Source organism: Comamonas sp. JUb58 (assembly GCF_004364775.1).
Taxonomy (GTDB): domain Bacteria; phylum Pseudomonadota; class Gammaproteobacteria; order Burkholderiales; family Burkholderiaceae_C; genus Comamonas.
Genome location: NZ_SOAL01000021.1, coordinates 56,230 through 109,100 on the forward strand (window position 1 = coordinate 56,230; position 52,871 = coordinate 109,100).

64 protein-coding genes (1 of these 64 running past the window's edge) are annotated in these 52,871 nt (G+C 57.3%); 16 read left to right on the top strand and 48 right to left on the bottom strand.

Annotation, left to right across the window (positions count from 1 at the left end):
* Window positions 1-877, top strand: partial view of an AMP-binding protein gene (locus EDF71_RS20305; protein WP_133858362.1) — the end only. The gene continues 938 nt to the left of window position 1, outside the view; the window shows 877 of its 1,815 coding nt (coding positions 939-1,815); its start codon lies beyond the left edge, outside the window; it ends in the stop codon at window positions 875-877.
* A gap of 110 nt (window positions 878-987) precedes the next feature.
* Window positions 988-2,199: an ABC transporter substrate-binding protein gene (locus EDF71_RS20310; protein ID WP_133858363.1), complete on the top strand. Its 1,212-nt coding sequence runs from the start codon at window positions 988-990 to the stop codon at window positions 2,197-2,199.
* 671 nt (window positions 2,200-2,870) lie between these two features.
* On the opposite strand, the gene EDF71_RS25115 is transcribed toward EDF71_RS20310, so the two are convergent.
* The gene (locus tag EDF71_RS25115; RefSeq protein ID WP_166656598.1) at window positions 2,871-3,062 is read right to left on the bottom strand and encodes a hypothetical protein; all 192 of its coding nucleotides are present in this window, start codon (window positions 3,060-3,062) and stop codon (window positions 2,871-2,873) included.
* On the opposite strand from EDF71_RS25115, the gene EDF71_RS20315 reads away from it, so the two are divergent.
* Together EDF71_RS20315 and EDF71_RS20320 are read left to right on the top strand one after the other, a co-directional pair.
* Window positions 3,061-4,584: an IPTL-CTERM sorting domain-containing protein gene (locus tag EDF71_RS20315; protein ID WP_166656599.1), complete on the top strand. Its 1,524-nt coding sequence runs from the start codon at window positions 3,061-3,063 to the stop codon at window positions 4,582-4,584. The two genes, EDF71_RS25115 and EDF71_RS20315, sit on opposite strands and share 2 nt — an antisense overlap.
* A 327-nt stretch (window positions 4,585-4,911) precedes the next feature.
* Window positions 4,912-5,493 (top strand): hypothetical protein, encoded by a 582-nt coding sequence (locus EDF71_RS20320; RefSeq protein ID WP_133858365.1) that lies wholly within the window; start codon window positions 4,912-4,914, stop codon window positions 5,491-5,493.
* Window positions 5,494-5,890: 397 nt separating this feature from the next.
* Here EDF71_RS20320 and EDF71_RS20325 read toward each other — a convergent pair whose 3' ends face one another.
* Genes EDF71_RS20325 through EDF71_RS20335 form a run of 3 tightly spaced genes read right to left on the bottom strand, consistent with a single transcriptional unit; the run spans window position 5,891 to window position 10,454 of the window.
* Window positions 5,891-6,991, bottom strand: a complete 1,101-nt coding sequence (locus tag EDF71_RS20325; RefSeq protein ID WP_133858366.1) for a siderophore-interacting protein — start codon at window positions 6,989-6,991, stop codon at window positions 5,891-5,893.
* Window positions 6,988-8,274: an MFS transporter gene (locus tag EDF71_RS20330; RefSeq protein WP_133858367.1), complete on the bottom strand. Its 1,287-nt coding sequence runs from the start codon at window positions 8,272-8,274 to the stop codon at window positions 6,988-6,990. Before EDF71_RS20330 ends, EDF71_RS20325 begins: the two co-directional genes overlap by 4 nt.
* Window positions 8,274-10,454, bottom strand: a complete 2,181-nt coding sequence (locus EDF71_RS20335) for a TonB-dependent receptor (RefSeq protein WP_166656600.1) — start codon at window positions 10,452-10,454, stop codon at window positions 8,274-8,276. Before EDF71_RS20335 ends, EDF71_RS20330 begins: the two co-directional genes overlap by 1 nt.
* Window positions 10,455-10,633: 179 nt before the next feature.
* Here EDF71_RS20335 and EDF71_RS20340 point away from each other — a divergent pair, with 179 nt between their 5' ends.
* Window positions 10,634-11,341 (top strand): Crp/Fnr family transcriptional regulator, encoded by a 708-nt coding sequence (locus EDF71_RS20340; protein WP_133858369.1) that lies wholly within the window; start codon window positions 10,634-10,636, stop codon window positions 11,339-11,341.
* 485 nt (window positions 11,342-11,826) lie between these two features.
* Here the strand turns inward: EDF71_RS20340 and EDF71_RS20345 are convergent, their stop codons facing one another.
* From EDF71_RS20345 to EDF71_RS20475, 27 genes are all read right to left on the bottom strand, one after another.
* Window positions 11,827-12,321, bottom strand: a complete 495-nt coding sequence (locus tag EDF71_RS20345) for a hypothetical protein (protein ID WP_133858370.1) — start codon at window positions 12,319-12,321, stop codon at window positions 11,827-11,829.
* A 243-nt stretch (window positions 12,322-12,564) separates the two neighbouring features.
* Window positions 12,565-13,221, bottom strand: coding sequence for an SOS response-associated peptidase family protein (locus EDF71_RS20350; RefSeq protein WP_133858371.1), 657 nt, complete (start codon window positions 13,219-13,221; stop codon window positions 12,565-12,567).
* 197 nt (window positions 13,222-13,418) lie between these two features.
* Window positions 13,419-13,973: a hypothetical protein gene (locus EDF71_RS20355; RefSeq protein ID WP_133858372.1), complete on the bottom strand. Its 555-nt coding sequence runs from the start codon at window positions 13,971-13,973 to the stop codon at window positions 13,419-13,421.
* Entirely contained in the window at window positions 13,970-14,602 is a 633-nt protein-coding gene (locus tag EDF71_RS20360) for a glycoside hydrolase family protein (RefSeq protein ID WP_133858373.1), read from the bottom strand. The genes EDF71_RS20355 and EDF71_RS20360 overlap by 4 nt, the downstream gene beginning before the upstream one ends.
* Window positions 14,599-14,940 carry a hypothetical protein gene (locus tag EDF71_RS20365; RefSeq protein WP_133857783.1) on the bottom strand — a complete coding sequence of 114 codons (342 nt, stop codon included), beginning with the start codon at window positions 14,938-14,940 and terminating at the stop codon, window positions 14,599-14,601. Before EDF71_RS20365 ends, EDF71_RS20360 begins: the two co-directional genes overlap by 4 nt.
* A 56-nt stretch (window positions 14,941-14,996) precedes the next feature.
* A complete protein-coding gene (locus EDF71_RS20370; RefSeq protein ID WP_133858374.1) occupies window positions 14,997-15,440 on the bottom strand; it encodes a hypothetical protein in 444 nt (147 codons plus the stop codon).
* Entirely contained in the window at window positions 15,437-16,072 is a 636-nt protein-coding gene (locus EDF71_RS20375; RefSeq protein WP_133858375.1) for a hypothetical protein, read from the bottom strand. Before EDF71_RS20375 ends, EDF71_RS20370 begins: the two co-directional genes overlap by 4 nt.
* Window positions 16,073-16,750, bottom strand: coding sequence for a hypothetical protein (locus EDF71_RS20380; protein ID WP_133858376.1), 678 nt, complete (start codon window positions 16,748-16,750; stop codon window positions 16,073-16,075). It lies immediately after the preceding gene.
* Entirely contained in the window at window positions 16,747-17,688 is a 942-nt protein-coding gene (locus EDF71_RS20385; RefSeq protein ID WP_133858377.1) for a hypothetical protein, read from the bottom strand. The genes EDF71_RS20380 and EDF71_RS20385 overlap by 4 nt, the downstream gene beginning before the upstream one ends.
* A 12-nt stretch (window positions 17,689-17,700) precedes the next feature.
* On the bottom strand, window positions 17,701-23,517 hold the full coding sequence (locus EDF71_RS25600) for a tape measure protein (RefSeq protein ID WP_166656601.1): 5,817 nt from the start codon (window positions 23,515-23,517) through the stop codon (window positions 17,701-17,703).
* A 123-nt stretch (window positions 23,518-23,640) separates the two neighbouring features.
* A complete protein-coding gene (locus tag EDF71_RS20395; RefSeq protein WP_133858379.1) occupies window positions 23,641-25,305 on the bottom strand; it encodes a S8 family serine peptidase in 1,665 nt (554 codons plus the stop codon).
* A gap of 369 nt (window positions 25,306-25,674) precedes the next feature.
* On the bottom strand, window positions 25,675-26,010 hold the full coding sequence (locus tag EDF71_RS20400) for a DUF1799 domain-containing protein (protein ID WP_347876683.1): 336 nt from the start codon (window positions 26,008-26,010) through the stop codon (window positions 25,675-25,677).
* Window positions 26,011-26,015: 5 nt separating this feature from the next.
* Complete coding sequence (locus tag EDF71_RS20405) at window positions 26,016-26,429, bottom strand: phage tail assembly chaperone (RefSeq protein WP_133858381.1); 414 nt, start codon at window positions 26,427-26,429, stop codon at window positions 26,016-26,018.
* A 106-nt stretch (window positions 26,430-26,535) separates the two neighbouring features.
* Entirely contained in the window at window positions 26,536-27,183 is a 648-nt protein-coding gene (locus EDF71_RS20410; protein WP_133858382.1) for a phage tail tube protein, read from the bottom strand.
* A gap of 114 nt (window positions 27,184-27,297) precedes the next feature.
* Window positions 27,298-27,699: a phage tail terminator-like protein gene (locus tag EDF71_RS20415; protein WP_133858383.1), complete on the bottom strand. Its 402-nt coding sequence runs from the start codon at window positions 27,697-27,699 to the stop codon at window positions 27,298-27,300.
* Window positions 27,696-28,253 carry a hypothetical protein gene (locus tag EDF71_RS20420; protein ID WP_133858384.1) on the bottom strand — a complete coding sequence of 186 codons (558 nt, stop codon included), beginning with the start codon at window positions 28,251-28,253 and terminating at the stop codon, window positions 27,696-27,698. The genes EDF71_RS20415 and EDF71_RS20420 overlap by 4 nt, the downstream gene beginning before the upstream one ends.
* Complete coding sequence (locus tag EDF71_RS20425) at window positions 28,250-28,615, bottom strand: hypothetical protein (protein WP_133858385.1); 366 nt, start codon at window positions 28,613-28,615, stop codon at window positions 28,250-28,252. Before EDF71_RS20425 ends, EDF71_RS20420 begins: the two co-directional genes overlap by 4 nt.
* A 1-nt stretch (window position 28,616) precedes the next feature.
* Window positions 28,617-29,030, bottom strand: a complete 414-nt coding sequence (locus EDF71_RS20430) for a DnaT-like ssDNA-binding protein (protein WP_133858386.1) — start codon at window positions 29,028-29,030, stop codon at window positions 28,617-28,619.
* Between the two features lie 3 nt (window positions 29,031-29,033).
* Window positions 29,034-29,231, bottom strand: a complete 198-nt coding sequence (locus EDF71_RS20435) for a hypothetical protein (RefSeq protein WP_133858387.1) — start codon at window positions 29,229-29,231, stop codon at window positions 29,034-29,036.
* A 37-nt stretch (window positions 29,232-29,268) separates the two neighbouring features.
* Window positions 29,269-30,237, bottom strand: coding sequence for a major capsid protein (locus EDF71_RS20440; RefSeq protein WP_133858388.1), 969 nt, complete (start codon window positions 30,235-30,237; stop codon window positions 29,269-29,271).
* Window positions 30,238-30,258: 21 nt separating this feature from the next.
* On the bottom strand, window positions 30,259-30,999 hold the full coding sequence (locus EDF71_RS20445; protein WP_133858389.1) for a hypothetical protein: 741 nt from the start codon (window positions 30,997-30,999) through the stop codon (window positions 30,259-30,261).
* A gap of 130 nt (window positions 31,000-31,129) precedes the next feature.
* Window positions 31,130-31,399 (bottom strand): hypothetical protein, encoded by a 270-nt coding sequence (locus tag EDF71_RS20450; RefSeq protein ID WP_133858390.1) that lies wholly within the window; start codon window positions 31,397-31,399, stop codon window positions 31,130-31,132.
* Window positions 31,396-31,704 carry a hypothetical protein gene (locus EDF71_RS20455; protein WP_133858391.1) on the bottom strand — a complete coding sequence of 103 codons (309 nt, stop codon included), beginning with the start codon at window positions 31,702-31,704 and terminating at the stop codon, window positions 31,396-31,398. Before EDF71_RS20455 ends, EDF71_RS20450 begins: the two co-directional genes overlap by 4 nt.
* Before the next feature lie 13 nt (window positions 31,705-31,717).
* A complete protein-coding gene (locus tag EDF71_RS20460) occupies window positions 31,718-32,827 on the bottom strand; it encodes a minor capsid protein (protein ID WP_133858392.1) in 1,110 nt (369 codons plus the stop codon).
* On the bottom strand, window positions 32,811-34,154 hold the full coding sequence (locus tag EDF71_RS20465; RefSeq protein ID WP_243854375.1) for a DUF4055 domain-containing protein: 1,344 nt from the start codon (window positions 34,152-34,154) through the stop codon (window positions 32,811-32,813). The genes EDF71_RS20460 and EDF71_RS20465 overlap by 17 nt, the downstream gene beginning before the upstream one ends.
* Window positions 34,155-34,161: 7 nt before the next feature.
* A complete protein-coding gene (locus EDF71_RS20470) occupies window positions 34,162-35,436 on the bottom strand; it encodes a terminase family protein (RefSeq protein ID WP_133858393.1) in 1,275 nt (424 codons plus the stop codon).
* On the bottom strand, window positions 35,387-35,920 hold the full coding sequence (locus EDF71_RS20475) for a hypothetical protein (RefSeq protein ID WP_133858394.1): 534 nt from the start codon (window positions 35,918-35,920) through the stop codon (window positions 35,387-35,389). Before EDF71_RS20475 ends, EDF71_RS20470 begins: the two co-directional genes overlap by 50 nt.
* A gap of 58 nt (window positions 35,921-35,978) precedes the next feature.
* On the opposite strand from EDF71_RS20475, the gene EDF71_RS20480 reads away from it, so the two are divergent.
* A complete protein-coding gene (locus tag EDF71_RS20480) occupies window positions 35,979-36,188 on the top strand; it encodes a hypothetical protein (protein ID WP_243854376.1) in 210 nt (69 codons plus the stop codon).
* A 422-nt stretch (window positions 36,189-36,610) separates the two neighbouring features.
* Here the strand turns inward: EDF71_RS20480 and EDF71_RS20490 are convergent, their stop codons facing one another.
* From EDF71_RS20490 to EDF71_RS20560, 17 genes are all read right to left on the bottom strand, one after another.
* Window positions 36,611-36,826 (bottom strand): hypothetical protein, encoded by a 216-nt coding sequence (locus EDF71_RS20490; RefSeq protein WP_133858396.1) that lies wholly within the window; start codon window positions 36,824-36,826, stop codon window positions 36,611-36,613.
* Between the two features lie 275 nt (window positions 36,827-37,101).
* Window positions 37,102-37,275, bottom strand: a complete 174-nt coding sequence (locus EDF71_RS25120; RefSeq protein WP_166656602.1) for a hypothetical protein — start codon at window positions 37,273-37,275, stop codon at window positions 37,102-37,104.
* Between the two features lie 18 nt (window positions 37,276-37,293).
* The gene (locus EDF71_RS20495; protein WP_133858397.1) at window positions 37,294-37,500 is read right to left on the bottom strand and encodes a hypothetical protein; all 207 of its coding nucleotides are present in this window, start codon (window positions 37,498-37,500) and stop codon (window positions 37,294-37,296) included.
* 543 nt (window positions 37,501-38,043) lie between these two features.
* A complete protein-coding gene (locus EDF71_RS20500) occupies window positions 38,044-38,499 on the bottom strand; it encodes a zinc finger-like domain-containing protein (protein WP_133858398.1) in 456 nt (151 codons plus the stop codon).
* Window positions 38,496-39,038: a recombination protein NinG gene (locus EDF71_RS20505; protein ID WP_133858399.1), complete on the bottom strand. Its 543-nt coding sequence runs from the start codon at window positions 39,036-39,038 to the stop codon at window positions 38,496-38,498. The genes EDF71_RS20500 and EDF71_RS20505 overlap by 4 nt, the downstream gene beginning before the upstream one ends.
* Window positions 39,035-39,445 carry a recombination protein NinB gene (locus tag EDF71_RS20510; RefSeq protein WP_166656603.1) on the bottom strand — a complete coding sequence of 137 codons (411 nt, stop codon included), beginning with the start codon at window positions 39,443-39,445 and terminating at the stop codon, window positions 39,035-39,037. The genes EDF71_RS20505 and EDF71_RS20510 overlap by 4 nt, the downstream gene beginning before the upstream one ends.
* Window positions 39,438-39,716: a DUF3310 domain-containing protein gene (locus EDF71_RS20515; protein WP_133858401.1), complete on the bottom strand. Its 279-nt coding sequence runs from the start codon at window positions 39,714-39,716 to the stop codon at window positions 39,438-39,440. Before EDF71_RS20515 ends, EDF71_RS20510 begins: the two co-directional genes overlap by 8 nt.
* Before the next feature lie 9 nt (window positions 39,717-39,725).
* Window positions 39,726-40,694: a DnaB-like helicase C-terminal domain-containing protein gene (locus EDF71_RS20520; protein ID WP_133858402.1), complete on the bottom strand. Its 969-nt coding sequence runs from the start codon at window positions 40,692-40,694 to the stop codon at window positions 39,726-39,728.
* A complete protein-coding gene (locus EDF71_RS20525) occupies window positions 40,672-41,034 on the bottom strand; it encodes a hypothetical protein (protein WP_133858403.1) in 363 nt (120 codons plus the stop codon). Before EDF71_RS20525 ends, EDF71_RS20520 begins: the two co-directional genes overlap by 23 nt.
* A gap of 5 nt (window positions 41,035-41,039) precedes the next feature.
* Entirely contained in the window at window positions 41,040-41,789 is a 750-nt protein-coding gene (locus EDF71_RS20530) for a hypothetical protein (RefSeq protein WP_133858404.1), read from the bottom strand.
* Window positions 41,782-42,060 carry an HNH endonuclease gene (locus EDF71_RS20535; RefSeq protein WP_208301101.1) on the bottom strand — a complete coding sequence of 93 codons (279 nt, stop codon included), beginning with the start codon at window positions 42,058-42,060 and terminating at the stop codon, window positions 41,782-41,784. The genes EDF71_RS20530 and EDF71_RS20535 overlap by 8 nt, the downstream gene beginning before the upstream one ends.
* Complete coding sequence (locus EDF71_RS25125; protein WP_166656604.1) at window positions 42,053-42,226, bottom strand: hypothetical protein; 174 nt, start codon at window positions 42,224-42,226, stop codon at window positions 42,053-42,055. Before EDF71_RS25125 ends, EDF71_RS20535 begins: the two co-directional genes overlap by 8 nt.
* The gene (locus EDF71_RS20540) at window positions 42,223-42,495 is read right to left on the bottom strand and encodes a hypothetical protein (RefSeq protein WP_116924388.1); all 273 of its coding nucleotides are present in this window, start codon (window positions 42,493-42,495) and stop codon (window positions 42,223-42,225) included. Before EDF71_RS20540 ends, EDF71_RS25125 begins: the two co-directional genes overlap by 4 nt.
* Window positions 42,492-42,665, bottom strand: coding sequence for a hypothetical protein (locus EDF71_RS25130; protein WP_166656605.1), 174 nt, complete (start codon window positions 42,663-42,665; stop codon window positions 42,492-42,494). Before EDF71_RS25130 ends, EDF71_RS20540 begins: the two co-directional genes overlap by 4 nt.
* Before the next feature lie 235 nt (window positions 42,666-42,900).
* Window positions 42,901-43,107, bottom strand: coding sequence for a hypothetical protein (locus EDF71_RS20550; protein ID WP_116924389.1), 207 nt, complete (start codon window positions 43,105-43,107; stop codon window positions 42,901-42,903).
* A 45-nt stretch (window positions 43,108-43,152) separates the two neighbouring features.
* Entirely contained in the window at window positions 43,153-43,407 is a 255-nt protein-coding gene (locus EDF71_RS20555) for a hypothetical protein (RefSeq protein ID WP_133858406.1), read from the bottom strand.
* Entirely contained in the window at window positions 43,404-43,643 is a 240-nt protein-coding gene (locus EDF71_RS20560) for a YdaS family helix-turn-helix protein (RefSeq protein ID WP_133858407.1), read from the bottom strand. Before EDF71_RS20560 ends, EDF71_RS20555 begins: the two co-directional genes overlap by 4 nt.
* Window positions 43,644-43,728: 85 nt before the next feature.
* Between EDF71_RS20560 and EDF71_RS20565 the strand changes: the two genes are divergently transcribed.
* The 10 genes from EDF71_RS20565 (at window position 43,729) to EDF71_RS20605 (ending at window position 52,249) form a co-directional block, all read left to right on the top strand.
* Complete coding sequence (locus EDF71_RS20565) at window positions 43,729-44,469, top strand: S24 family peptidase (protein ID WP_133858408.1); 741 nt, start codon at window positions 43,729-43,731, stop codon at window positions 44,467-44,469.
* Window positions 44,470-44,713: 244 nt separating this feature from the next.
* Window positions 44,714-45,226 carry a hypothetical protein gene (locus EDF71_RS20570; protein WP_133858409.1) on the top strand — a complete coding sequence of 171 codons (513 nt, stop codon included), beginning with the start codon at window positions 44,714-44,716 and terminating at the stop codon, window positions 45,224-45,226.
* 233 nt (window positions 45,227-45,459) lie between these two features.
* Window positions 45,460-46,593, top strand: a complete 1,134-nt coding sequence (locus EDF71_RS20575) for a fibronectin type III domain-containing protein (RefSeq protein WP_133858410.1) — start codon at window positions 45,460-45,462, stop codon at window positions 46,591-46,593.
* Window positions 46,594-46,898: 305 nt separating this feature from the next.
* Window positions 46,899-47,063: a hypothetical protein gene (locus tag EDF71_RS25135; RefSeq protein ID WP_166656606.1), complete on the top strand. Its 165-nt coding sequence runs from the start codon at window positions 46,899-46,901 to the stop codon at window positions 47,061-47,063.
* A gap of 29 nt (window positions 47,064-47,092) precedes the next feature.
* Entirely contained in the window at window positions 47,093-47,545 is a 453-nt protein-coding gene (locus EDF71_RS20580; protein ID WP_166656607.1) for a helix-hairpin-helix domain-containing protein, read from the top strand.
* A gap of 309 nt (window positions 47,546-47,854) precedes the next feature.
* Window positions 47,855-48,913, top strand: a complete 1,059-nt coding sequence (locus EDF71_RS20585; RefSeq protein ID WP_133858412.1) for a nucleoid-associated protein — start codon at window positions 47,855-47,857, stop codon at window positions 48,911-48,913.
* Window positions 48,885-50,078: a hypothetical protein gene (locus tag EDF71_RS20590; protein ID WP_133858413.1), complete on the top strand. Its 1,194-nt coding sequence runs from the start codon at window positions 48,885-48,887 to the stop codon at window positions 50,076-50,078. Before EDF71_RS20585 ends, EDF71_RS20590 begins: the two co-directional genes overlap by 29 nt.
* A 200-nt stretch (window positions 50,079-50,278) precedes the next feature.
* Window positions 50,279-50,506: a hypothetical protein gene (locus EDF71_RS20595; protein WP_133858414.1), complete on the top strand. Its 228-nt coding sequence runs from the start codon at window positions 50,279-50,281 to the stop codon at window positions 50,504-50,506.
* A 1,082-nt stretch (window positions 50,507-51,588) separates the two neighbouring features.
* Window positions 51,589-51,843, top strand: coding sequence for a hypothetical protein (locus tag EDF71_RS20600; RefSeq protein WP_133858415.1), 255 nt, complete (start codon window positions 51,589-51,591; stop codon window positions 51,841-51,843).
* Between the two features lie 67 nt (window positions 51,844-51,910).
* Window positions 51,911-52,249, top strand: a complete 339-nt coding sequence (locus EDF71_RS20605; protein WP_133858416.1) for a hypothetical protein — start codon at window positions 51,911-51,913, stop codon at window positions 52,247-52,249.
* The last annotated feature ends 622 nt before the right edge of the window (window positions 52,250-52,871 follow it).

The window sequence follows — 52,871 nt, forward strand, 5'->3', positions numbered from 1 at the left end:
CCTCAACAAGGTCTACATGCAGCCGCTGCCCCAGCGCCATGTGGAGATTGCACGCCGCTTTGGCTTTGACTTTGTGACGGCCGGCTTTGGCCAGACGGAGTCGGGCATGTCTTGCTTCACGGTCATCGAAGAGACGGACGCCAGCTGCGAATCCCCGCCCGCCTACCGGCGTGGGCAGACGCGCGAGGCGATCCGTGCGCAGATTGCGGCCCTGGGCCTGGAGCTGCTGGGCCCGGCGCAGGCCGGCCAGGTGGGCAAGGGCTACCTGGGCCATCCCTGCCTGTTTGTGGAGGCCGCCGTGCTGGACGAGCGCGATGGCGAGTGCCCCGTGGGCGTGGCCGGGCAGCTGGCTTTTCGGTCGAAGCTGCCTTACTACCTGTTGGTGGAATACCTGGGCAAGCCCCAGGCCACCGCCAAGGCCTTCCGCAATCTCTGGTTCCACACCGGCGACTCGGCGCTGCGCCATGCCGATGGCAGCCTGAGCTTTGTGGACCGCATGGGTGACCGCATCCGGGTGCGCGGCGAGAACATCTCGTCCTTCCATATCGAGGACATGGTCAACCAGTACCCGGCCGTCGAGATGACAGCGGCCTTTGCCATCCCGGCGCACGAGGGCGATGAGGACGATGTCGTGGTCTATGTGGTGGCGCGCGAGCAGCAGCTGATCGACCGCCAGGCGCTGCATGACTGGTGCGACAGCAAGATGCCCAAGTTCATGCGGCCGCGCCATATCCGCGTGGTCGAGCAGTTCCCGCGCACGCTGACGCAGAAGATCGAGAAGTTCAAGCTCAAGGCCATGATCCTGGCCGAGCTGCAGGGCCAGCCTGCCAACCAGGCCTCTACCACGCCACCCCCGAAGGAGCGCCGCATGACCTGACACCTCCGCCCTGCCCCAGTTTGTGCCAACCCCTTTGTGCGATCCGTAACACCGTGCCCACCAGGCTACCTGGCCGAGGCCAACGATAAAAATACCAGGAGACCATTTCCATGAAGTTCAGAACCAATTGTTTGACGACCCTGTTTGCATCTGCTGGCCTGGCCTCTGGCGCATGGGCGCAGGGCCTATCCGACAACGCCGTGCGCATAGGGGTGATCAGCGACACCTCCAGCGCCTACGCCGATATTGGTGGAAAGGGCACGGTCGCGGCGGCCACGATGGCCATCAAGGATTTTGGCGGCACGGTGCTGGGCAAGCCGATCGAGCTGCTGTCGGTGGACCACCAGAACAAGGCCGACATTGGCGCCACCCGCGCCCGCGAATGGTTTGACCGCGAGAACGTGGACATGGTCATCGGCCTGGGCAATACCGCCGTGCACAACGCGGTGGCCACCGTGGCCAAGGAAAAGAACAAGGTGCTGATCAACACCGAGGCGGGTTCGAGCTCGATCACCGGCGAGAACTGCGCGGCCAACATCGTGCACTACACCTACGACACCTATGCCACCGCCAACAGCACCGTGAAGGCGGTGACCGAGGGCGGCGCCAAGAGCTGGTACATCGTGGCGGTGGACTATGCCTTTGGCCAGGCGCTGTCCAACGACATCACGGCGGCCGTCGACAAGAACGGCGGCAAAGTGATCGGCACGGTCAAGCACCCGCTCAATGCGCCTGATTTCTCGTCCTACATGTTGACGGCGCAGGCCTCCAAGTCCGATGTGATTGCGCTGGCCAATGGCGTGAACGACACCATCAACTCCATCAAGAGCGCACGCCAGTTCGGCATCACCGACAAGCAAAAAGTGGCCGCCGCGCTGATGTTCATCTCGGACGTGCATGCGCTGGGCCTGAAGACCGCCCAGGGCATGTATGCGACGACTGCCTTCTACTGGGACCGCACGCCCGAGAGCCGCGCCTGGTCGCAAAAGTACTTCAAGGTCATGAACAAGATGCCGACCATGGCCCAGGCCGGCACCTACTCGGCGGTGATGCACTACCTCAGGGCGGTTGAAGCCGCCGGCACCGACGAGACCGGCGCAGTGATGACCGCGATGAAGAAGATGCCCATCAAGGACTTCTTCAGCGACGACGGCAAGATCCGCGAGGACGGCCGCATGGTGCATGACATGTACCTGGTGCAGGTCAAAAAGCCCGAAGAGTCCAAGGTTCCTTGGGACTACTACAAGATCATCGCCACGATTCCGGGCGAGCAGGCCTTCCGGCCACTGGCTGAGGGAAAGTGCCCCTTGGTCAAGTCCTGAACCCCAGCCAGCAATGCTGCGCCGCATCTGAGGGCGCAGCAGGAATGGCTGGCCTGACGCGCCGGCTTTGGCGTCTCTCAGGGAAGCTCCGCCACCTCCCTGCCGCGGTCTATGCGCGGACTCTGGCCATGCGCGCTCCTCGTATGGGACAAGACTTGTGCAGGCGGCTGCCAAGTATTGGGTTACTTGACGCAAGTTTTCTTTTGTGTGAATCGTAATAAGAAAACGTAGAATTTATCAAAGATAAAACAATTGTCAGCAAACATGATAGTTTTTATTGAATTACTATTAATAATTAATAGCAAATAACATGTTTGACATATAAAATCATAGCAACAAACGCAGCACCCATGAATCAATATTTAAATCTAGATGTTTATACATTACTTATATAATCACGCAATCAAGGCGTAATGATATTTACAGAATCATAAATCAAAGGTATTAAACATTCATTGACAATCCCTGCGAGGGCATGAAGGACGATGCTGACTACGATGTAATTCTTTGACGCCAAGGAGAACATCCATGTCATTATTTAAAAATATAAAATTATTTAAAATCGTACTTTTCATAATCGCGACCGCACCATTGGCACCCGCTGCAATGGCTGCATCCGGCGCAGCGCTTCCACGCTGTTCTGCCAGCGAGCAATCCTTTTATCTGACCCGTTACACATCGCCCAGCTCCACCGGCGTACCACCCACTGCCGTGCTGGATTTGGCCACCGCACCCGCCAGCGGCGCGGTGACCGTTTCACAAATATGGAGCGGCGCTGCCGCGCCCACCGTCTCTCCCCGCGAAATATCGGCCACGCCGCCCAGCCCGCCATTGCCAGCGGGTGCCTCTGTCGCGGGTGGCATGGGCAAGGATGGCTATATCTACAGCATGCGCGCGGTGGAAGGGGACAACAGCTGGGACAACAGCCCCGCTGCCAGTTGGACCAGCGGCGGCTGGCGCAGCCACACCCGCTACTACGAAATGCTGCGCTACGGCCGTGGTGGCGTGGACAACCTGGGCATCGTCTCCGGACTCGGCACCTACCAGACTGACCCCAGCGATTCGAGCACCGTCGTCAGCGGTGCGATTGACCTGCGCCTGGGGCCCAACTTCAATGCCGCCGATATCGATCCCGTCAGCGGCATCATGTACCTGGCGAACTTCCAGACCGGCGGCGCACTCAACCGAGTCTTCAAGATCGATGTGACGCAGACCCCGCCGCTGTATGTGGGCAGCTTGAATCTGTCGGGCAATATTCCCGGCGCGCAGTCAGGCGACTTTGCGATTGATGCCAGCGGACAATGGGCCTATGGCATTGCGACCACCGGCAACGCTTTTACCGGCAGCTCGGTTAGCTACCGTTTCAACCTCAGCTCTGGCGCGGTTGAGACACTGGCCGCGGTGGCACCCTCGCCCTTCAACACGCCGTTTGGCGCAGCAGCCCGGCTGCCTAATGCGTCGGACAAGCTGGCCTTCTATGGCCTGGGCACGCGGATCATGACCATTCCCGCCGGCACCGTGGCCCCCAGCCAAAGCACGCCAGGGGCTACCAGCGGCGATGCCGCCGCCTGCCTGCCCAAGCTGACCGCCACCCTGGTCTGCACACCCGATGCGCTGGTGGATGCAGCAGGCAATGTCTCCAACTGCACGGTCACCCTGGACCAGGCAGCGCCCGCTGGCGGCATGGCCATTGCTCTCAACCCACCGGCTGCCAACCCGCGCTACACCAGCAGTTGCGGCAGCTCTATCTTGGTAGTAGCCGGGCAGACGACGGCCAGTTGCAGCATCACCGCCACGCCCAACACCACGCCCGGTGATGGCGATGTGTCGGCCGCCATCGCGCTGGCCACGCCTGCCGCAACGGATGACTATGTGCTGGGCTCCCCGTCTGCTGCCGAGGTCACCATTCGCAACGACGATGTGGCGGTGACGCCGGTGGTCAACCTCAGTTGCACACCCAGCAGCCTGGTGGATTCTGCCGGTCAGGTCGCCACCTGCACCATCAGCCTGAGTGCAGCCGCGCCCGCTGGTGGCAGCAGCATCAGCCTCAGCCCTCCTACCGGCAGCACCCGCTACACCAGCAGTTGCAGCTCGCCAGTGCTCATCGCCGCAGGGGCGACGGAGAGCAGTTGCACGATCACCGCGACGCCCAATACCGTTGTAGGCGATGGCAGTGTCACCGCGCTGGTACAGCTGCTGGCCAGCCCCGGTTATGCGCTGGGGCCCAACAGCCAGGCCGGCGTGCAGGTCAATGATGATGACTCGCCTATCGTCAACCCCGGCGATGCCAAACGTGTGCCGACTTTGGGCCCCTGGGCGCTGGGTTGGATGGCACTGTTGATGGCGGTGGCGGGCGCGCTGTGGCTGCGCAGGCGCCAGGACTGAAGCTTGGTCTTTCAAAAAAGGGAGCGTTGGCTCCCTTTTTGTTATTTAGAAGATATCCAGCACCCTGCCTATTTATCCAATCAACAAATTTCTATAACAACTAAATCTATTTCAAGAAGCCTCCAAGCTTGCCCCTAGGTCCCGTATACGCAATGGCTTAGCGTTCTGAAACTACTGATTTCCACTTGATTCACCTCAATTCACATCAGAAAGATGCATTTTCAATAGGAATTTGAAGCGAGAGACCTAAAAATCTAAGAATATATCGATTGCCATTCAGGTTACATTTTGTTAATTTCCATCCCTTCAAACCAACGAGGGGATCTTATGAAGAAGTTATTGGCTTATCTCAGCATAGCCTGCAGTGTCTTGGCCTTCAGCGCCACTGCCAATGCTGTGCCTATGCAATGGACGGTCTCGGAGACTACCTTTGATGACGGAGGCACGGTGACTGGCTCTTTCGTGTACGACGCCGACACGAATATCTACAGCAATATCCGTCTGAAAACCACGACGGGAACCGTGGGCACTGCAGCCGATTTCCGCACGCAATGCACGACAGCGCACTGCCTGGCATCCTTGCCGCAATTACTGTTCATTGCCTCGTCCAACCAGGCCAATCTCAGCAATGTCCCGTTGTTGGATATCGAACCCTCTGCCCCGCTTACCAATACCCCTGGCACCGTAGATCTGGAATTTGGTATGTCCTTTCTGTGCAGCAATGCAGCATGCAGTGGAATCGGGGCTGGCTTGCGCGTTGCCTTCAGCGGGAAACTGACGGGCATCCTGTATGTAGCTCCCGCCGCACCCACCAGTGTTCCGACAAGCAGCCCCTTGGGACTGGGCCTCATGGGCATGCTGTTGACTGCGGCTGCTTGCATTTATCGCCGTCGTCGTTCTGGATACTGATGGCGCTTTTGCCAGCAGGTCGCGTCGTGACTCAGCTAGTTAGGAATCGGCACGCAGACACAAGCCCAGACTAGATTCGCATAGTGCGGCTCCCGCTCTGGACCAAGGATAGAAAAGAGCAGTGGCCGCCTTGTTCTCCGCCGTTTTGCGACCAGCCAGCGTGCCTTGACGGCAAACTGGCCATGGCAATAACTCCGCCGCAGTCACTTCAGCTAGCGAAAACGAGGTATCTGGCAGTGCTGCGGGCACGATGTTTTGTGCAAAGCGGGTGTTGCAGACAGATTGCTCATTAGGCCCCGACCAAGCATCCTGCGGTAAACAACACAGATGTAAGACTAGGCTTGAGATTGACGGCGTCGCAATCATCTCTCAAGCCTTATGTCGTGGGTTCTGGACATCAGCGCCAATAGGTATGCACCAGCGACTTGATCTGCACCGAGGACGGCAGCCGCCCCAGACTTCGGCGCACGGCCTGCGTCAACGGCAGCCCCCCTGCCACCCACAACACCGTATCGCCCTGCTCCCAATCCTGCAGCGCCAGCCACTGCAGCACTTGCGCAATCTCCAGCTGCGACGCACCGGGCACGCCGCCGCGCAACCAGGTGACCTGCATGCCGGCAAACGCCGGCGCCAACGCGGCTTGCTCCTGGGCATCCGACAACCAGAGCAGCAGAGCGGTGGATGGGCCCGCCAGCCGCGCCTGCGCAATGCGCGCCGCTGCGGGCAAGGCACAGGCGTCTGCCACCAACACGCAGTGCTTGGCTTGCGGCACCATGCCGCCGGCGGGGCTCAGTACCCCCACCTCGCTGCCCGGCTGCGCACTGGCGGCCCAGACGGCGCCGGGCCCTGCCATCTGTGGATCCCCATGGCCCATGCCATGGTGGAGCAAGGCATCGACCTCCAGCCAGCCCTCTTCGGGATCCATAGCGCTGATCGTGTAGGTGCGGCGCGCCAATGCCGGTTTGCCGACCGGCCAATGCAGGCGGTCGCCATCAACCAAGGTGGGCCATGCAGGTGCCTGGCCGGGCTCGGGCAAGAGCATGCGCACATGCAAGCCACCGGGGGCAAAGGCGCTGATGTCGCCCCCCGCCAGGCGGATGCGGCGCATGCGCGGCGATAGCGCCTGGTTGCTGAGCACGCGCATCACCTGCAGTTGGGCGGTGGCCGGCGGGGCATCGCCGTCCCAGACCACTTCCCAGCTGCCCTCCAGCCAAGCCATCTGGTCGGCAAACTCGGCCAGGTGCTCGGCCAAGGACAGCTGCATCAAGTCCCCCATGCGGGGCGCCACGGGTTGCAGCAGGCAGTCGATGCTGCTGGTACTGGTTTGCTGCAGCCTGACCATGCCCACATCGGCCAAGGCCAGCAACAAGGTGCCCGCTTGGGGCTGGGTCACGTCAATGCCCTCATAGCGCCAATGCTGCAGCAACCAATCCACAAAGGCGCTGGCTTGCGGCAGATGGATATGGGCCTTGCGCGAGAGATTCTGTGTTGAAGTCATGCGCGCCTCCCGGCATCGGCAGCCACTTGTGCATGGCGCCGCAGCAGTGCGGCCGTGGCCAGCCAGCAGCCCAGGGCAATCACCGTCGCAATCGCAAACAGACCGGAAAACTCGAAGTGCTTCGCAATAAAGCCACCGGCCATCGCGCTCAGCATGTAGCTCAGCAACTCGGCGCAGACAAAGATGGAGAAATCCGTGCCCGGCTGACGGCGACTGGACGAGGCCATGAACAGCGCATACAGCGCCACCATCTCCATATAGCGCTGCACGCTCAAGCCCACGGCCAAAACAGCCAAGGAGGTAGTGCCGCCCAGCCAATGCAGCGAATGCGCCAGGAACAAGGCAAAGGCCAGCACGCGCAAGGCGCTCAAGCCCAGCAGCACCTGGCTGCGGCTGCGCTGCTGCAACCACTGCGCCGCCAGCCAGCTGCCCACCAGGCCAGCCAAGGCAGCACCGCTGCCGGCAATCACGCCCACTTCGCTCAAGCTCAGGCCGCTGTGCAGCAGGTAGCTGCTTTCCATCGAGCGCAGCATGCCTTCGCTCAGCCGGTACACCACGGCCAAGCCCAGGATGGCCCAGACACCGGGGCGCGCAAAAAGCTGCTTGATGCTGGGGCGCAGGGGCGCTGCGGCAGCGCCGCCTTGCGCATCGTCCTCCAGGCCCAGGGGCAAGCCCTCGTCCATCCACGGCAGCGCCAACAGGGGCAGCAAAGACAGCCCGCCCATCAACAGCATGGTGGCTTGCCAGCCCCATTGATCGACCAGGGCCATGGCCAAGGTGCCGCCCAGCAGCACGCCGCCGGCCACCGATGCGGCCTGGATCGCATTGCCCCGGCCCAGCTCATCGCTGCGCAGCTGCTGCGTGGCATAGCCGTCGGTGGCAATGTCTTGCGTGGCGATGCTGAGCGCCAGGCACATGCCAATGCAGACAATGGTGATGATGGAGGCCTGGGGCCCGACCCAGGCCAGGGCCCCGATGGACAGCACCGATGCCAGCTGGGTGCAGACAATCCAGCCCCGGCGGTGGCCCCAGCGCAATGGGCGCAAGCGGTCTACCCAAGGCGCCCACAAAAACTTCAGCACCAGGGGCAGCATCAAGATGGACAGCATGCCCACCTGCTGCAAAGGCATGCCGGCAGCGCGCAATGCGGCAGGCACGGTCATGATCATCAAATACGACGGCACGCCCTGCGCAATGTAGAGCGCTACCAGTACCGCCCAAAACTGCCAGGGGCGCTGAGCAACGTTAACGCCCTCCACCTGGTTGTGCACACCTGCAGCCATCAGTATTCAACGCTGTAGTTGAGCGAGAAGGTGCGACCACGGCCGTAGAAGGCAAAGGTTTGTGGCGACACCGCACCCACGCCGTACAAGGCCATGGCGCGCTGCGACCAGGTCGTCAGGTACTGCTTGTCCAACAGGTTCTGGATACCGACATTGAGGCGGCCCACCGGCAGCTTCACGCCGCCCATCAGGTCCAGCACCGTGAAGCCATCAATCTTGCCCGCGCTGTCATCCTTGAGCGTGAACATGTGCGAGGCTTGCAAGCGCAGCTGCCAGGGGCTGGGGTTCCACTGCACATAGGTCGACAGCTTGGAGGGGCTCGCCGTCATGATGGACTGCTTGGCCCAGCTGCCGTCCTGCCGCGTCTCTGACCGGATCCACAGCGCATTGCCACCCAAGGCCCAGTTCTTGGCGACGGCCACGTCCAGGCTGCCTTCCCAGCCGTAGTTGCGCCGCTTCTCATCGAGCACATTGATGGTCACATTGTTGTTGGCGTTGTTGAGCTGCAAGGTCTGATCCGACCAGGCATAGAACAGCGCAGACTGCAGCTTGACCGCACCGCTGGCCTGCTTGAAGCCCCATTCCACCTGCCGTGTCTTGATGCCTTGCAGCGGAGAGCTTTTCGGATCGATGCCGCTGACCAGTTGCCAATGCGTGCCATTGGCCTGGTAGTTGCCTTGGCCGTAGTACTTGCCGGGGTCCGGCAGCTCAAAGCCTTCGGCGTAGTTGAGCCAGGTGCTGCGGGCGGCATCGATCTGGTAGCGGGCGCCCAGGTTGAACAGGCTCACGTTGTAGCTGTTCTTGCCGCCGGGGATGGCATCGGCCGAGTTGCCACGGCCCAGCAGCATGTAGAGCTGCTGGGTGTAGCCCACAAAATCGTCCACCTGCAGGTCCGTGCTTTGGTAGCGCAGGCCGCCGTTCAGGCTCCACTGCGGGTTCAGCTTCCATTCGGCCTGGGCAAAGGCTGCAGCGGTATTGACGCGGTAGCCTGGGTAGCGGCCGGTGCTGCCGATTTGCCGGTTGACCATGCCGCCGCTGGCCAGCGCCTGCGCGGTATCGAACACCGTGGCACTGCCATCAAAGCTCTCGCGGTCCCAATCCAGGCCATAGCGCACACTCAGGTCACCCCAGGACTTGGCCAGCGCGGCCTTCAGGCCCCAGGTGTCGGTGTTCTGGTGGGAGGCGGTCACGACGGAGCTGGGGAACGGCGCAAAGTCCAGCTTCTCCTGGCGCCAGAAGGCCTGCAGATACAGGTCCTGGTCGCCCCAGACCTTGGCGGCATGGTAGTCAGCATTGAACATGGCCCGCTCGGTCTGCGGCATCACATCGCTGACAAAGCCGCCGCGCTGCTCCAGCAGCTCGGGCTTGCCACCCATGATGCCCACCAGGTTGGGGCCGCCATACAGGTAGGAGGAGCCATCAAAGCGGTTGCGGTAGTACTGCGCGGTCAGCCCCAGACTCTGCTCGGGGCTGATCTTGATCTGCACATTGCCCAGCACGTCCACACCCTTGGTGTTCTGGGCATCGGTCTGGGCAATATCGGTGCGCACCGGCTTGCCCTTGCCGTCGTAGTAACTGCCATTGTTTTGCAGCGCAATGCCCAGGCGCGCCTGCACCTGCTCATTGCCGCCGGCAATGGATTGGGCCAAGCGGTACTGGTGGTCGCGCGAGCCCTGGAAGCCGGAGGTGACCCCCACTTCGCTGCCCAGCTGCAGGCCAGCGGCGCTGCCTTTTTTGGTGATGATGTTGACGATACCGCCGGTGGCACCGCCACCGTACAAGGCGCTGGCGCCTGACAGTACCTCGATGCGCTCGATATTGAACGCATCAATCGCATCCAGCTGCCGGGCCGTGCCGCGCGAGCTGTTGAGCGACACGCCATCGACCATGACCAGCATGGTGCGCCCACGCAGGTTCTGACCAAAATTGCTGCGCGACTGCCCGCCCAGGTCGATCCCCGGCACCAGCTGCCCCAGGGCCTCGGCCACACTTTTGCCTGCCGTCACTTGCTGCTGCAGCTGTTCGCTGTCGATGACCTGGGTGGTCTGCGCCAACTCGCTGCGGATGCTGGGTGCGGCCGATGCCACCACATGCTGCACCGCCAAGTGGGTGTCCGCCTCGGCACCATCAGCCTCTGCGGCCGCAGCCACCGTCTGTGCCTGCGCACTGCTGGCCAGCACCCCGATAGCCAGGCTGATGGGCGCGATCGCCCATGTAGCACCCCAATTGTTCCGCTGACTCGCGACTGACCGCCCCTGATTCTGCATAGCTACGCCTTTTGTTCTCTTACAACGACAGCGGAAAAGCTTAATTGGAAGAGAATGGGAAGTCTTTTCTCTTGAGAACAATTCTCATTTAAATGAAACCCAAGGCCGCATTTCTCAGCAAGGACCAGGTGCTCAGCCAGTGGCAGCACTGCATGTGGGCGCATACGGTGAGCGAAGCACAGGCGCAAGCGCTGGTGCACGCCCACCTGCAGGTGCGCCATGTGCATGCGGGCCAGTACCTGTGGAAGGCAGGCGACATCCCCACGGGCTGGACCGGTGTCACGCGCGGCGCAGCCAAAATCTGCGTGCCCACGCCCGATGGCCGCTCCATCACCTTGTGCGGCTACGCCGGCAGCTGGTTTGGCGAAACCTACTTGCTACGCCCGCACATGGCCATGGACTGCGATGCCATCGCCTTGCATGACCTGACCATGCTTACATTGCCTGCGCACGCCTTCCACGCGCTGCGCCAGCAATCTGCCACCTTCAGCCAGTTTTTGCTGGAGCTGATGGCCGAGCGAAGCCACCAACTGATGCGTCTGCTGACCGCCAAGCAATGCCTGAGCGTCACCGGCCGGGTCGCCCAAAGCCTGGGCTCACTGATCACACCGCTGAACTTTCCCTTCCCCGATGCCGGCTTGCTCAACATCACCCAAAGCGAGCTGGCCGACTTTTGCCAGGTCTCCCGCGCCCGCTTCAATGAAGCGCTGCTGCAGCTGGAAAAGCAAGATTTGCTGGAGGTGGGTTACCGTACGGTGCTGTTGAAGGATATTGAGGGGTTGAGGCGCTACGAATACTGATGCGCTTTGTGGCTTTTGTCAGTCATTGGCCATGGCCGCCGCGATCGCCCAAGCTGCAGCTGATACACAGCACTGATGGAGATGGGATAACAGGATTCGAGCTCGGCATTCAGCGGTTTACTGGCGCTGGCAACAATGCCGATGCCTAAAAGAAAAAGCGCTCACTGAATACCAGTGAGCGCTTTTTTTTGGCTTGAATGGTGGAGCTGGCGGGAATTGAACCCGCGTCCGATATAGCAGCCATGCGGGTTCCAAGAGATCGGTGTGAATTCGGTGTGATTTAAGCACCTCAACACCAATTTGTGCGCGACTGATGATCGGTGAACGACTCCGTCACCCCTCAACAACAATGCCCCATAGTGTGTATCATTTTGCAACCACACAGGGTAGCGCGAACTGCTGGCATGCGCCGATAGCATTGGTGCAATTATTCTTGCCTTCCCTACCCAATCTGCACATTTCATTTGCACTCTTGCGGCTGAGCCTTACCTGGGCCGGTCATTCGCATAGGGCGGCCGCTTCACCTTCGCGTACTCCCTATCCAGCCAGGCTGACATCCCGCGCAGTGCCGCAGTGACCGCCGATGGATTGCGCCCGCAGATCCAAGTTTGTGGCCACCGGTTGAGCTCCCCTTCGTCCCATTGCTCCCCGCGCAGCAGCATGGTGCCGTCCTCTCGCTTCTTCCAGACTTCAACCTGTTCCAGCGGATAGCTCACCAGCTTCATCAAATCTGATCGCTTGTAGATCGCGGACTGGTATCCGTTGAAGGGCGTTTTTGACGAAATCACCACGCCAAAGATCGGGGCCCTGACAGTCAGGAGTGGGGAACACAGATACGTTCCGCAGAACTGCAACGGCAACACATACAAATCCACCCCGACCCGTTGGCGGCCATCCAAATCAGCTTGGCTCCCCGGGGCCGCAATGCTCCCGTAGTAGCCCGGCAGATCTGTGTACTCAAAATTCCTGACTGCTTCCATAGCTCGCTCCATTTACTGTATAAATATACAGTCTTTGGAGATGACTATGGTTCAATCAAGATACTGGCGGTGGCACGTTAGGGATGATGAGGAATGGTCACAGACCGAGGATCACCATCGCTGGGACGGCATCAAGCTGGATCGGCCCGAGGCCATGCCAGTCCTGGGGTCGATGGTGCTGCACTCGGTTTCGGTCGCGGTGGACAAGGATCTGTACGACAGCATTGCGCCTGATGTGCCGTTCTAGGCCGGCCCTGCCGCGAACACTTCGACCGGCGCCAGTCTCACCAGCGCCTGGGCGTCCTTGACCGATCCTTCCAGCCATTGATCCACATCGGCCAGCTCAATCGGGATCACGCTGCGTTTGTCTTGCTTGTCAGGTGCCAGCTTCGGATCTGGCTTGTGCATGCGGTTCATCAATGGGTGTTCGTCGGCATTGAGCGTGAGCATGGTGTAGCTCTCGATCAGCTCGCCAGTCGCTGGATCCTTCCAGGTGTTCCACAGCCCCGCCAAGCCCCACGGGTCGCCGTCGGCCCGACCAAACCTCCACCACACGTTCTTCCCGCTCTCCCAGTTTGGCTCATCAAAGGTCGTCGCAGGGATGATGCAGCGCTGGCCGCGCTTCCACGGGTCTTTGAAGCTGGCTTTGTCCGCCACCTCCTCAGCCCGTGCATTGTTGGTGCTGTACTTGATGTCGGGCGTCTTGCTGAACCAGGGGATCAAGCCCCATCGCCCCACGGCCAGTTCCTTGCTGTAGCCGGGATCATCCACGGCGCGCCGGATGAATCCGCCAGGTGAGCGCGGGAACACATCGCGGGCACCCAGCCCCAACTGCCGGGGGTTCAGCCGCCAGTACTGCTGGATGTAGCCTTCATCGGGTGAGTGGTAGCGATTGCACATTGCTTGCTCCAGGAAAGTCGGCCAACGAAAAAGGCCCCTAGTTATGATCTAGAGGCCTTATCGGGCGAAAGGGCCGCAGGGCCCAAAATCACCAACAGTCATTGGCACCGACTGAGAACAGTGTATGGCTCAACCGCCAAAAACACAAACGAAAAAAGAGCCTCCCCAGTGCCGCAGTGGCGCCGGGGAGGCTCTTTCTATTTCTGGCTGCAGGCCTGGTCGCTGTCGTCACCGCTCAGCCGGCGCTCAATGTTCACCTGGTCGCACAGCGCGGCTACTTCGGCGTCTCGTCGCTTAAGGTCGCCTCCGAGGCTTGCGACCACGCCGAGGCCTTCTGCAAGCTGGCGGTCGAGGGCTGCGGCTTTATCTGCAAGATCGCTGCGGGCAGCGGCGTCGGCTTGGGCTTGCGCGCGATAAGTGGCACTTCGGCTGTCGGTGTCGCGGTGCAGGCGCTCAGCACGGGCAAGCTCAGCGCGCTCATCAACATCAATGCCAGTCTTGAGGTTCGCCAGGCGGTCGGCGTTGTAGATCGTGTCTTGGGCATGCTTGCTTTCCAGTTTGGCGGTGTTGGCTTCGTCGGTTCGTGCGGCTTCGGCCCGGGTTGCCGTACCCTGGGCCTTCTCGGCGCGCAGCTCGGCAATGGTCTTGCCGGCCTGCCAGCCATTGACCACCCAGCCAGAGGCAAATAGGGCTAAACCTACCAGGGCGTATGCGTAAACCCTCCAGGTATTTGTATAAACCCCCAAGGTCATAATCCCACCTCGCAGATCTCGCCGTTGGCATCACCCCGGGCCTGCAGGCCCGGCAGCACCACAGACACCCCATTGACCGTGCCACGGTTCCAGCGCGGGTTTTCGCGGCATGCACCCACCACATCCCCGGCATTGGCCTTGCGCAGTAGGGTCGAGGCGTACAGAGCGCCCTCGCCTTTGTTGTGGATGAAGTCGATAAACACGGCCTGCTGCAGCGGGGTGTAGGTAGACCAGAGCCGGAATAGACCCATGGCCGTGCGCTCGGCGGCCAGGTAGCGGCTGCGCTCGAGCGCGTAGCAGTCGGCCGGCGTGTAGTACCGGCCAGCCACCACGGCGCGGCCCGTGATCCCGTTGCACACAGTCAGCGGCTGGCCCTTGCCCAGCTTGTCCACGTAGGGCGTGCCAATGTGGCGGTAGCTGCTCTCGTAGTAGCTGCCCATCACCATGGCGATCTTGACCGCCTGAGATGTGCCGGTGTCCGCGGCCACGGCCTGGATGTACTGATTCTGCTCGGCCATGGCCTGGGCTGCTGCCTTGTCGCGCTCAAGCGCCACATAGCCGCCACCCCCAGCCGTCAGCACAACAAGGGCCACCAGGCCGGCGCGCAATGCATTTGGAATCTTGCTCATGACAGGTCCGCCCTTTGCGTTTCGCTCATCTGGCGGTACTCGTCCAGCGTGATGATGCGCGGGCCCTTGCGCGGCTTGATCCAGCCCCAGCGCTCAAACGCCGGCCGCCACAGCTTCTTCCAGAACCACTCGCAGATGAGCAGCCCCGTGTAGAGCACGGCCACAATCGAGGCGATGGTGCCCCATGGAATGGAGTTGACCCAGTACCAGGTTTCGAAGCTGGAATTGACGGTGGCCGCCTGGGCGATCTTGTCTGCCACATCGGCTTGCGCAGCCGTGGCCAACGTCACCGCACTTGTCGCCTTTGCAATCGGCATGCTGATGTCTGTGCTCTGCATCGAGAGACTCCCTCAGAAATAAGAAAACCCGCCGAAGCGGGTTGTGTTGTGTGTTGTCAGTAGAGGGTTACTCGACGGCAGTGATGACGATGCCAGCGAAGTCCATATGGGCTTCGGGCGGCAGGCCGCTGTTGATTAGCTCGGGGGGTGACCTCCCAGCGCTTGCTGTCGTTCATGGCGGCCACGAACTGCGCGCTGCCGTCGACAAACTTGATGTCGATGTGACGCATCAATCCGTCTGTGCTGCGCATGGGCATGGCGAATTCCTCACCAAAGCCCGGCACGCGCTGGCCCTGCCACTGCAGCTCCACATCAATGGTCACAGCAGAGCCCACTGGCAGTTTCATGGTGCGGAAGTCGGGCGCAATCACGGCGCGCGCGGCGTTGACCTCGTCCACGGTAATGCCAGTGATGACCACAGCCGGCAGGATAGCGGGCTCTGGCGCTGGCGTATCAAGCGCCACAATAACAAGCCCTCCGTTTTGCTGTTGATTGCTCATTTCGTCTCCCGCAGCATGTATGCAAAGGTGCCCACGGTCGTAGCGACTGTCAGTGGTGTGTAGAAGACTTGCAGTGATCTTTTAAATTCAACGCCCTCTTCTGGAAGTGCTGTATATGCGGCAATGTTGGAGGCTCCATTATCTGTCGTCCAATTGATTGCTGAACCAACAACAATTGCAGCGTAATTGGCATTCACAGTGCCGACAGTCTTATCGAAAATGGAACGACCATCAATTAGGACTTCCAGTCGCCCACCGCTTGCTGCGGCTTTAATCACGCCCAAATATTGCACAAGCCCCCGACCAGTAACATTTAGTAGATTGGTACGGGTATTAACTGTAATGTTCATATTCAACTTTGTTGCACCATTTGCAAATCTGTCTGCGGTACTGCTCAGATTGTTGATATCAATATATGTTGTCAGCGCAGTGACTCGGCGATAACTAGCTGCCATGTAGTTGGTTATATCGTTTGCAGGATCAACAGTACCCGCTCCCGTTGCTGTCGTGCGCCGGTACACCTCGCCATCGAGTGGAGAGATAACCAAGCCCCACTGCGGAACAGGAACGCCCGAGATCCAAAGATTGGCGCCACTACCGCCGCCCGAGTTAAAGATTTCTGAGAACAGCATTTAGATCCACCCCAAGTCGTTGTCTTCAAATTGCACGTCTGCCGCAGCGCCATTTGTGTCAAGAGTGAGCATTGCTGCAGGCTTGCCGCGCACCAGCACTGCGCCAAAATCGATCCGCTGATTGCCCGTTCGGTCAACGCACAACATGAAGCCAAATCGGTCGCCTTTGTTTGCTCCGACTGGGGCTGTGAGCGTGACGTTAGGCCCAACGATCAGATACTTCACACCTGCAATGCCAGTCGTGTTTGCGGTGATCTTTTGCGTGACCACCTGCCCGCTGTCTAGCGATGTCCACGCTGTTGACACACCTGGCACATCAGCAGCCACGTTTGCAAGATTGCGCGTTAGCATCCAGAAGCGGCCCGCGTGCTTGACGGATGCAGGCATTGGCAGCGCACCCGCCAAGTCTGCATAGTTGCCTTTGAAGTTGGCCGCGCCCAGCACGATGTCCTGCACCTGGGCCGCATCGGTGGCCGCATCTACGGCGCGCTGGGCTTGCTCTTTGGCTGCAGTGGCATTGGTATGGGTTGCGTCCCCCATAGCCTGCATCTCGTCAACCATGACGACATAGGCCTTCGTCGTCAGAAATGCTGCGTTGTTGTATGCTGCATCGTCCATCTCCGGGGTTGGATACGGTGGCAGCGGCGTGATTGTTGGTACGACCACAATTTCTGTCATTGCAGCACCCCCTTTACATAAACGTTGAGATTCGTGAAATCGGTGATCTCTCGCGTGAAATCAGTCGAGACCAAGCCCACGGTGGACAAGAAGCGGTCACGATCCCGCGTGCTGGCGTATACGGAGACTGGCGTATTGGCCAGGCGCCGAACCACATCAAACAGCCGGTTGGCCTCGTTGGCGTCCACGATCACCGGGATGGAGACATTCACAGCTGAACCACGGGGCAAAAGCTCATAGGTGCCGTCGTCGTTGTCCTTGCGATAGGAGAAATTGACCATCTCCGCCCGGGCGCCGTACATGGCACCAGACTCCAGGCCGCGCGATGCGACGCCGAAGTTGATCCAGTCGCCGATATTGAAAAAGCCAATCCCGACCTCTGCGTCCACCGCATCCAGCACCGTCACGCGGATCACCGCATTGGGGTTCAGGGGCAGCTTGTCGAGCCGGTGCTTGGTGATCTGCAGCTTGCGGCCGAACCAGTAGCTTCTCCATCCAGCCGGCCGAACGCGCAGCGATACATCAACCGGATCGATGAGGTCAGCATCCGCCGGGAGTGGCCCGTCCTTGATAGAGATCTGCAGGCGCGAGCCCTTCAATCCCTCAAGATCCAGGCCATTGCAAAAGCCAGGCTTGATTACATAATCAACCTGGCCTTTTCTTCCGACTTGCTTGGTACTGATGTACTTGTCAAACGGGGCCCACCGGTTGGACGGCCGCATGTCTTGCCAGCTATTGGGGTCCTTGTCAGGTGTCTTTGCTGGGTCTGGAGGGACAAGCGTGCATTTCCATACACGCCTGTTGTACACCCTCTCATCCCCGACAGCCGCCACCGGGCTCGCACTCCAAGCCACCTCGCCCGCATCGGTGTCCACCTCTGGCACGGAGCCAGAGAGGAACATTTCTGCGCCGATAGTGATGGGCGATAAAACGATCATGGATCGCCCTCCTTAGTTAGACATGACACTCACCTTCATGGCGTTGCCGTTGTCAGTTGCATCATTCAGCGTACGGCTAGTACTGCCCGTGCTTTGGGCTGTTGACGCCGTATTGGCCTTGATCTCCTGCAGCTCTGTGCGCAAGGCTTTAACCTCGGCGATTAGCTCTGCGTTGCCTGAGCCTGCGCCTTGGTTTTGCAGTGCATCCATCAGCGCACGGTTGTCAGCAGCCGGGATGACCCGCTCTCCTTTGTGCACCATTGCCAGCATGTCGCTTGGCAAGTAGTTGGTGCCAACGTTGAGCTTGGGGACGTACAGCCCCTTCTCCTCGTCATACACAACCTTCCCGCTACCTGAGTAGTCGGGGTAGTTGCTGTATGGGTCTTTGCCGTTTGCAAGCTGATCTGCCGTGTTGCCCATCGCCGTGCCAATGGAGCCGTCTTTGTAGACTGGGCGCCCATCAGGCAAGTAACCCTCAAACATCGACTCCGACGAGTTGCTGCCAATGATGTAGCCACCACCGCCACCAAAGCTTCCGCCTCCTCTGCCGCTGGATGCACCCGATCCGCCACCTTCTGCCGCATCCTTCTCAGGAAACATCAGCTTTTCCAGCGCTTTGATGGCGTCAGTGACGCTCAGCGTGGCATTCACCTGGGTCTCGCCGTATTCCTTCCAGAAAGTGAGCGTGTCATCCAGGCGCTTGATCTGCGAGGTTGCCAAGTCGATCTGCTTTTGTGCATCCGACTTGGCCAACTCCGCATAGCCTCCAAGTTCATCCAGCTGCCCCGCCAGCACCTTCTTGTCGTAGTCCAGTTCCGCCTGGGTGGCGTAGTTGTCCATGACCAGACCACCGGTAGCCGCCTCGATGGCCGACTTGGTCGCTTCGAGGTCAGACAGACCGCCACCGTTGCGGGCATTGGTCAGCGCTTGCTCGATGAACACCATGCCGGCAGCTGCAGCCCAGCTCGATCCATCCTCGACCGACTCCCGCAGCGACTTGGCCGCATTGGTCACCAGGTCGAAGTAGCTCGATGCTTTGGACAGCGCGTCCTTGGCGTCAGCAGTGAACTGGTTCCAGTACTCCTTTTCACGGGAGACGGCGGCTTCCAGGTTCTTCATGCCCAAGGCCTTGGCAGTCTCGGCGGCTTGCTTGGCCTCCTCGTCTGCCTTAGTCTTGTCCTCGGCCGCCCAAACGTCGCGCTGCATGCGAACCAGTTCCGGATCGTTGTACTTCTCCAGTTCCTTGATTTGCTTTTCACGCTCCAGGCGCAGGGCCTCGGCGTCATTGCCCTGGGCCCGCAGCAGCTGCAGGTTCAGGTCCTCTTTCAGGCTGGCGATGTTCTCGGCAGACGTGTAGATCATGTCGAACACATCGACAAGAACCAGCAGACTGGCATAGAGCTTTCGCCCTTCCTCAGTCGATAGATCGATGCCGTTGATGTATTCCTTGAAAGCCTCACGGCTTGCAGGCATGGTGTCCACACCCAGCTTTTTGAGCTGTTCATTCAGTAGGCGCGCTTGGTTCTGCGCCTTTTCCTGATCCGAGTAGAACTTGCCGTAGTAGTTGCCCGTCGCTGCAGAGAACTGCTCCCCTCCGCCAAACGCGTCGATGATGTCCGAGGCCAGGTCTGCACCTGCCAACGAGGTATCCATCAAGGTCACGCCAAGCATGTCGAAGACCGTGTTCACGCTCAGGAGCGAGTCAGACAGGCGGGTGAGCGCCTGCACTGCCGTTTCACCGGCCCGCACATACTCGCTCATGACAAACACCTGTTCTGTCACGGTTTCGGTCATCTCACGACCTACTCGGCCATATTGCTGGGTGTCGCCGTCAGAGGGCAGCTCCACGTTGTCCCACACCATGCGGGTCACTTCGCGGGTCTGCTCCTGCCAGGTGCCCAGCACCGAGCGCGCCATTTCCTCATTGGCTTGCGCCAAAGCGGCCTGGATCTTCGCTGCTGCCTCCTCCTGGCTCAAGCCTGTCAGCTCCAACCCCTTGCCACCGGTGTCAGGGTGGATGTCATCCAGCCCCAGAGTCACTCTCATGGCGCGGATCGAGTCGCCGTCCAGACCCAGCGTGTCAGCACGCGCAGCAGTGTCCTCGCGCATGGTGAGGAATGCATCCTGCAATGCCTTGATGGGGCTGGACAGTGCCTCGATAGAGCCGTTGTACTGCTCCAGCATCTCCAAGCGGCTGTACTGCTGCTGGATTTGCCGCTCGCGGTAGGCGTTGCGGGCATCGTTAGGGTTGTCCGCAATCTCCTTCTTTAGGCGCTCGATCTCGGCGCGGGATTTCTCCTGCTCCTGCTCTGCAACCACATAGCGATAGTCCGGGCCATCGAACAGGCCGCCGCTCTCGCGCATCAGCTGGTAGCCATAGAGGTCGCCTCCCAGCTCGCCGGTAATGCCGCTGCCGACCTGCTTTTCCTCCTTGAACATGCCGCCCAGGTAGGCGGCCGCCATGACAATCGCCGCGGCGTAGCCCACTCCAGCATATGCGCCCATGCCGCCAGAACTAGGGACATTCACCATCCCCACACCAGACGGAGCGGCATAGCTGCCGCCATAGGCCGCCGCACCTGATGCGCTGCTAGCACCCCAGCCGCCCACTGTAGCGCCCGCATTGGACAGCCAGTTCCAGCCCATGTAGTCGCCAGCCGACATCATCCAATTGCCAGCAGTGGTGAACGTTAAGCCGGTGTACAGGCCATATCCAGTGTTGGCGGCAGAACCAAGGTTCATCAGGCCCCCTAGGCCACCTCCGCCCGAGCTACCACCCAGCAAGCCGCCCAAGAGCCCGCCAGCGCCGCCGGCCACCCCCAGCAAGTTGCCAACGATATTGACCACAAAAGGCTCCGCGAGCATCTTGTAGATCTGCTTTGCCACCAGGGTGAAGAATGACGTGCGCAGCGACTTGCAGAACGACTCCCACCCGGACTTGCCGTTGTTCATCATGTCGGCAAAGCCGTTGACAAAGATGTCCTCTACCTGCTGGACCGTCGCACTCCACTCTTCTACATAGGCCGAAGTCTTTGTGTTTTCGGCGCGCTTGTCGTAGATGTCGTTGATGCGTTGCTCTGCTTCCGCGCGATCCTTCGCCGTGGCGAAATCCGTCTCGTCAAGCTTCAGCAGCTCCTTTTTCCTCTCCAGTTGCAGGTCGTACAGCTGAACGGTCATTCGTCTCTGTGCATTCGACGCCCCAATAAGAGAGGCCTCCACTCGGAGGCTATCTGTGTCATTGGTAGTGGAGCTTTGCAGCCCGTCTATGGCAAGACGGGCTTTCGTCATACCATCGTAAAGCCGTACATAGGCCTTAGCAGCCTCATCCTGAACGGCCACTTGCTCCTTGTAGGCCTCAATGTCGCGGCGGGTTTGCTCCTTGGCTTGCTCCTGCGCCTTCCAGATGGCCAAGCGGGCACGCAAATCTGCTTCGTGAGCAGCATTCAGTTTGACCTTGCCGGCAGTCAAGTCGGCATTTAGCTTGATCTCTGCCTTTTGTGCATCATTCAGGTTTCCGGAATATCGCAGTTCCTCGCGATTGAGATCAATCTTCCCTTGGATTGAAGCAACCAGTGTGTTGTACTCGTTTACCTCTTTCTTGACCGCTGCTGCACCAGAGGTATCCCGGCCCTTCTTCGCCATAGAGGCCAATTGCTCATTGACACCCTTGATGCGCTCTTCCAGGTCTTTCGCCTCTTTGGAGTTGCCCAATTGGGCGTTCTGCAGGTTCTTGAGCTCTCCTGCCAGCTTCTTCCCGGCATCCTGAACCTCGCGCATCCTCTCAGCCTGAGATTTGTAGCTCTTTGCCGCATCAAGTGCTGCCCTGGCACGCTGCAGGAACACGTTGTTTTCCGCAGATACGAGGGGAACGGTCGTGCTTTGAGCTTCAGCAGCGCCCCGAGCTGCAGCCTGAACTTCGCGAAGGGCCGCTGCCATATTCAGCCACTCTTGAATTCGACCGCGAGGCAGATAGCCTGCGCTTACTGCATTCTGTAAGACAGGCGCGAGATTTCCACCCTCCTTGGATGCCTCTCGAAGCGCCTCAATCATGAGGTCGAACTGGTCAGCCGGCATACGAATGTTTGCAGCACCCGCAATCGACTGAATCAAGTCATCGGTGAGTTTCTGTGCTTGCTTGACTGCCCTCTGCTGCTCATCCTGAATCGCCATCTTGATGACAATCTGCTTCTCAGCAGGCAGTGCATCCAGCTTCTTCTTCAGCTGGTCTAGCGGCTGGTTCAAGCCACCGATGCTCTTGACCAGGCTTTCAGAACTATCCCGGAACGTGTAGAACGCAGCCGTGGCAGCGCCTGCTACCGTCAGGATCAAGCCCAGAGGTCCGCCCAGAAACGCCATCGCTGCGGACGCGCCTCGCGCTGCCCCACCCATAGCGATCAGCCCAGTGGCCGCAGTCGTGCTCACGCCGGCCATGCTGGCCAAGGTCAGCTGATAGCGCGCCGCCTGAATGGTGGAAGCAGCGAATGCAACCCCAGTAGAAGCAATGGACGCCGTGAAGCGAGCGCCCAGGACCAAAGCCACCGCACCGCCAACCGTGGCCAGAACATCCAGGTTGTTGGCCAGCATGCTGATGCCGTTGGCAAAGCCCTTGGTAGCGCCACTAGCAGTAGCCTGTGCGCCGACCATCAGCATGATGTTGTTCTTCAGGACCGTGAAGGCCCCGGAGATAGTCTGCACCGACTCTGCTTCTTCGCGCAGTTTGCCCAGCGCCTTTGGAAGCGAATCGGCCAGGACAGCAGAGGTGAGCTGCCCAGCCTCTGCCATCTTGCGCAGTGCGCCCACAGGAACGCCGAGGCCATCTGCCAAGGCTTTCATCAGTCGAGGTGCTGCCTCGTTCACCGAGTTGAATTCTTCGCCACGCAGGACGCCGGAGGCGAATGCCTGCGACAACTGCAACATAGCCGACGATGCTTCAGATGCAGTCGCGCCGGACACTTTGAGGGACAGCGCAACGGTCTCGGTGATGTCCGACAGCTTCTGCTGACTCAGGTTGAGCGAAGCAGTACCGTTCGCAATACGCGCATACAGCGTCCCCAGCTCACCGATACCTTGCTGAGCATCGGTAGAGATACGCTGAACAGATGCCATCGCAGCCGAATAGTCCGACGCACCCTTTGTCGCCAGCTTGAGCTGAGCGGTGAATTTGGTGTATCCATCGATCTGTGTGATGATTTCGCGGGCTCCAAACCCAACGCCGATGATGGACAGCGCTGCGCTCACAGCGTTTGCTGCCGTGTTCAGTGCGCGGAACGACTTCTCAGCCGCACTGCTGGACGCAGAAGCGCGCAGCATGTCTTTCGCATACTTATCTGCCTCACGGGAGGCTTGCGCCAGTTCTTTCTGCTCGACCTTCAACGCGTCGATGCGGCTGCCCATGGCGCGAGCGATCTCCTGCGCGCCCGTGCTCATCCCACGCTGCGCGGCGCGATAGGCTTCCATTTCGCCGCGAGTCATGCGAAGGCCATTCGCCTCGTCAACGAGCTTACGAATGTGCTTTTCTTCTTCGACGGTCAGCGAGGCCATGGCACGCGCCAGGCTTGCGGTGCTGGTCACTGCTTCACGCGCAGCTGTGCCAGAGGCTTTGATACCGGTGGCGGCCTTCTGCGCGGCGTCGCCTGTCTTCTTCAGGCCATCACCTGCGCCAGAACCCAGGTCCGCCAGAGACTTCGCAACCTTCTTGCTCTCCGCAGAGATTCCGGCCATCGATTGCTCGACTTTGGGCCCTTGTTGAGCCAGTTCGGTCAGCTTGTTGATGCCTTGCTGTACCTGGCTAGTTTCTACAGCAATGCCTACGGCTGCTACATCGGTCATATGGCGTGCCCAATAAAAATGGCCCACGCAAATGCGTGAGCCCATGAAAAAGGCCCGCCGAAGCGAGCCCAAAACAATTTCAAGCCTTAAGCCAGCTTAGAAATTTTTGCGTCTTCTGAAAGCTTAGTTACCGTAGACCTCAACCTCAGAATAGCCAAGGTAAGACACAGGGTTGTACCCTTCAATTTTCAGGTAACGGTGTGACGTCGAATTAGCGGATACAAAGACCGGTCCCCAATTGATCTGTCGAGTTTCACTGGTGTTCCCGATTAACGTGTAGTTAACGCCATCGTTAGAACCGTACACCTTAAAAGTAGCGGGATTGATACCATTACCATTCGCGGATGTGACAAGCGTCAATCGCACACCATACACATTTTTTGCTGTCCCCAAGTCCGCAATTAAGGATCCTGAATTACCAGGAAAGACATGCATATCCGAAGCAGGGTAGTACTTTGCATTTCGGAGCTTCGGAATATCTACAGAAGAACCAAGCTCTGATACCTTAAATACTGGAAGCTGCTTTGTAGCGTTGCCAACAGAATGTGTACCATATTTCACAAGCTTACCCGCAGCCCCTGATTGAGAGTGAAGCTTCAATAGTTGCTCACGGACAATGGGTCGAGTGGAATTGTTACCCCATCGGCTCGCCACGGCAGCAGTGAAAGGTGCGGAGAACGATGTGCCAGTGGATACTCGACGCTTACCATCAAAAAAATCCAGGGAGGTGATATTGAAGCCTGGCGCCCACAAGTCAACGCAGCTTCCATAATTTGACCCGACTGACGGAGTGGGCAAGCCCATATAGCCGCCATCCTCTGGCAAGAATCTAGTGCCATTTTGCTTAATACCTCCGACAACTACAATGCCATCATTGTCCTTCGGGTTGTTATACGAAAAATTACAAGCGTTAGAATTGTCATTTCCCGCAGACTGCACCACCAACAGTCTATTACTAGCACGACGGACAGCCATACCGGTCTCACCAAAGTGGTTAAATGCCGGGCCATTATAAGAAACTGAAAGAACTGAGAAGACACCTTGTGCTTCTGCGTCGAGCGCCGCAAAATCCAGGCCTAAGGTAATGTTATCCAAAGCCTGATCCCAAGTGTTGGGATCAATCAAAACGTCACCTGGAGTATTTTGATTTGTACCCCCCATCATCGCGCTAATTAGCCGAATAGGTTGATTTGGATTAACCCCAACAACATTACTGGAGTTTTTCTTTGCCCCGATTATGCCCATAACGTGAGCAACGTGCAGTCTATGGTCATTTTCGTAGTAATCATATTGAGAAGTTACAGCGTCTTTTACAAATGTAAAATTAAGATCATTCACAGCTCCGGAATGCATCCCAGTTGGCTTCCCATCAACCACATAGATAACATTATTAAACTCACCATTACCAGCACCAGAAGCGTTTACGGCTCCAACGCCCCAAGATGCAACTTCATTTAAAGAAGTCACGTCCCCGGATATCACTGGCGGCGATGCCTCAGAAATAGTTATGTTTTTCTTTGCATCAACCTCATTGATAGAAGAAATCCTCTCGTCTTTTCTGAGGCGTTCAAGGGCGTTCGGAGTAAGCCAAACTAAAAATGCGGGTTCAAGTGGACCAAAAAATGCGTATTTTTCGAAATTATGAGTTTCGGACAACTCTTCCGCAGCTCTGAGATATGCAGATGGTAGATCCAGAGATTGCCCCGAAGCTGAGTGCAAAGTCTCTTGAGGATCGGCATCACCATAAGACTCTTTCGAGACCGAGCTGACAAAAATAGGGTTTAGCACAACTTTGTAGAGCGTCTGGCGTTTACAGAGGACTTAGAGAAGCTATCTCCCTTTCTGGTCAACGATTGCTTTGCAAGCCCCACCTCTACTCCTTCAAAGGAGTCGGGTTGATATTTACCCGCAAATGCGCCTGTAGAGACCAAAGCACCTATCAAAAATGTCAAATACTTCATAAAATCCCCAAGTTGTATGGAATTGCGTAAATTTCTTTACACAACAGATACTAAGTGAGGGAATGAGAAGAATTCTTACATCGCAAGTCAGCTTTGCAACATGTTGTAGGTTATTCGGAAAACTTAAGAGATTAGTATCTACCCACTCCGCAGATACATGTCTAATTTGCGTAGGTGCGAGGAAAACTAACGCATTTCAAGTTTGTTTCCTTTGGTCTTTAGTAGCAAACTCTCGTAGGGTCGCCAGTGCCTCTGCCTCAATGACCATCATGTATTCATGCAACTCATCCCAGGCCTCTCCACTGGCCTTACGGTCCATCAGTGGGTACATGGCCTCCCAGCGCACACCCAGCGGCACGCCTCCCATTGCTGGGTAGACCCACCGGGTTCCGATCATCATCGCGATGTCCAGCGCGGCTTCGTTGTCCGGCCAGACTTCGATGATCTCAGGCTCTGGGTAGTCTTCCAGCTCGAACCCTGCAGCTTGAGCCTCTGCCTCCGTGACAGGAGGCTCAAACAGGGATCGAGCTATCTGCTTTAGTTTCCCAGCTGGCCGGTGAACAGAGCTGCGTCGTACTTACCCAGCACCTTGGCCAACGAACCGCCGCACTGGTCTTCCAGCACGATCAGGCTGTCAACGCTGAACTCGTCCTCCAAGTTCCAGCCCGTAACGGCGCCGGCCACAATCTCGGCCGCCTGGCGCATGCCGTCCTTCACCAGATCCTCGAACGAGAATTCTGCCTTCTCGGCCGGCTGCTCGACGCCGTCTGCAGTCTTGCGGTGTGCATCACGGATTGCAGCCCACTCGCTCTTTTTCTGAGCCTTGGCAGTGAACACCACATCGAACTCGTCGCCATCAAGGTTCTTCACAGTCACGGTCAGGGGGAAGGTCGGCGACTTGCCAGCCATCATCTTCAGGCTGGTCACGGGAACAGTTTTTTGCTTTGCCATAGTCTTGTCTTTCAGCGGGAGAAGTTAAGCCCGTGCGCAACCGCCCGCCCCGCTGAAGGAGCGAAGCGGCTGCGTCGGTGCAATGGTTGTGGGCGGAATGCCAGGGTTACGCTGGGTAGCGCGTGGACTTGTTCTGAGCGTTGAAGGTGCCCTTGACCACGACGGCTTGGCCTTCGGTCAGGGTTTCTTCTTCATTGAACGACACCTTGGCGGGGATCAGCGACAGAGCGCCGGTCTTGGCGCGCTGGCGAACCACCGTGTCGGCGTTGGTGTCAGACAGCATGCGCAGTGCTTCGTACGCTGGCGAGCCGATCATGTCGGCGTCCATGTCGAAGGTACGTTGCACAGCGTTGAAGCCATCGTTCAGAACGATTTCGTTGTCCGACTCGATGAACTTCACGTTCACGGTCTTGGCATCGCCGCCGCTCGTGGAGTGGTTCATGGTGCGGTCCAGATCCACCCAGGTGCTGACCTTGCGCGCCGAACCAGCGCCTTGACCAGGCGTGAAGAACTCGGTGTTCGTGGTGTCGCCGCGCTCCAGCGTATAGCTGTCGGTGGTCACGCCCTTGACGCGGAAGGCGCGGAAGTTCAGGCGGCCCCAGGCAGACAGGATCAGGACGATGTCGCCATTGGCAAAGCCGTGGCCGACAGAGCTGACAACAGCTTCTGCAGCATTGGAGATGCCACTGATCGTTTTCGAGGTGGAGAGCGCGGTGGCAACGGAGGTAATCGTGCCGGTTGGAGTACGTGCCATATGGGCCTTTCAGAAATGAAAAAAGCCGCTCGGCACATGCTTCGCGGCTAGGTTTCGCCCTCATCGGGCACAAAGAAACCACCTCTCGGTGGCATTAGTTTTTGGCGACGCGCCCTATGACGGGTACGCCTCCCAGGAGATGGAAACAGGAACAGTCCAGCGGCTTTCATCCGGCATCCCGGATGAAACTGCAGGCGTCTTGTTCAATTCGATGCGAAAGCCCGGGCCCGGGATGATCTGGGCGGGCTTGAAGTGCTGCTTGAGCTGGTCGGCCATAGCATCAGTCACCTGCCGGCCCTTCCCTTCCGGGTAGCGCAGCGTGATCTGCAAAATTCCTCGCTCCTCCGTCAGAGTGCCTTCAATGCCAAGGTCCACCGGACTATTCACCAGGTGATAACAGGCTTGGTATGGGCCATCTGGCGGCTTGAATGGCACGTTCTCGAAGGCCGTGGGCAGCACGCCAGGCATGGCGAGCAACTTGGACTCCAGCAGTGCTTTGATTTGTGAGAGGGTCATTTGACAGATTCCACTGCGCGCTTCACTGCTTGGGCGAAGTCTTGAACGGTCAGACGCACCATGCCACCGGGCGCTTGTTTAGAGTGCCCGTACTCCAATTTCTTGGCGTACGGCAAATTGTTCGTGAGAAAGATCGTCTGCCCAGGCTTGAAGCCTTCCAGTACGACCTTTGCACGGCCTAATGCATCGCTACGAGGCTCGCTGTCCACGGACTCGTTCATAGAACCCAGGCCGACCTGCCAATTTGACTTGAATCGCCCACCTGTATAGTTCTGCCCGGCCTTGAGCTTGTAGGTCGTTTTGAGCTTCTTCTGGCCCATCTTGCGGATCCGCCTTTCGCCCTTTCCCGCATCTGCATTGATCGCGCCAACCCAAAGGTTGTGCGTCTCACGCGCATACATGACGCTCTTGTTGGCCTTCCACAGGTCAGGATTGCCAACAGGAGACTTCTCAATCATGTTTGCCTGCAACTCGATAGCGGTTCGGCGAGCAACCTCCTCGCACTTTTCACCGGCCTGCAGACACACCTTCGCAAGATCATCAGCAAAGCTCATGAGGCCCTCACTATGCAGTCATGCAGGACGATGACGCCAGCCGGCTTCAGCGGCCTGTTTCGGACCACCTGAACAACGTCCGAGCCAACAGTTAGCACATCACCTGCATCTGGTTCAAACGAGGCATCTGGCGCAATTAAGGCTCGACGGTCGCCAACCAGGATCAGCTCACCGTCGATCAGGTGGTTGTCGAACTCCAGCAGCGCGACCGTGCATGGTGACTGCAGCTCTACGGGATCGGTTGGGCCAGTTTCTGGGTCATAACCACCAGGCGTAGAGCGAGAGATCGCCCCTGCCTGGCCGAATCGATCCAAAAGCCGCTTGGCAGTCGCTGCTGGGCGGGAGTAGTCGAATTTGGCCATATCACGCCCTCACAAACTTGACCTGACCAACACCTCCTATGATCATGCCGCGCATCAAGGCATCAATCACGCCGAAGCGCTTCTGACCACCGTTTGCGGGCTGTGCGTACTTGGTAGTGATCGGCCCCACCGATTCTTCGGTGACAGCCTGGGCGTCCACATCGGAGAACAGAGAGCCATCGGATGCCCGTAGCGCGGCCTCACACGTGGCGTGCTTCAAGGCATCGGCAACGGGGTCCAGGAACTCAGGCCGAATGCTGTACATGGTCACGACATACTGTGTGCCGCGCCGCAGAGCAATCTCTTGCTTGGCTTCATCAGCCGGCCAGTCGTAGCCCATGCGCTCCATGTAATCCTGCGCCTCAGCCAGCGACACCAGCGAGTCATAGCCATCTTGTGGAGCGACTACCATCATGGCTTACTCCTGCGCCTGGGCTGGCTTGCGGCCGCGCTTGGCAGAGGTGTCGTGCGATTGCTCGCCGCCGCCGTCTTGCGCTTGTTCCTGCGCCTGAGCTGGCTTGAACACGGCGTCGATGATCTTGAAGCCCTGGGCGCGCAGCTCGGCCTTGCGTTCAGGCGACACGGGATGCTTCTCGTATGCGATCTTTTCGGTCATGGTTTCTCCAAAGAGAAAGGGGCCGTAGCCCCTTCAATTACTTGGCTGCGTCGCCGATGGTCATCACGCCGGCCGAGGCCTTGACGCTGTTTGCGACCAGGTCCCAGTTGGAGCCGGTTGCAATCTCGGTGTCCGTAGGCGACTTGCCGCCGTTGGCCGTGTCCCAGGTGTAACCCTTCAGGCCCAGACCAAAGGTGTAGTCGGCCTGCATCGTGGTTTCGATGCGCAGCTTGCCGTTGGAGGTCTGCACGTTGGTGATCAGGTCGGAGCCATCGGACACCACTGCAGCACCGCTCACCAGCGACAGCACCTTCTCCTTGTCCGGAGTGCCAGCAGTGAACAGCGCAGGCGCATCCGTTACGATGACGGCCTTGCCCAGGATGTCCACGATGGTCACGCCTTGGAACTGGAACAGGTGATTTGCGTTGGCCAGGTTCTGACCGATCAGCTTGTGGTACATCGCACCGGTCATCACTTGCGCGATGATGCGGGCCGAGGCATCGCCGAACTTGGCATGTGCGCCATTGATGGCCACATAGGTCACCCCAGCGGTCGCGGACACATCGTTGACGGCACCAGCCTGGTTGCCGATGGCAGCGGCCAGTGCAGCAATGGCGGTGTTCAGCTGGTCGGACATGATCGCTTCCGACAGGTTGCGGGAGATGACCTCCAGCGCTTCCTCGGGCGACTTCTGGATCCAGCTCAACTGGCTTGGCTCGAACAGCACCGGGCCGAAGCCGCCAGCGATTTTCACGCTGTCGTACTGCTTCTGAGCCAGGGGCGTTGCAGCCTGAGCACCATTGGCGGCGTATCGGTCAACACGGCGCTGGGCGCTGTGCACGCCGGCCCAGAACGATTCCTGCAGGAAGTCGCCGTCGATTCCTTGAGTGGTCAGCTGGATTGCACCAGCGGATGCGGCATTGAACTTGGCCACGTCTTGAGCCAGGGTTTCAATGGTTGCGCTCTTGAGGTACTCGTTGAATACCTTCATATCGGACAAAGCCATAGCTTGCCTTTCTGCCTGTTATCAGGCCTTAGAAGTGAGTTTCTTGATTGCGGCCACTCGCTCGGCTTTGCTGCCGCCAAAGTTGCCAGATTGATTGCCACCGCCGCCACCTGAGCCAGGAGCGCCAGAGCCACGCACTGCGGGCCAGAAGTACGGAGCGCTCTCGCGAATGGACTCAGCCCACTCTTGAGTCGTCAGCGGCTTCTTGCCGTCCTTGCCCAACATGACCTCATCACCGTTCATTGCCACCACCTCGCCGTCGTCGTTCAGCACCCAGGTTCCTGCGCCACGGCGCACAACGTCGTCCAGCGCTTCAGGCAAGGCACCAGCGCGGGCCGCTGCATCACGCAGCACGGCTTGCAGGGTGCGGTCGGCCAGCTTTGCGGCTTTGCCTTCTGCCTTGGTGCGGCTGTCGGCTTCGGCCTGCAGCTTCTTGTCGTAGTCAGCTTGCATGCGCTCGGTGCGCTTCTTGACCACTTCATCGAGCTTGCCGGCGGCGATCAGCTTGGCGTCTTCATCGGTTTCCAGATGCTGCAGCAGCGCTTGGATTTCCTCGGGCGTCTTGCCCAGTGCCTTCCAGGCGCTTACCTGCTTGCTGGCATCCTTTGCCGCCTGCCGCTCCTTATCGAGCGCAGACTTGAGGCCTGCCGGGTCTTCGTAGCCATCCAGATCAAGGCGGAACTTCCCGTCCACCTCCTTGTACAGATCGCGCACGTTTTCAGGAACCGAGTCGAGCGAATCGACGGTGAGTTTCAAAGTCATGTTGGTTTCGCCAATCTCTGGCGCAGTTGAATACACCCGTCTCGGGCATGAAAAAGGCCGCAGGGCATCACGCCGAGCGGCCACGAAAAAGCCCGCCGAGAGTTGTCTTGGCGGGCTTAATTACAGAAAATTATCGTCTTTCGACGTCTTGGAATATGACCATTAATAAGGCTATTTGACCAGCGGCGTCTTGAACCCTAACATCCACCCCTGGGTATCGCTGGGTCAGCGTGCGCATCTGGTTAGCATAGGGCCCGCTTAACTGGTCATATACAGCCGGCCACCCCACCCGCATGATCTCCAGCGCCTTCTCAGCCAGTTTGGATTTAGTCCTTTGATGCAAATGCCGGTCTAATGCGTCGACCATGAAAAACCGGGCTGCTTCATCCACGGTTTTCATTTGACGACCGCCGGCTTAATTCGCCTTGGCTTAGGCTCTTTCACAATACGTGGCTTGTCAGGCACCATCTGGGACCACACTCCACGCATGTGGCAGTGGTAGCAGATGCGGTCATCACACACGATGCCCCGCTTGTAACGTCCATTTTCATCAATACTCGCCCCGGTCGTGGTCGTCATAACCGTGCGGCTGCCGCACTTGGCGCACTGCAGCACGCCAGGCGGCGGTTTGATGCCCTTGATGCCGCTCAGCAGCTTCTCCGCCGGCGTCTGCTCTCGGGGTGGAACGATGGATAGTGTGGTCACAGGCCAAGTCTACTCAAAGACCGGCCAATTCAAAAGCCCGCTTGTCCCTGTGCCGTAGCTCGTCCAGGGTCAGAAACACGCCTTTGTGAGAGTACATGTCCGCCAGGTCGAGTTTCCCGTCACGCATAAGTCGCGCTCTGGTTTGGCCTAGCACCTCATCCTGGCGCGCAGCAGACTGCTTTTTGAGCCAGTCGCCATAGGTCGTGTCGGGCGGCACCTGGCCGTCCATGCTCGCCCTGCTCTTGTTGCGCAGCTCCAGGTCTGGCAGGTCGATCCCCAACTCCTTGTTGGACTTCACCACTGGGATGGAGGCAGACCGGCACCGCCAGTGCAATCTGCCAGGCCCAGCGCCCCAGGGGATCTCATGCCCTATCGGCTTGTGCGTCTCCGGTGTGTACAGCTTCCCGTCGCGGATCCGGCACTGCGGAGTTGTCCGCAGGTCCAGGGTCGCAGACCACTTCAAGCCCTTGAGCACATCGGAGTTCTTCGCATAGAAGGCGTCATGGGCATTCCCGGCAGTGTGAGCAATGGCGGTTCTCACCACCGCCTCAACATCGCGCCGTGACTTCTCCAGCAGTCCATCAGTGAAGCCTTTTGCCTTGGTGCCACGCAGCTCACGAATGATCGCGTCTGTCGTCTTGCCTTCAAGGTAGCCTTGTGCGATGGCTTGGCGCACTGATCTGAACTGCTGAACCGCCAGGTCCTTCCACACTTCCTTGAGCAACATGCCTTGGAACGGCCGGGACATCGCGGCCGAGTAGACAGCGTTCGTGGACACCGAGGCCACATGCACCAGTGTTGGCGTGTTGGCCAGCAGCATCTGGTGCAGGTAGGCGGTCTCGTAGTCCACAAACTGCTTGAGCTCGTCCAGCAGCTTTTGTCCTGCCTCAGCATTCCCCGCTGCGATGATCGTCCGCACGCTGGCCAGCATTGAGGCCAGGCGCTCGGCCTTGAACGTGATCGGGTCCACATCAGACAGGATCGAGATCAACTCGTCCAGCATCCGCTTGTCCGACCGGTTCAAGATAGCCATGATCCGCTTCAGGACGCCATTGGAGTAGCCCTGCAGACCTACAGCATGCCGAACGGCTTCATCTTCGAGGAGTTCATTCACCGTCACCATTCATGTTCCCCAGGCTTGGCCCTTCGGCTTGAACCCTCTCGATCTCGGCCTCAGGGTCCACATCAGGGCCGACAACGCCACGGCGCTGCATCTCCACGATGGTGGTTTCCTTGGTCAGCATGCCTGCGCCTTGCAGCGACAGCACCAGCTGGGCAGAAGCATCAGTAAGGGTCGCAGCGCCGAAGTCCTTGAACAGCGACACCGTCCCGCCGTTACCGGCCTTGAGCCAGTCCGCAGTGATCTGCAGGCACCGGTCCATGGCGTCCTCGAAGTCCTCAACCGTGCTTTGCAAGGTGGACTTGTTGGCCTCGGCGTCGTTGGATGCCTCTGTCGCGGTGCGTTGGCCTGGCTGCTTCACCAGCAGCTCGGCGCCCGTCTGGATCATCTGGTCTTCCAAAGCTTCCAACTCCGAGCGCCCCACGGTCACCGATTCGGCAGAGCCCTGAATCACTTCGGCCTTGGCGTCGGCGTTCTCAAACCGCAGCGCGTATGCGGCGCCGGCAGAAGGTGAAGCCAGCTCGCCGTCATTCACCCCGGTAAACACCAACAGGCGCTTACGAGCGAATCGCACCGAGTCGTCCTGGTCGCTCTGCTGCTGCCAGTGCTTGACGTTCTGGTGCGCCAGGCCCACCAGTGGCGGCGCGCCTTCCATGAAAGCTACGCGCCGGCCGTAGTACGGAACAAACGGGATGTAGCCAAGAGAGGTCGCCCCCTCATCCACCAAGGCCCATGCGTCCGTGCCTTGCTCGTACAGCGCCCAGCCCCCAGGGGTCAGGACCCGCACGCGCTGCACCAGCTTCACCCCGTAGTCGCCATCCTCAACTTCAGCCGTTTCATGCAGCCGGAGCTGGGTCAGTCGCGCCACACCTTCGGAGGTGTCCAGGCGCCAACCCAGGATGGAGTCATGCGCGTAGTGCGTCCAGTACGGCCGCTGACCACCCTCTGCAGGGAAATCCACCAGCACCCCGCCGAACCCGTGAGAGAGCGCCTCAGCGAAGAGCTGAGAGGCAAACGCATGGATCGAGCGGCCCTGACCATCGATGTCGGGCAGCAAGGCTTTCACCTTGGGCGGAACATCCTCGTTGATGGTCATCTGCTTGGAGAACGGCTTGCCTGACATCACCGTGCAGGTGCGTTGGTAGGCCGGGAACAGCGTCGCGGTCCCAAGCCGGTACTTGTAGTCTTCGTCATCTTCACGGGGCTGCTGCGGCAGCAGGGTCTTGCCCGCCTTCCGCATAGCCTGAGTGCCCCCCATAAGAGGATCAATCACCGCCCATGCTTCAGCCATCCGCTTGACCGTGTCGTTTTGTTGGTTGATAGCTGTCATGTTTTCCTTACCAGCGGAATGTCTCTACCTTGGCGGTGCGCTTCACAATTGGCCACTTGTTGGCGATCACATACCCAGCAGCGTCGATAACGTGGTCCACGCCGCTTGATTTGTCTGGCACGCCGTTCTTGTCGTAGGCCTGCTGCTCCAGTGCATCGGTCAGCTTCGGGCATCGGTCTGTGTTCACCAGGTAGCGCCGCTCACCCTCTCCATTCAGGATCAGGGCGTTCACTGCATTCACACGGTCCGCCACTGCGGGGTTGGTCGAGTTCACTCGCACCGTCAGTTCATTGGCCTTCAGGATGCTCAGGTCCGACTCGGTAGCGTTCTTGCTGCTCGCGTTCTGCCCCGAGGCATCTGGGAACACCTGAACAGCGTGGCCCTTGGCCTTGTACCGCTCGTTGAAGAGCTTCGCCATGTATGGCGTATCGCGGCCATCCGTTATCTCATCCACCGCTACCGGCCAGCCATCCCGCAACACATAGACCACCGCCGCCATCGCCAGGCGGTTAAAGTCCATCCCGATCAGGACAGGCTCACCGGCTTGCAGCGATGCATCGGAGTGGTTCAGCCGGCGGTCAAAGTCTGGGTAGACACTTCCCGCCGTCAGGTTCGTGAACTGACCGCGCAGATACGCGTCGATCAGCTGCTTGGGGTAGCTCTCATAGAGCGACTGGATGTAGTCATCGGGAAGGTTGGCCGCGTTGTCGAACGTGCTGGCCTGAACCATCCCATACAGCTTGCCCAGCGCAGCGCGCTCCTGAGGTTGCTTGTGGAACCGCTGATAGACGAACTTGAAGCCCTCAGGCGTCGTCGTCACATCGATCCCGTTTTTCAGCCCGTCTACCTTGTAGCGCATCCGGGCAATGATCTTGTTCCAGGCCTGCTCAGCCTTGACCGCCTGCATCACATCCAGCTCGTCAACCAGCGCGTGGCCGATCTTGAAGCCCACGATGTTGGAAGGCTTCTCCATCGACCGGCAGATGATCGTCGTCCGGTACTGCGAGCCGCTGAACAGGTGAACTTCCTTGTTCGCCTCTTTGATGTCAGCCTTCAGGCCCCAGTCAAACGCAACCTCATCAATCGTCGGGAAGAAGATGTCCCGAATCTGCGGATAAGTCGGTGCGAAGTAGCCTTGGTTGACCTTTGGCCACTCCCAAGCGTTCCTGCACGTTGATGCACAGCCGGCCCAGGTCTTGCCCGAGCCGAACCCGGCGACGTATGCGCGGTATTTATGAGGCAGCTCCAGAAACCGAGCCTGCGGAATGTTCAGGCTCGGCATGCTTTCTTGCGTCCTTTACTGTCACTTGAATATTGACGGGCACAGGTTGAGCGTTCTCGCCTTCTCCACCCTCTTCTGGCTTGTCGCGCCACCTTTGCGGCTGGCGGTTCTTCAACCAGAAGATCGCAGCCGTCGTATCTGGCGGGTAGTGCTTGACCAATGGCGTGACCGTTATCACCCCCTGGTAATTGCTGACATGCACATCCTCGTCCTCATACCCCATTGCCCGGTGATAGAGCTTCGCCGCCACCTCAGCATCGACCAGGTCCTTTCCCCCCTTTAGGGACTCCGAAAACTCGGGATGGACGGTCTTCCACAGGTTGAACGTGCTCTCAGCCACGCCGAAGAACGAGGCCATTTCCTTGTCTGTCATGCCGAGCATGCAGAGCTTCTTCGCTTGGCCTGCATACTCTGGCTTATATTTGCTAGGTCGCCCGCCTGCCTTTTTGGCAACCGGCTTGCCTTGCGCCGGTTTTGTTGCCATGGCGGGCCTTTCACTTATCTCAAAGAGAAAATTTATGAGTTACTCAGGAATGCTCCCCGTGTCTATCCCTGATGGCATGGAAGCTGCAGACATCCCCACCATGCGCAACATGGAAATAGGCGACTACACCAAGTATTTGGAAGCCCTGTTCTTCTTTGACCATCATGAGAATCTGCGCTCTAGCTTTGGCGAATATCCGGTTGCCACCACTCCGGAGCAGATTGATGCACTCATCAAATACCTCAAGCACATCAAAACACGCATGTAGCCCTCGGCTCGGCCTTCTTTGGCGTTGCCAGAGGCTTTCCAGAAAACAAAAGCCGCCCGGAGGCGGCTACTGGAATTTAAAGTTTAGAGAAATGAGACCGAAGATCTCCGTTCTCGGGGGGCAGGAGGCTCATAAAGAACTAGTACCGCAGCGTCGAAAACATGCTCTGTTACCTTCTGCACGCCTTTAATAGTGTCGAACCAAACACAGAGGACGCCATCTTCCGGGCCTAATGAATGGCTGTAGTCACCAACTGCCGAGACAGCCATAACTGGGCCACCGCTAATAAGCTGAACTTTCTGGCCTTTACTAAACGCCATCTACAACTCCCTTCATAAGAATGGCCAATATAGCCATTCTAGATTTGCAGCTGTAGGTACGAAATTCAAGATGCGCGAGGGTTTGTACTTATGCAAATGGCCCTAGACTGCCGTTACCGAGACATTGATCGTTGTAGCAGCTACTTGAATGTCATGCTCCCGCACATACAAGCCCGAGTCCGCATCCTGTCGATGGGTAGTTTTCCAGCCGGCTTGGACGGACATCTCAAAACCAGTTGCCTGATTGAATTCCAGCATTGCAGCTCGGATTACCTGGACGGCCTTTGCGGCTTCGGTTTGAACTTGATCTTTCAGCATGGCACTCTCCTATCGGGTCGCAGGGGCTAGGCTCCAAGTGTGTAGGTCGCGTGTGCGGAGAGCCTGCCCTGCGGTAACTGGTTAGCGACTAGTCCTCGCGCCAATGAGGCACGCCAAATTCGACGCCTTCTAGTAATGGCGGCTTGCGTGCAACCAGCCTGGCGCGCAGACGCTCTCTCTGCATCGCCTCGCGCTCCACAGTCTCTTGCGAGCGGACTTGGCGTTTGGAGCCACCCACTCAGGGCACAGCCATAGGGCTATCTTTCGTCTTAGGCTCATGCTGTCCACCCGTGAATGATTGGCTTGATCCAGGACCAGAGCCATGGAAGAACGAGGGCCATGGCCACGCCAGCGGCGACGCCCAGCAGCATCAGCCCGGCGAACATGCCAGTGAAGTCTGGCGCCCCCCAGCCACGCTGCATGCGTTTGCTTGCTGCTCTCTTGCTCATGGCTTACTCCAACACTGATCAGAATGCGGCTATGCGCTCAGCCAAGATGGCGCTGTAGTCTTTCATCACATCCTCTTGGCAAACAAGTCGGCCTCGCTCATCCTCGTCTTTGACGATTTCCGCGAACTTCTCGGAGTTGATGAACGTGGTCAGCTTCTGAAGCTTCTCATCCAACTCGTGCTTCTCGTCTACCACTCGTTGTTGATGGGGTGCATATTGGTTCATAGGGCCTCGCTAAAAAAGAAAAGCCAGCACTTGGCTGGCCTTGGTATTCGTACCCCATCAGACAACCCTCATGGGCTGGGGTTGCTGTTCGCTTCTTCAAGCACTGGGAAGCTCTCAGTAGGAGATGCCGCACCTTCATACCGCTCGGGTGCGGGCCGCGCTTGCTGCAGCTGACATGAAAAAGCCCCGCACTTGGCGAGGCTGGGAGTTGGTTTGAATCCTGCTATCTGAACACAACGCCATGCCCATCAGTTGCTTCGTAGATCTCAATCTCTTCAATCTCAAGAGCGGGCCAATCACGATCAAGACGAAGAACTGGAAGCGCGCGATCTTGCTCTGGCATTGCTTGCAGCTTCTCTATGAGTTCGTTAACTGTCATAACCCGCCCTTATCTAATGGCCCTAGAAGCGGAAACGCTCCGCCATCTAAGTCCTTGCCGAGCCACAACAGCCCGGCAAGTGATTCATGGTTGAGGGCCAACAACTACCGTTGCCAGCGTGGTGAATAAAACAACCTCTCAACGCTGCCGAGATTACCACATATTCAATGGGGGCGCAACAGCTTATTCATGTTGTTGCTGTGGGTCCGCTTGCAGTCCATGACGTGGTCTATCAGCAGCTGGGCATCCTTGCTGCTGGGCTCGCGGGCAAGCATGGTTCCCTTGCATTTGGAGCAGGTGTAGGTCTTGGCTTCTTTGACCTTGAGGCCTGTGCCGTTGCATTGCTTGCACTTCTGGTCGATCAGCCAGGCCATGGCCTCCGTTGCGGAATCATGGGGCGATGCCACCTTCTTGGCCTTTGCCTCATGGACCAGGCCGGCATGCATGCGCTCGATGTCCGACCGGCTGGGCTTGGTGATGATCCGCAGGTAGTGGGAGGCCACACTGGCCTTGCTCATGCCGCTTGCCTTGATCAGGTCCACCTGACCGATCTTGTGGGCTTCGTCCGAAAGGTCGCTGGAATGCATTGCTGCTGTGTAACGCTCTGCTGTGATGCTCATGGTCTACCTTTCAGTTCTTTCGTCTTTGCTCTGTATTCGTCTCTGATGGCGTCAAATTCGGCATCGGTGTAGTGGCGCGGCGTGTTATCTGCCTCCAGCTCCTCAACAAAGGCAAGCCCGTACCGCTCAACGAGGCCAGCGCGGTAGGCGATGGCGTTGCCGTGCAGGTGGGTATTGCAGGGCTGGCATTGCTTGTGAATATTGCGCGGATCAAGTGCAAGATTGATAGCAGCGCCACGGCTCCTATAGTGCCCGGCGTGCCACTGGCCTTCGTGGAACCGACCGCAGGAGATACATGGCAAGTCAGCATCGCGCAGCCGCACATAGGCATTCACCTCCACCTGGGCACGGGCCCGGCGCTGAGATGGGGTCAGGCTCCTCTCCTTACGGGTCTTGACCTTTGCTCGCTCCTCTGCCTTGTCCTGGCGCACCTTCTTCATTGCGCAGCGGGGCGAGCAGACCGTCTGCATTGGACGGACTGGCACAAAGGTTTGCGGGCAGGCCTTGCACTGGCGCGGCTTGGGGTTGAACGGCTTCATCGGCCCTCCAGCTCGTAGAACGTCACCCCGAGCTCGGTAGCGGCATATGCCTCCACCTTGGTGCAGAACTCGCTGAACTCGGCAGTGGTCAGCTTGGTGGAGCTCTTGCCGATCACATCGCCATTGGGCAGCTCATCCACGCCGATAAACATGCGCTTGAACATCTCGTGCCAGGTCTCGGCACTGAACTGCTTGCCGTTGACCACCGCCTGGGCGGCCACTTGGGCGAGAACACCCTGCCCCCAATAGCGACGGTTCTGCGGCTGGGTGCGCTTGCGGCGGGTGACGGTCAGAACCCAGCGGCCACCACCCTGCAGCACATTGGCCAGGAATGGGAACAACTGGCCATTGACCGCCAGCCAGGCCTGCTGCCGGTTGTGGAGCTCGAATTCCAGGCGCTCAGTCACGGCCAGCCCCCATGTCGATAACGGGCAGGTCCAGCAGGCCGTTTGTTGGCTCGCCCTTGGCCTCTGCCAGGAACTGGCGGTAGTGCGCCGCCTTGTCCGCGTCGTCAGAGGCGCCCTCTTTCTTGCCGGCGCGCATCGAGTACTTGATGATGTTGCCCTTGAGGAAGCCGATGTACTCCTCTTTGGTCAGCACCTCACGCATTACTTCGATGGGCTGGATTGGCATGCTCTTGTAGTGGTCGCCGCCGATTTGGGTGTCTAGTGCGCTCATGAACTTTCCTTAATAGTTGGTGCCGCCGGGCACAGACATTTCCATTGGCTGCTGGCCAGGGTTTGGCAGGTACTGCTGGCTGTCCTTGTCGAACCACAGGCCAATCGTTCCTTCCCATTCGCCGTTGCGCTGCTTGTCGCAGATCAGCAGGCAGTCGGGCTCGGTGTCTTCCACCATCTGCCCGGCTTCGCGCTTGCGCTCCTTGGGCTTGTTGCGCCAGACGGCGATCACGTTGTCCACTTGATCGGTGATCGCTCCGGTGCCCTTGAAGTCGTACTTGCCGGGCTTCGTGTCCTCGCTCGCGGGCTTCTTGATGTGGTGCACCAGGTGGATGTGGATCGAGTAGTCCCGGGCGATGGCGGTCAGCTCGTCTACAAAAGATTTCTGGCCGTTGTAGTCGTCCTCGCCTTGCACGCACTTCATCAGGCTGTCGATGAACATATGCGTCACGCCCAGTTCCTTGGCGCAGTAGCGGGCCACGGCGCACACCTGGGAAGCAGTTACCGTGCCCTGCTGGTCGTACAGCCACAGGCGGTTGTCAGTCCATTCCTTGAACTGGTCGTAGAGTTCCAACAGCGACTTGGTAGCCTCGGGGCTGCCGGCGAATGCTGGGTCCTGCGGGTTGTAGCCGGAGAACTGGCGGGCCATGCGCTCCAGGGTGCGGATAGGCTTCATCTCGAATGAGGCGATGCAGCAGCGTTCGCCCTGGGCCAGCAGACCCAGCGACACAAAGCCGGTCACCATCGATTTGCCGTTACCGTTCGCCCCACCCCACACCGTCACTTCGCCCGGACGGAACTGGAACAGGCCGTAGGTCTTAGCCCAGGGCATGTAACGGTGATTTGGACGGGTTGGCGACTTGATGCGGTCGATAAGCTCCTGCACGTAGTCCTTAGCAGGCTTGACCTTCTGCTGTGCGTCGGTCTCCTTCTCATACAGCGAAAAATCAATGTCGTCAGCGGTTAGGAAATAGGTCATCGCCGGTCTCTTTCGTGAAAATCTTTACTGCGGTGCTGATGGGTGCTGCCAGGATCTGGGGGCCTGAGCGCTTGATGGCCTCGTACAGCCGGATGGTCCGTTCGTCGCCTCTGTAGCCCATCAGGTGGACCTCCAGGCCGGTCAGCGGACGGAAGTCGATGCGCTCGGGCATATCGGTTTCGTCCAGCTGGATGTGGGCGTAGAGCTGGCCGCGGTCGAAGCTGTTGCCCTGCTGGTGCCACTCGTCGGCATGCACCCGGAACAGCCAAGAGCTGTCGTCAAAGACGTAGGCGCAGGCAGGCTTGTAGCCCTTGCGGCGCAGCTCCAAAAGTTGAGCCATGCCCTTCATACGAACGTCCCCATTGCGCCGCCTTGCGGCTTGCGGGGTTGGCCGCCGCCGCGCTGGTTCCTCACCCAGTTGCGCCAGGTCGCTTGCCAGTCGGACTTGCGGCCATCCTTCCCGGGTTTCGCCACCCAGTAGTCGCGGAACGAGTCGGCCACGACCTCAACGTCCAGGTCCCCGCGCTCTTTCGTTGCCCAGGTCTTCCAGTCATTAGGAAGAATCCAGTCGGCGCGCAGCGCAGTGCCGCGTGGCGACTTCGGAGAAGGAGCATTACTCTGTTCCTGTTCCTGTTCCTGTTCCTGTTCCTGGTTAAGAAACGGTTCCTGAACGGTTGGTGAAGGGTTTGCCTCCGATGCCTTTGGTAACCCCAGGAATTCGCCGCAAAGCCGCATGAAATCTAGCCTCCAACTGCATTCATCAGGCACTTGGTTGGCGATTTTCAAAGCTGCCTTACGCTGGTTAGGGTTCTCCGGCTGGTTCCACTCAAAATGCTTGTTGATCCACACCCATTTGGTGGTTGCGCAACGGTTGGCGAAACCGTTTTGAAACAGTTCCGCAAACACATGCGTAACCCTTTCGGCAGTCCATTGCATGTCTTCACAGATGTACCCATCAGGCAGGCGAAACACTCCAGCAATGGTTCCGTGTGGGCAGGTCAATAGATAGAGGGCCATTGCGCGCCCATCCTCAGACAACGCACGCATGCCGGCACTCGTCCAGAAGGAGGTGTGCACCTTTCCGTAGTCACGCATGATGGCGATCCTCCAAAACGGATTTGCGCGCATTGCATAACTGGCAGAGGCACTGCATATTCGAAGGATGGTGGCGACCACCATTTCGTCTAGAGATGATGTGATCTGCAATCAGATCAGTTGTTGCGCTACAGCGCCGGCATTTGCTGCCGTCTCGATGGATAACAAACGCCCGCAGCGCTGCATGTGCCGGGATGCGCATCTTGAGGCGGCCTAAAATTTTTGGCTCAATCCAGGGCTTGCCGTGGTGATCAATCCAGTAGTCACGCATGTTCTGCCCCCTTGTCAAATTTCTGAACCATCTTTAGAATTCGTTTCATCTTTACGTTGAAATAAATGGCTTTGTCCCGGTTGCCGCCGTGATAAGCCGCTACAGATAAATCGCCTGCTCGCTTCGCCAAAAGCCGCAGGCGTTTTTCTTTTGTGTCGCTGGTCATACAGCCTCCCAGACGCGATAGCCATTGCGCAGCAGGTCTTCGCCTTCGAACTGCACAACTTGCACTTGGCCGCGTGCCTGTAGCTCAGGCAGACGGCGGCAGACCTGCTCTACCGACATGCCAGTGGCTTGGGCCATCTCGCCGGCCGTCAGGGTCTTCTCATCGTCCAGCGCGGCCAGGATGCGGTCGTAGTGGTTGCCAGCAAACAGGGCTGCACGCTCGCCTGCGATGACGCTGGTAATTGGGTCGCTTGCTCGGGCGTTGTTCATCGCAGGGCTCCTTTCAGAATTCGTTGGGTCTTGAGGGTTGATGCCTGGGCCTGAGCCCCGCTTTCGATGTAGTAGCCGTGGTAGCGAGGGTTGCGGTCTACTGTCTTGAGGATTCGGGGCTTGGCCCACTTTGATGCGAGGGATTCGTTACGCTTGGTGAAGGCATTCATACCGAATCCGTTACGCAAAAGTGTTTGGGAGGGTGCGCCGCTTCGGGAACGGCACGACGGGAGCGGCAGACAGCTTGGGGATCAGGTATCTGCGCTGGATCTCTGCTGAGATCAGTTCGGTTACTAGCTCGTCAACAGTGACGCCCTGTTCAACTGCTTCGGCTTCTAGTGCGGAGAGGTCATTGCCTGCAAATGTGGTCTCATGGTTTGGTTGCACTGTGGAGTTCCTGAACGGTTACGCATAAGCGTGTCGCTTTTCCTCGGCACCAGTTGCAGACTTGGAGCCATGCAAATGCTTCAAAGCCTCCATGGCCAATTCACGGATGAAGACGGACGGCTGTACGCCGTGCAGCTCAGCCATCGCTTCCACAACACGCATCTCGGTGCTGTTCAGCGACAGGTTCACGCGCTTGGAACGAATGTGGACAGGGTCTGCATACATGGTGTGTTCTTCCTCTCTCTACAAAAACACGGGGTTGGAAATCAGTTAGGCAGCAAGAGCGATAGCCGCCCTGCGCATGGAATGGATCGACTCGTCGGGCAATGCCAGGTACAGGCAGCGATGGACGAAGTTCACGAAGACGCGCATATCGCCTTCGTTAGCCTTGCCACTCATCAGGTCAGCGCCATAGAGTCGGTCGAATTGAGTGATGAGCTCGGGGGTGTCCAGGGCCACTGCGATGCAGGCATCAAATGCAGGGTCTGCGTATGCCATCGGCAGTGGGAGGCGTGATGCGGTCATGCGGCCTCCTCTTTGTTCTTGAGCTCAGGCCAGATCTGTTGCCAGTCAGCTGGCTTGAGATCAATGCGAGAAACCGCGCCACCAGTAGCTGCCTCGATTGCGACACAGCGCTCAACTGGCACTGGACGATCACCTGCAGCCCAGCGGGACAGGTCCGGGGCATGCGCGCCGATCTTCCGGGCCAGTGCAGTCAGGCCGCCCCGTCCTTGTTCCTTGATGTAGTCTGATAGCGTCATGCGAACCAGTTTAGCGTAACGCAAAACAAATAGCAATAGCGTTACGCGCATAGACGCCTTTAGCGTTCTGCTATGAAATGAAAAAATGCGTGATATTGACCAAATCCGGCGAGACAACCTGACGACTCTTGAAGAAGAGTCCAACGGAGCGTCCGCCGCAGCCAAGTTACTTGAGATGTCCCCTGCTCAGTTCACCAACCTCAGGGTGGGCGCCAAGGACTCTAAGACCGGGAAGCCACGCGGAATGCGAAAGGAGACCGCCCGACGTATCGAGGCGGCTTTCGGCAAGCCCATTGGATGGCTCGATCAGGATCACTCAGGAAACGTGGAACTGCAAAGCGTTGCTCCAGCTCCGCATGAAGACCCGGCCGGCAACGGAGACCTTGTAATTACAGAATTCGATGCGGGTGGAGGGATGGGAACGAATGGTCGCCTTCTTCTGGAGGATCAGCCTGGCGTGATCCGCAGCTGGAACGTCAGTGCTGATTGGCTCCACCTGAACGTGCCTTCGTACAGTTCATTGAAGAATTTGTGCATCGTCACTGGCTTCGGCCCCAGCATGAGGCCAATGTTTAATCCTGGAGACCCGCTTTTGGTGGATCGAGGCGTGCGCACGGTCAACCATGAAGGCATTTACTTCTTTCGAGTGGGCGACGAAGGCTTCATCAAAATTGTCCAGCGCGTTCCTGAGTTCGAGGGCCCCGGCTTTGTTTACCGGATCATCTCCAAGAACCCAGACTATCCGCCTTACGACATTTCTGCCAAGAATCAGCACTTCCAAGTGATTGGGAAGGTCCTGACAGTGTGGCGAAGTGAGCAGTTCTGAGTAATAAATGGCAGACTCATGAAGAAGCTTTTTTTGCCTCTAGCCTTAATTATTTTTATCACGGGATGTGGCAACCACCAAGCTGAGGTTGATGCATGCTGGGAGCGCGGCGTGGCCTACTTCAAAGACATGGGCTCTTACCCAAATCTGCAGAGTGCAGAGAACCAAGGCAAACGAGCGACTGATGTGGCGTGGGAGAGATGTAAGCGCAACACTAACGCTTTTTGACAAAGAGGATGCAGCAGTGATTAAAAAATATGCAATCGGCTTGTTGGCCGCCTGTGCAGCAGTGATGTCTCATGCAGATGCTATGTGGGGGAAGGTCGCTGCTGGAGATTCCCTGGAGGCTGTGAAGACAGCCCACCCTGGAGGCCAAGAAGTGCCCCCAGATGAGAAAAATGTTGTTGCGCGCACAGGTGCCATGATGCTTTATCAGCTCCAAAACGTGCCAATCGGCGCTCACAAGTTCACCGCAAGTTTTAGCTTCAAAGAAGACTCCCTCGCGCAGGTCACACTAGCAACAAAATTTAAGTCGAATGAGCGGACCTGCACTTCCGAACATCGAGGGCTAATAGATGCTTTGACCACGAAGTATGGCAAGCCATTTTCTGCAGACCCTCAAAGCACGATGCGCAGGACGGTATTTCAAAGTGGTGCGACGACGATCACTGCTGTGGGTTTCGACAGTCCGGGTGGTGAATGTTGGCTCAATGTTTTTTATACCAGCGAACTATCCGACAAGGCGAAAAATTTGTGATTGTTGCTTGAGTGTTGATGCTCCCCTCCCCCGCTGCGATGCCAGCGGGGCTGAGCCACCCAGCAGCCCGCAGACGCGGGCTTTTTTGCGCGAATAGAGAGCGCAACGAGGGTTTACCCTATCACTTGTTTCAGGGATAGCAATTGTTAATATTGTGTATAAAAATAACAATTCAGGCACAATCTGCTCAACATGAGCCGTGTCAGCGACTTCATCTTTCCGGAGCGGAACTCATGCGCCAAATCAAATCCCAGCCTATGCTCGCCGTTGGCAGCGTCAAGACCATTGCCAAGAACGCATTGCTCATAGCAGCGTTCGCTGCTTCTGCGGCGTCAGCACAGACATATGTGGGGAGCTTTAAAGTTCATGATGGCCCACCACATCCCTCAGCCCCTACGGTTTATTCGGCCTTAGAGGTCGCCGCCATGCTATTCGGGGGCGTGCCAAGTGACTATGCTATTTCTGTAAATCCGAATACCACAGACCCGAGCACGATCACACATTCCGCTCACTATTCGCCTTATGGATATGCTTGCGCGATTTTTGATGAAAATGCACGTATTGATACCGGAGCCCCAGGCTATACCTCGGGAGATCTATCAGCATACGTTAGAGATAATTGCGGAAATGGAGAAACTAATTACGTGTGGAGACTAGCTGCAACTGCACCCGCAACTGCTCCCAGTCCGACCATCACTGATACTGGAGATTCCCGAGTAAACATCTCCTGGACAGCACCAGCCAACAACGGCTCGCCCATCACGAAGTACACCGTGACGGGTGTTCCTGCCGGTTCGTGCACAACCGAGGTCGTCGCACCTGCCACGGAACCGGCAACTTCTTGCACGATTACGGGCCTTACCAACGGAACACCCTACAAGTTCACGGTCGTGGCTACCAACGCAATCGGCGACAGCGTTGCTTCCCCCGAAAGCGCAGAAGCTATTCCTAGCGCCGACATCATGTTTGTTGGTGGTGGACCAACCATCACCCTCGCCGGCGGTGTAGTGGCAGCTCCCTATTCTCAGACTCTGCAGGTAACTGGCGGCCTGCCACCGTACACCTTCTCCTACCTTGGGGACCTGCCTCCTGGCCTGTCCCTGGATTCCGCTACCGGCGTAGTCTCCGGAACGCCTACGACACCTGGCTCATACACCTTCTCGGTCGGGGTTGCTGACACCGTTGGCACAGTAGGCGTTGTGCTCAAGGCGGTACACGTCGCTGAGCAGACCTTCACCATCGTGATCACCGCTGCGCCTGTGATTCAAGCCAAGCCTGTCCCTGCTCTGGGCGGCGTCGGCCTCCTGCTGCTCTCCGGGGCAGTCGCTGGATCGATGGGCGTCATGCGCCGGCGCAAATCGAAGTGATCTGCAAGCCCTCTTCGGAGGGCTTTTTTATGCCCAGTTGTCATCTAACTAACGTCAATCCGTTTCATGCACAACAAGCATCTCAAGTTTGTAAGTTGGATCCGTTCAGCTTCGTATGATGCCGGCCTATGACGAGTAATGCACCTGAGAGTGGATCTACTGAAACTGACGATCTCCGAGAGCAGTTGCCCCCAATCCTTTGGAGAGCTTTGGCCAGAAATGGAATTCTCACCGTTGAACAAGTGAGAGCAATTTATCCAGAGCAGTTGCTCGTAATGCCCAATATAGGAGCCAGAAGATTCAGGATGATTGAGGAGATCCTCTTCCCAGGCCGCTTCTATGCGCCGATCACAGGGGATCCCGCGCACGACATGCTCAATGCCGCACAACTAGGAACAATGCTGCGCCGCGCTCAAGGGGAGCTGCATAGGCAAGATTTAAAGGCGGCAGAGCGCAACAAACAGCCCTAGAAATCTCTGCCATGCTTATGATGCTTCGCATGCCCGATGATCTGACGACACAAGCAGAAACGCCTCTAGGTGACTTGCTGCCAGCGTATGCCACTACTGTCCTCGCGAAGAACGGGATTCATACAGTCGAGGCAGTACGCCGGGCCTACCCACATCAACTACTCGATATGCATGGCATGGGCATGCTCAGGTTCAGGCAGATAGAGACAGTCCTGTTTCCTGGAAAGTCATTCACGCCGGCCAGGATCTACTCGCCCGTGCGCCACGTCAAAGGCTCATCTCTTAACGGCGTCCTCTCCCCAGCTACGGTTCAAGTCTTGGCACGAGCAGGGATCACTTCCATCGAGGAGCTGCGAGCAATGGAACCCAAGCAACTGATGAGGCTGGAGGGCTTCGGCGCAGGGAAGCTTCGGGAGATTGAGCGCGTGTTTTTTGCGAGTGAAGTAGCGCGAACCGTAGGGCCACTTTGCGACAGTCTGTAAGGTGATGTAAGCATTACACTGCTAGGATAGCGATTCTTTGGTAGCAATTCAGTACCAGAGATAAATCGCGCTGTGCAAGTGACATCAATCTACGGGGCGTTGCTCCAGATGCTAAATACTGCAGCAAAGGGCTTGAGCCAAACGTCCAACTAGCCAGCGGCGAAAACGCCAAGATGGCATTTTATCAGGCATTCGAGGATGGTATGTGAGCGTTGCTCAAAGATCACCCGTTCAATGAAGCATTACGGCCTGCAACCAAAGGCCAGTGATAACAGCTTTGCAAATTAAAAACCTAAGAGACCAGCGAATATGCAAATTCAAGAGGCAACCATTCATCGATTGATCAAAAAGGTTGATACAAGTGGCGAAGGCAGCGTTGAAAAAAAGATTCGTCCATCTGTGCTTCCCATAGATAAGGTCTTAACAACAGTTTGCTCAGATCTTTTGTCGTTATATAACGATAGTTCAAAAAACTACGGAACGTTAGGCCAAGATTCAACTTTACATATTTTCCCAGTTCGATTGAATGAATATTTAAGCTTGACTCGCAGCTTTCAATCGTTTACCATCGAAGCGCTGAAACTTATAAAATCAGAAATGGAGTCTGCTTATTTCTCGAATGGCGGATATGCACTTTTCTTGAGATATCAACACGACGGAAATGACCATCTCCTAATCGCCATGCTGAAGCTTAAGCCAGGAGCAGGGGTTAATGAAGATACATTAAGTTTGGAACCAAATCTGAACATCGATCTATCGCAATTGCATGAAGCTGCTCGAATTAATCTCACGAGACTTGACTCTCAGGTTGAGCCTTATTTGTCCTTTATTAAAGGAAAGCGAACCAAAGGAGCCATCACTGAATATTTCAGAAATGCACTTTCATGCCAAAACTTTACGAGCTCGAGTCAGCAGACGGAAATTCTAATTAAGGCTGCTGATGCCTATGTGGAAGCACGCCAGGATCTAACTACAACAGAAGAAAAACGAAGCGAACGAATTGAGATGCGACAGCGTTTGGTGCAATGCTTTGCAAGTAATAGCGACGAAGTAGTTCTGATGACTCTTGCTGCATCCATCGCACCAGCATCGCCGCAAGAATTTCTTGACTTCATAAAGAGCGGGCCTCAAGCAGAACAGTTCCCAGTCAATGATACATTCACACCTCACAAGGGCACCTATAACAAGCTAAAACGCTTTACTGGTAAAATTGGAGGTTCTGTTTCTGTGGGGTTTGACATTTCTGATATTCAAGAGCATCGCGTTTACTATGATCCTGCGATTGATGGTCTAGTACTGAAGTCTCCTACCGAACATCTTAAGAAAGTTATTCAAGAGTATGCACCAAGTCCCGGAAGCTCCTCATGAGCTTGCCCTCTGGCTTTTGGATAAGCTGGAGGGCTTGGAGAATGTTGGCGGGAGTGCACGAGCGGGCACTCTCCCCATCAAGTACGACTTTCAGGCAGTTGTATCGAATCTAGAACATGCAGGAAGTCTCGGTGGCGTATGCAATGATCTCAATAGAAATATCGAATTTTATCCAACATCAGTAGGCGTGTATGAAACACTTGCTGAGTTCTTCTCTCACTCAGGTAATCTTCGCAGCGTTCCTAATAAATTTTCAATACGAGATTTAGGATATACATCCGACCCAAACTCGCCCCCCCCGGATAAAATACAACACTACCTTTCAGCAGCGAAATTAAGCTCGTTGATTTCGGAGGTGTCAGATCACGCAGCCAACACGGGAAACTCGCAGTACTTTATAAAAAGCCATGATGCGAAGTTAGAGATCCTAATGGAGTATTCTGCAGAGGATATCCGCAACTTACCATCATTGGCTGCATTTGAGGATGATTTCATTAGGAGTGCTCATCATCAGGACCAAAAGCGAAACATCATCAGATCAACACTTTTAGATCTATTCAAGAACAAACGCAGAATTACCTTTGGTGAATTCCTGCCTTACTTCGAGGAGTTCGTACAAAACGCTCGAAGCTCTTATGCAATGTATACAGCTGATTTTTCATATGAAAAAATCAGAACAGAAGTCGAAAAGCAAAATCTTGAAGATACAGTAAGGCTGAACAAAACGGTGTCTGAAATTCAGAATCAATTGCTAGCACTTCCTGCCGCTTTGATCTTAGCTGGTGCTGGGATCGATGAAAAATCGATCATGAAAAGTGTTGCAATATGGGTGGGAATCACTATTTTCTCCTGGATTATGTGGAAGCTCATAAACAATCAAAATCACTCAGTCAACGCGATTAACAAAGAGATATCGATACGGAAAGAACGACTTGGTGCGCAACCCGAAGCAGTAGCTTCACGATTTTCAGAAACATTTACAGACCTCGAGTGCCGTGTGATAGAGCAAACAGCAGTGCTTAACGGAATTAGATGGGTTGTTGGTGTAATCTGGCTTGTTGTTTCGTTCATGTTATTCACTGTCGTCTTCCCTGAATACAGTGAGAATTTGAAAGATTTTATGGCTGCACTACCTAACAATCTTATTAATATGGGCGAAAAATAAGTGTACTATTCACAAAACTATGTAACTTTATATAAAGGTTACATTGTCACGTTTATCCGTACATCTTTAAGATACGCAACCACCAGCCTGCCCTCGCAATATGGGCTATCTGCAAGCAGTCAACTAAGGACAATTTTAATAAGCCACCTCCGGGTGGCTTTTCTTTTGCCTGCGCTGTAGCATCCCAGAAGGAGGCAGCTATGACAAAACCCGAAGATCCCTACATCGAGACCTTCCGCCTGCAAGCCGAGCGCATGGACGAGCTGGGCATTCCATGTGACCCGGATGCTGCAATGGTGCTCCTGGCGCAGTTCATGGCCGAGATCGAGGGAAGCATCTCAGAAGAAGAGATGTTCTCCCTGGCTGAGATCGGAGGCCACCTATTCCGAGAGGGTCTGAGACGGAAAATGATCAAGATGCTCAAGTAGCCCCATCGAGACATCTCAGGCCCATTAACCAAAAAAATTTGGACTAATATGTACCAATAGATTTCGAGCCGAAGTCGTGCGACACCTCCGACATCCCTCTTATCATTGCACACTGCCCTGTATAGCAGGAATCGGCCTTTTTATTTTTGGCACTCGCCACCTTTGCGGTGGCATTTTTTTGCCTGGTGCAGAGCTTCGGTGAGGCAAACGTAAGACATTGTGCAGCCCGGTTTAAGGTCATTAAAAGGAGTAAGGTGGGCCGAGGCAATCCATCTTGATTCGCCGCTATAGACCGGAGGTCTACATGTTCAAGTTCTCAGCCTATCCCCCTGCTTCGTTTTGGGACAGGTCCAAATTTATGCTCGGCATCTCTAGCGTTCCAGCCCCACAGGAACAGGAGAAAAAGCCGCCGACAGAGCCTGATAAGGCAGGCCAGGACCAGCAGATTGCTGGAACCTATCCGTTTAAGTTCTTGTAAGAGCACCCTCCTCGGACCAACCGCCTCAGGGCGGTTTTTTGTTGCTTGGACTTTGAGTCCGTACTCCCTAACAGCAACGCCTCTCCCCGCAGCCACTAGGTCAGCGAAAGCCTAGGCCGGCTCGCCCATGCCCGCCTCGATCTCAATGCGCCCTCTCCCATCATCAACGAGTCCCGTCGGCTCTGCTGCACCATGCGCGACCGCATCCCTATAGCGAGCCTTTCGTGCCCGGTTGATGGTGGGCATGGAGGGATTGTAGGATCCTTTGCGTTAATTTCGCGTTACGCTATTGACAGACATTTTGCGTAACGCTAATATTCACCCATCGCAGCAACGAACGCGAAACGACCGAAGGGGTAGCGATCCGGCCCCTGAACCGACTCGATGCAAGAGGAAGGTCTAGCTCCAGTGGAGCGCAGCTAGTTGCAGAACGCGATCAAGCCAATGACGAGAGCAGCGAAGGAATCCCGTAGCTGAGCAGCCGCCGAGGTCTGCGTCTCTTACCAGGCCGGGGGTGGAGGCAAGCAGTAGCTTTAGGCCGGGACATGAAGCTAGAAAACCAAAGCTCTGCAGATGAGGGCTTTGGTTTTCAAAGGAGAGTCACATGGCAAAGCCTGAAGGAATCTCGCAGAAGTATTACGAGTATCTGCAGGAGTGTGGATGGGATGAGAGCGACATGCAGCGCATAGCTGAGGATGTTCAATCCATGAAACAGCACATGGAAGAAAGCAGGGTTGCCCAACAGTCTCCAACTTATCAGCCTCGTGATGTTACCTGCTCGAACTACGAAAGAGCTCAGGACCGGCTATTCAAGGAAGTTGATGGATGGCTGACAGGCAAAGCTGGGCTGCGTCGTTGACCTCTAACCCCCAAGCGCCCTACTCAGGGCGGTTTCAATTTATGCGCACAGGCGCGGAAGGATGATGATGACACCAGAGCAAAACGCGATCTGCTTTGCCAAGCGAAAGCGGTTTCTTCCTGATGCCCGCGTGACTGGGATTCTGATCAATGCCGACATCGGCCCTGTCTGCTGGGGTGAGTTGCATGGCGCTGACCGTCCAGCAGGTCAGGAGTTTGTGCGCTTCGAGGCAGTGGGAGTGGATAACCGCAATGGATATGACATCGTGCAGACGGCCGATGGTGTGGCCTATGTGATTGTGTCTTTTGCTGCGCACGCAAAGGCTCGAGGCTTGACGCTCCTGAAGAATCACATCGCGGCTAACCGAGACTGGTATATGGCGCGCTTTGCGGCGACTTGGGATTGACCAAGGCAACCTCATAAGCACCCCAAGAGCATCATTTCAGATGATTTGATGCTTTGGGTACTCACCTAGGAGGATGAATGCTACTGCAGATACTAGCAATAGCCGCCATCCTCACTCAGCCCAACCCCGAGGGCAGCGGCTCCTTGAATGCCGCAATTAGCCGAGACCATAAACCCCGCCAGAAACCAAGCGGGTACGGCTAGTGACTTTGAGTGAGGGGTAGTCCGCTCTGGCGACGTTAAAGGCCAGAACCATCAAGAGAGCGCGTCACAGGGTTCGACTCCCGCCAATGACCATAAGCCGTACTGCGGTGGCTGGTAGTGAGGGTTCTGACGCGCTCCCTTGATGGTGGACTTGCTAAGCGTCCGGGGATAAGCATGTCGCGCCCGGCCACCATCCCCTATTCATAGATGTAGCCAACCCTGGCCAATCTATTCACAAACACACTCCAGCACTACCACGCTGGATTTGCCGCCTTCGGGCGGTTTTTTATTGGAGCAACCATGAGTGACTTGTCCAACATGAGGTGTTAGTGCCGATGCAAATCTGATCAGGTAAACCACAAAGTGCCGATGCAAAATTGACCAGGGTGTTCCACTGACCTGCTGAAACTTTCAGCAGG

Coding starts and splice junctions, on each gene's coding strand:
- EDF71_RS20310 (WP_133858363.1), top strand. CDS start 988: ATGAAGTTCAGAACCAATTGTTTGACGACCCTGTTTGCATCTGCTGGC.
- EDF71_RS20315 (WP_166656599.1), top strand. CDS start 3,061: ATGGGCAAGGATGGCTATATCTACAGCATGCGCGCGGTGGAAGGGGAC.
- EDF71_RS25115 (WP_166656598.1), bottom strand. CDS start 3,062: ATGCCACCCGCGACAGAGGCACCCGCTGGCAATGGCGGGCTGGGCGGC.
- EDF71_RS20320 (WP_133858365.1), top strand. CDS start 4,912: ATGAAGAAGTTATTGGCTTATCTCAGCATAGCCTGCAGTGTCTTGGCC.
- EDF71_RS20325 (WP_133858366.1), bottom strand. CDS start 6,991: ATGACTTCAACACAGAATCTCTCGCGCAAGGCCCATATCCATCTGCCG.
- EDF71_RS20330 (WP_133858367.1), bottom strand. CDS start 8,274: ATGGCTGCAGGTGTGCACAACCAGGTGGAGGGCGTTAACGTTGCTCAG.
- EDF71_RS20340 (WP_133858369.1), top strand. CDS start 10,634: ATGAAACCCAAGGCCGCATTTCTCAGCAAGGACCAGGTGCTCAGCCAG.
- EDF71_RS20345 (WP_133858370.1), bottom strand. CDS start 12,321: ATGGAAGCAGTCAGGAATTTTGAGTACACAGATCTGCCGGGCTACTAC.
- EDF71_RS20350 (WP_133858371.1), bottom strand. CDS start 13,221: ATGTGCAATCGCTACCACTCACCCGATGAAGGCTACATCCAGCAGTAC.
- EDF71_RS20355 (WP_133858372.1), bottom strand. CDS start 13,973: ATGACCTTGGGGGTTTATACAAATACCTGGAGGGTTTACGCATACGCC.
- EDF71_RS20360 (WP_133858373.1), bottom strand. CDS start 14,602: ATGAGCAAGATTCCAAATGCATTGCGCGCCGGCCTGGTGGCCCTTGTT.
- EDF71_RS20365 (WP_133857783.1), bottom strand. CDS start 14,940: ATGCAGAGCACAGACATCAGCATGCCGATTGCAAAGGCGACAAGTGCG.
- EDF71_RS20370 (WP_133858374.1), bottom strand. CDS start 15,440: ATGAGCAATCAACAGCAAAACGGAGGGCTTGTTATTGTGGCGCTTGAT.
- EDF71_RS20375 (WP_133858375.1), bottom strand. CDS start 16,072: ATGCTGTTCTCAGAAATCTTTAACTCGGGCGGCGGTAGTGGCGCCAAT.
- EDF71_RS20380 (WP_133858376.1), bottom strand. CDS start 16,750: ATGACAGAAATTGTGGTCGTACCAACAATCACGCCGCTGCCACCGTAT.
- EDF71_RS20385 (WP_133858377.1), bottom strand. CDS start 17,688: ATGATCGTTTTATCGCCCATCACTATCGGCGCAGAAATGTTCCTCTCT.
- EDF71_RS25600 (WP_166656601.1), bottom strand. CDS start 23,517: ATGACCGATGTAGCAGCCGTAGGCATTGCTGTAGAAACTAGCCAGGTA.
- EDF71_RS20405 (WP_133858381.1), bottom strand. CDS start 26,429: ATGGCAAAGCAAAAAACTGTTCCCGTGACCAGCCTGAAGATGATGGCT.
- EDF71_RS20410 (WP_133858382.1), bottom strand. CDS start 27,183: ATGGCACGTACTCCAACCGGCACGATTACCTCCGTTGCCACCGCGCTC.
- EDF71_RS20415 (WP_133858383.1), bottom strand. CDS start 27,699: ATGACCCTCTCACAAATCAAAGCACTGCTGGAGTCCAAGTTGCTCGCC.
- EDF71_RS20420 (WP_133858384.1), bottom strand. CDS start 28,253: ATGAGCTTTGCTGATGATCTTGCGAAGGTGTGTCTGCAGGCCGGTGAA.
- EDF71_RS20425 (WP_133858385.1), bottom strand. CDS start 28,615: ATGGCCAAATTCGACTACTCCCGCCCAGCAGCGACTGCCAAGCGGCTT.
- EDF71_RS20430 (WP_133858386.1), bottom strand. CDS start 29,030: ATGATGGTAGTCGCTCCACAAGATGGCTATGACTCGCTGGTGTCGCTG.
- EDF71_RS20435 (WP_133858387.1), bottom strand. CDS start 29,231: ATGACCGAAAAGATCGCATACGAGAAGCATCCCGTGTCGCCTGAACGC.
- EDF71_RS20440 (WP_133858388.1), bottom strand. CDS start 30,237: ATGGCTTTGTCCGATATGAAGGTATTCAACGAGTACCTCAAGAGCGCA.
- EDF71_RS20445 (WP_133858389.1), bottom strand. CDS start 30,999: ATGACTTTGAAACTCACCGTCGATTCGCTCGACTCGGTTCCTGAAAAC.
- EDF71_RS20450 (WP_133858390.1), bottom strand. CDS start 31,399: ATGAAAACCGTGGATGAAGCAGCCCGGTTTTTCATGGTCGACGCATTA.
- EDF71_RS20460 (WP_133858392.1), bottom strand. CDS start 32,827: ATGGTGACGGTGAATGAACTCCTCGAAGATGAAGCCGTTCGGCATGCT.
- EDF71_RS20465 (WP_243854375.1), bottom strand. CDS start 34,154: ATGACAGCTATCAACCAACAAAACGACACGGTCAAGCGGATGGCTGAA.
- EDF71_RS20470 (WP_133858393.1), bottom strand. CDS start 35,436: ATGCCGAGCCTGAACATTCCGCAGGCTCGGTTTCTGGAGCTGCCTCAT.
- EDF71_RS20475 (WP_133858394.1), bottom strand. CDS start 35,920: ATGGCAACAAAACCGGCGCAAGGCAAGCCGGTTGCCAAAAAGGCAGGC.
- EDF71_RS20490 (WP_133858396.1), bottom strand. CDS start 36,826: ATGCTGAAAGATCAAGTTCAAACCGAAGCCGCAAAGGCCGTCCAGGTA.
- EDF71_RS25120 (WP_166656602.1), bottom strand. CDS start 37,275: ATGAGCAAGAGAGCAGCAAGCAAACGCATGCAGCGTGGCTGGGGGGCG.
- EDF71_RS20495 (WP_133858397.1), bottom strand. CDS start 37,500: ATGAACCAATATGCACCCCATCAACAACGAGTGGTAGACGAGAAGCAC.
- EDF71_RS20500 (WP_133858398.1), bottom strand. CDS start 38,499: ATGAGCATCACAGCAGAGCGTTACACAGCAGCAATGCATTCCAGCGAC.
- EDF71_RS20505 (WP_133858399.1), bottom strand. CDS start 39,038: ATGAAGCCGTTCAACCCCAAGCCGCGCCAGTGCAAGGCCTGCCCGCAA.
- EDF71_RS20515 (WP_133858401.1), bottom strand. CDS start 39,716: ATGAGCGCACTAGACACCCAAATCGGCGGCGACCACTACAAGAGCATG.
- EDF71_RS20520 (WP_133858402.1), bottom strand. CDS start 40,694: ATGACCTATTTCCTAACCGCTGACGACATTGATTTTTCGCTGTATGAG.
- EDF71_RS20525 (WP_133858403.1), bottom strand. CDS start 41,034: ATGGCTCAACTTTTGGAGCTGCGCCGCAAGGGCTACAAGCCTGCCTGC.
- EDF71_RS20530 (WP_133858404.1), bottom strand. CDS start 41,789: ATGCGTGACTACGGAAAGGTGCACACCTCCTTCTGGACGAGTGCCGGC.
- EDF71_RS20535 (WP_208301101.1), bottom strand. CDS start 42,060: ATGCGTGACTACTGGATTGATCACCACGGCAAGCCCTGGATTGAGCCA.
- EDF71_RS25125 (WP_166656604.1), bottom strand. CDS start 42,226: ATGACCAGCGACACAAAAGAAAAACGCCTGCGGCTTTTGGCGAAGCGA.
- EDF71_RS20540 (WP_116924388.1), bottom strand. CDS start 42,495: ATGAACAACGCCCGAGCAAGCGACCCAATTACCAGCGTCATCGCAGGC.
- EDF71_RS25130 (WP_166656605.1), bottom strand. CDS start 42,665: ATGAATGCCTTCACCAAGCGTAACGAATCCCTCGCATCAAAGTGGGCC.
- EDF71_RS20550 (WP_116924389.1), bottom strand. CDS start 43,107: ATGTATGCAGACCCTGTCCACATTCGTTCCAAGCGCGTGAACCTGTCG.
- EDF71_RS20555 (WP_133858406.1), bottom strand. CDS start 43,407: ATGACCGCATCACGCCTCCCACTGCCGATGGCATACGCAGACCCTGCA.
- EDF71_RS20560 (WP_133858407.1), bottom strand. CDS start 43,643: ATGACGCTATCAGACTACATCAAGGAACAAGGACGGGGCGGCCTGACT.
- EDF71_RS20565 (WP_133858408.1), top strand. CDS start 43,729: ATGCGTGATATTGACCAAATCCGGCGAGACAACCTGACGACTCTTGAA.
- EDF71_RS20575 (WP_133858410.1), top strand. CDS start 45,460: ATGCGCCAAATCAAATCCCAGCCTATGCTCGCCGTTGGCAGCGTCAAG.
- EDF71_RS25135 (WP_166656606.1), top strand. CDS start 46,899: ATGATTGAGGAGATCCTCTTCCCAGGCCGCTTCTATGCGCCGATCACA.
- EDF71_RS20580 (WP_166656607.1), top strand. CDS start 47,093: ATGCCCGATGATCTGACGACACAAGCAGAAACGCCTCTAGGTGACTTG.
- EDF71_RS20585 (WP_133858412.1), top strand. CDS start 47,855: ATGCAAATTCAAGAGGCAACCATTCATCGATTGATCAAAAAGGTTGAT.
- EDF71_RS20590 (WP_133858413.1), top strand. CDS start 48,885: ATGCACCAAGTCCCGGAAGCTCCTCATGAGCTTGCCCTCTGGCTTTTG.
- EDF71_RS20595 (WP_133858414.1), top strand. CDS start 50,279: ATGACAAAACCCGAAGATCCCTACATCGAGACCTTCCGCCTGCAAGCC.
- EDF71_RS20600 (WP_133858415.1), top strand. CDS start 51,589: ATGGCAAAGCCTGAAGGAATCTCGCAGAAGTATTACGAGTATCTGCAG.
- EDF71_RS20605 (WP_133858416.1), top strand. CDS start 51,911: ATGACACCAGAGCAAAACGCGATCTGCTTTGCCAAGCGAAAGCGGTTT.